At 60.6% G+C, this 55,859-nt stretch carries 54 protein-coding genes, 2 tRNA genes and 1 other RNA gene (1 of these 57 running past the window's edge); 31 read left to right on the forward strand and 26 right to left on the reverse strand.

Annotated elements, in window-relative coordinates; genetic code table 11:
* Positions 1-201: 201 nt before the first annotated feature.
* The 6 genes from JK208_RS14615 (at position 202) to JK208_RS14640 (ending at position 5,722) form a co-directional block, all read left to right on the forward strand.
* The gene (locus JK208_RS14615; RefSeq protein WP_211576565.1) at positions 202-1,149 is read left to right on the forward strand and encodes an alpha/beta hydrolase; all 948 of its coding nucleotides are present in this window, start codon (positions 202-204) and stop codon (positions 1,147-1,149) included.
* 47 nt (positions 1,150-1,196) lie between these two features.
* The gene (locus JK208_RS14620) at positions 1,197-1,355 is read left to right on the forward strand and encodes a hypothetical protein (RefSeq protein ID WP_194263188.1); all 159 of its coding nucleotides are present in this window, start codon (positions 1,197-1,199) and stop codon (positions 1,353-1,355) included.
* A complete protein-coding gene (locus JK208_RS14625) occupies positions 1,352-2,272 on the forward strand; it encodes a DnaJ C-terminal domain-containing protein (RefSeq protein ID WP_211576566.1) in 921 nt (306 codons plus the stop codon). The genes JK208_RS14620 and JK208_RS14625 overlap by 4 nt, the downstream gene beginning before the upstream one ends.
* Positions 2,273-2,282: 10 nt before the next feature.
* Positions 2,283-2,426, forward strand: a complete 144-nt coding sequence (locus tag JK208_RS14630; protein WP_211576605.1) for a hypothetical protein — start codon at positions 2,283-2,285, stop codon at positions 2,424-2,426.
* Positions 2,427-2,460: 34 nt separating this feature from the next.
* Positions 2,461-3,948 (forward strand): peptide MFS transporter, encoded by a 1,488-nt coding sequence (locus JK208_RS14635; protein WP_211576567.1) that lies wholly within the window; start codon positions 2,461-2,463, stop codon positions 3,946-3,948.
* 217 nt (positions 3,949-4,165) lie between these two features.
* On the forward strand, positions 4,166-5,722 hold the full coding sequence (locus tag JK208_RS14640; RefSeq protein WP_211576568.1) for a carbohydrate porin: 1,557 nt from the start codon (positions 4,166-4,168) through the stop codon (positions 5,720-5,722).
* An 87-nt stretch (positions 5,723-5,809) separates the two neighbouring features.
* Here JK208_RS14640 and JK208_RS14645 read toward each other — a convergent pair whose 3' ends face one another.
* Positions 5,810-8,047 (reverse strand): TonB-dependent siderophore receptor, encoded by a 2,238-nt coding sequence (locus JK208_RS14645; protein ID WP_211576569.1) that lies wholly within the window; start codon positions 8,045-8,047, stop codon positions 5,810-5,812.
* A 159-nt stretch (positions 8,048-8,206) separates the two neighbouring features.
* Between JK208_RS14645 and JK208_RS14650 the strand changes: the two genes are divergently transcribed.
* Entirely contained in the window at positions 8,207-8,836 is a 630-nt protein-coding gene (locus JK208_RS14650; RefSeq protein ID WP_211576570.1) for a POTRA domain-containing protein, read from the forward strand.
* 25 nt (positions 8,837-8,861) lie between these two features.
* On the opposite strand, the gene JK208_RS14655 is transcribed toward JK208_RS14650, so the two are convergent.
* Genes JK208_RS14655 through JK208_RS14665 form a run of 3 tightly spaced genes read right to left on the reverse strand, consistent with a single transcriptional unit; the run spans position 8,862 to position 11,444 of the window.
* Positions 8,862-9,449 carry a DUF1643 domain-containing protein gene (locus tag JK208_RS14655; protein ID WP_211576571.1) on the reverse strand — a complete coding sequence of 196 codons (588 nt, stop codon included), beginning with the start codon at positions 9,447-9,449 and terminating at the stop codon, positions 8,862-8,864.
* Positions 9,446-9,994, reverse strand: coding sequence for a peroxiredoxin (locus JK208_RS14660; protein WP_194269045.1), 549 nt, complete (start codon positions 9,992-9,994; stop codon positions 9,446-9,448). The genes JK208_RS14655 and JK208_RS14660 overlap by 4 nt, the downstream gene beginning before the upstream one ends.
* A 55-nt stretch (positions 9,995-10,049) precedes the next feature.
* Complete coding sequence (locus JK208_RS14665) at positions 10,050-11,444, reverse strand: lytic transglycosylase domain-containing protein (protein WP_211576572.1); 1,395 nt, start codon at positions 11,442-11,444, stop codon at positions 10,050-10,052.
* A gap of 223 nt (positions 11,445-11,667) precedes the next feature.
* On the opposite strand from JK208_RS14665, the gene JK208_RS14670 reads away from it, so the two are divergent.
* The 3 genes from JK208_RS14670 (at position 11,668) to JK208_RS14680 (ending at position 13,651) form a co-directional block, all read left to right on the forward strand.
* Positions 11,668-12,537, forward strand: a complete 870-nt coding sequence (locus tag JK208_RS14670) for an ABC transporter permease (protein ID WP_194269043.1) — start codon at positions 11,668-11,670, stop codon at positions 12,535-12,537.
* Between the two features lie 4 nt (positions 12,538-12,541).
* Positions 12,542-13,339 carry an ABC transporter ATP-binding protein gene (locus JK208_RS14675; RefSeq protein ID WP_194263179.1) on the forward strand — a complete coding sequence of 266 codons (798 nt, stop codon included), beginning with the start codon at positions 12,542-12,544 and terminating at the stop codon, positions 13,337-13,339.
* 93 nt (positions 13,340-13,432) lie between these two features.
* Positions 13,433-13,651, forward strand: coding sequence for a hypothetical protein (locus JK208_RS14680; RefSeq protein ID WP_211576573.1), 219 nt, complete (start codon positions 13,433-13,435; stop codon positions 13,649-13,651).
* 36 nt (positions 13,652-13,687) lie between these two features.
* Here JK208_RS14680 and JK208_RS14685 read toward each other — a convergent pair whose 3' ends face one another.
* The 3 genes from JK208_RS14685 to ssrA form a co-directional block, all read right to left on the reverse strand.
* Positions 13,688-14,080, reverse strand: coding sequence for a VOC family protein (locus JK208_RS14685; protein ID WP_194269042.1), 393 nt, complete (start codon positions 14,078-14,080; stop codon positions 13,688-13,690).
* Positions 14,081-14,158: 78 nt separating this feature from the next.
* Positions 14,159-14,734: an SspB family protein gene (locus tag JK208_RS14690; protein WP_062028435.1), complete on the reverse strand. Its 576-nt coding sequence runs from the start codon at positions 14,732-14,734 to the stop codon at positions 14,159-14,161.
* A gap of 99 nt (positions 14,735-14,833) precedes the next feature.
* Positions 14,834-15,160: a transfer-messenger RNA gene (gene ssrA / locus JK208_RS14695) on the reverse strand.
* A gap of 93 nt (positions 15,161-15,253) precedes the next feature.
* On the opposite strand from ssrA, the gene thyX reads away from it, so the two are divergent.
* Positions 15,254-16,165 carry an FAD-dependent thymidylate synthase gene (thyX, locus tag JK208_RS14700; protein ID WP_099287426.1) on the forward strand — a complete coding sequence of 304 codons (912 nt, stop codon included), beginning with the start codon at positions 15,254-15,256 and terminating at the stop codon, positions 16,163-16,165.
* A 645-nt stretch (positions 16,166-16,810) separates the two neighbouring features.
* On the opposite strand, the gene JK208_RS14705 is transcribed toward thyX, so the two are convergent.
* The 3 genes from JK208_RS14705 to JK208_RS14715 all read right to left on the reverse strand — a co-directional run bounded on the left by JK208_RS14705 (position 16,811) and on the right by JK208_RS14715 (position 18,343).
* Positions 16,811-16,885 (reverse strand) — tRNA-Thr (locus tag JK208_RS14705).
* A gap of 91 nt (positions 16,886-16,976) precedes the next feature.
* Positions 16,977-17,147: a hypothetical protein gene (locus JK208_RS14710; protein ID WP_211576574.1), complete on the reverse strand. Its 171-nt coding sequence runs from the start codon at positions 17,145-17,147 to the stop codon at positions 16,977-16,979.
* Positions 17,144-18,343, reverse strand: coding sequence for an Mrp/NBP35 family ATP-binding protein (locus tag JK208_RS14715; protein WP_211576575.1), 1,200 nt, complete (start codon positions 18,341-18,343; stop codon positions 17,144-17,146). Before JK208_RS14715 ends, JK208_RS14710 begins: the two co-directional genes overlap by 4 nt.
* 125 nt (positions 18,344-18,468) lie before the next feature.
* Between JK208_RS14715 and JK208_RS14720 the strand changes: the two genes are divergently transcribed.
* The 3 genes from JK208_RS14720 to JK208_RS14730 all read left to right on the forward strand — a co-directional run bounded on the left by JK208_RS14720 (position 18,469) and on the right by JK208_RS14730 (position 22,735).
* A complete protein-coding gene (locus JK208_RS14720; protein ID WP_211576576.1) occupies positions 18,469-20,037 on the forward strand; it encodes a Do family serine endopeptidase in 1,569 nt (522 codons plus the stop codon).
* A gap of 25 nt (positions 20,038-20,062) precedes the next feature.
* On the forward strand, positions 20,063-21,130 hold the full coding sequence (locus JK208_RS14725) for an aromatic acid exporter family protein (RefSeq protein ID WP_211576577.1): 1,068 nt from the start codon (positions 20,063-20,065) through the stop codon (positions 21,128-21,130).
* 147 nt (positions 21,131-21,277) lie between these two features.
* Entirely contained in the window at positions 21,278-22,735 is a 1,458-nt protein-coding gene (locus JK208_RS14730; RefSeq protein ID WP_211576578.1) for a mannitol dehydrogenase family protein, read from the forward strand.
* Between the two features lie 56 nt (positions 22,736-22,791).
* Here the strand turns inward: JK208_RS14730 and JK208_RS14735 are convergent, their stop codons facing one another.
* Both JK208_RS14735 and JK208_RS14740 read right to left on the reverse strand, forming a co-directional pair.
* Positions 22,792-22,944 carry a DUF3309 family protein gene (locus JK208_RS14735; protein ID WP_077803360.1) on the reverse strand — a complete coding sequence of 51 codons (153 nt, stop codon included), beginning with the start codon at positions 22,942-22,944 and terminating at the stop codon, positions 22,792-22,794.
* Positions 22,945-23,018: 74 nt separating this feature from the next.
* Positions 23,019-23,849, reverse strand: a complete 831-nt coding sequence (locus JK208_RS14740) for a TerB family tellurite resistance protein (RefSeq protein WP_211576579.1) — start codon at positions 23,847-23,849, stop codon at positions 23,019-23,021.
* Between the two features lie 170 nt (positions 23,850-24,019).
* Here JK208_RS14740 and JK208_RS14745 point away from each other — a divergent pair, with 170 nt between their 5' ends.
* Positions 24,020-24,328, forward strand: a complete 309-nt coding sequence (locus JK208_RS14745) for a hypothetical protein (protein ID WP_194263169.1) — start codon at positions 24,020-24,022, stop codon at positions 24,326-24,328.
* Here JK208_RS14745 and JK208_RS14750 read toward each other — a convergent pair.
* Complete coding sequence (locus tag JK208_RS14750) at positions 24,325-24,555, reverse strand: ribbon-helix-helix domain-containing protein (RefSeq protein WP_211570780.1); 231 nt, start codon at positions 24,553-24,555, stop codon at positions 24,325-24,327. The two genes, JK208_RS14745 and JK208_RS14750, sit on opposite strands and share 4 nt — an antisense overlap.
* Complete coding sequence (gene queG, locus JK208_RS14755; RefSeq protein ID WP_211576581.1) at positions 24,552-25,610, reverse strand: tRNA epoxyqueuosine(34) reductase QueG; 1,059 nt, start codon at positions 25,608-25,610, stop codon at positions 24,552-24,554. The genes JK208_RS14750 and queG overlap by 4 nt, the downstream gene beginning before the upstream one ends.
* A 158-nt stretch (positions 25,611-25,768) precedes the next feature.
* Between queG and JK208_RS14760 the strand changes: the two genes are divergently transcribed.
* Genes JK208_RS14760 through JK208_RS14770 form a run of 3 tightly spaced genes read left to right on the forward strand, consistent with a single transcriptional unit; the run spans position 25,769 to position 29,274 of the window.
* Entirely contained in the window at positions 25,769-27,307 is a 1,539-nt protein-coding gene (locus JK208_RS14760; RefSeq protein WP_211576582.1) for an adenosine deaminase, read from the forward strand.
* Positions 27,304-28,380 carry a purine nucleoside permease gene (locus JK208_RS14765; protein ID WP_211576583.1) on the forward strand — a complete coding sequence of 359 codons (1,077 nt, stop codon included), beginning with the start codon at positions 27,304-27,306 and terminating at the stop codon, positions 28,378-28,380. Before JK208_RS14760 ends, JK208_RS14765 begins: the two co-directional genes overlap by 4 nt.
* Positions 28,381-28,383: 3 nt before the next feature.
* On the forward strand, positions 28,384-29,274 hold the full coding sequence (locus JK208_RS14770; protein WP_211576584.1) for a DUF817 domain-containing protein: 891 nt from the start codon (positions 28,384-28,386) through the stop codon (positions 29,272-29,274).
* Here JK208_RS14770 and JK208_RS14775 read toward each other — a convergent pair.
* From JK208_RS14775 to mazG, 5 genes are all read right to left on the reverse strand, one after another.
* Positions 29,247-30,296, reverse strand: a complete 1,050-nt coding sequence (locus tag JK208_RS14775; protein ID WP_211576585.1) for a purine nucleoside permease — start codon at positions 30,294-30,296, stop codon at positions 29,247-29,249. The two genes, JK208_RS14770 and JK208_RS14775, sit on opposite strands and share 28 nt — an antisense overlap.
* 131 nt (positions 30,297-30,427) lie before the next feature.
* Positions 30,428-31,573: a tRNA guanosine(34) transglycosylase Tgt gene (gene tgt, locus JK208_RS14780; RefSeq protein ID WP_211576604.1), complete on the reverse strand. Its 1,146-nt coding sequence runs from the start codon at positions 31,571-31,573 to the stop codon at positions 30,428-30,430.
* A 29-nt stretch (positions 31,574-31,602) separates the two neighbouring features.
* A complete protein-coding gene (queA, locus tag JK208_RS14785; protein WP_211576586.1) occupies positions 31,603-32,646 on the reverse strand; it encodes a tRNA preQ1(34) S-adenosylmethionine ribosyltransferase-isomerase QueA in 1,044 nt (347 codons plus the stop codon).
* 85 nt (positions 32,647-32,731) lie between these two features.
* Entirely contained in the window at positions 32,732-32,995 is a 264-nt protein-coding gene (locus JK208_RS14790) for a hypothetical protein (RefSeq protein ID WP_211576587.1), read from the reverse strand.
* Between the two features lie 157 nt (positions 32,996-33,152).
* Positions 33,153-33,956 carry a nucleoside triphosphate pyrophosphohydrolase gene (mazG, locus tag JK208_RS14795; protein ID WP_211576588.1) on the reverse strand — a complete coding sequence of 268 codons (804 nt, stop codon included), beginning with the start codon at positions 33,954-33,956 and terminating at the stop codon, positions 33,153-33,155.
* Between the two features lie 147 nt (positions 33,957-34,103).
* Here mazG and argC point away from each other — a divergent pair, with 147 nt between their 5' ends.
* From argC to JK208_RS14830, 7 genes are all read left to right on the forward strand, one after another.
* Positions 34,104-35,003: an N-acetyl-gamma-glutamyl-phosphate reductase gene (gene argC, locus JK208_RS14800; RefSeq protein WP_211576589.1), complete on the forward strand. Its 900-nt coding sequence runs from the start codon at positions 34,104-34,106 to the stop codon at positions 35,001-35,003.
* Positions 35,004-35,080: 77 nt separating this feature from the next.
* Positions 35,081-35,164 (forward strand) — tRNA-Leu (locus tag JK208_RS14805).
* A 54-nt stretch (positions 35,165-35,218) separates the two neighbouring features.
* Positions 35,219-36,376: a phosphoserine transaminase gene (locus tag JK208_RS14810; protein WP_211576590.1), complete on the forward strand. Its 1,158-nt coding sequence runs from the start codon at positions 35,219-35,221 to the stop codon at positions 36,374-36,376.
* A complete protein-coding gene (locus JK208_RS14815; RefSeq protein ID WP_211576591.1) occupies positions 36,373-37,512 on the forward strand; it encodes an ATP phosphoribosyltransferase regulatory subunit in 1,140 nt (379 codons plus the stop codon). Before JK208_RS14810 ends, JK208_RS14815 begins: the two co-directional genes overlap by 4 nt.
* A 58-nt stretch (positions 37,513-37,570) precedes the next feature.
* The gene (locus JK208_RS14820) at positions 37,571-38,860 is read left to right on the forward strand and encodes an adenylosuccinate synthase (protein WP_211576592.1); all 1,290 of its coding nucleotides are present in this window, start codon (positions 37,571-37,573) and stop codon (positions 38,858-38,860) included.
* A 90-nt stretch (positions 38,861-38,950) separates the two neighbouring features.
* Positions 38,951-40,921, forward strand: a complete 1,971-nt coding sequence (locus JK208_RS14825) for a hypothetical protein (protein ID WP_211576593.1) — start codon at positions 38,951-38,953, stop codon at positions 40,919-40,921.
* A gap of 9 nt (positions 40,922-40,930) precedes the next feature.
* Positions 40,931-41,401, forward strand: a complete 471-nt coding sequence (locus JK208_RS14830; protein WP_194263155.1) for a hypothetical protein — start codon at positions 40,931-40,933, stop codon at positions 41,399-41,401.
* A 30-nt stretch (positions 41,402-41,431) separates the two neighbouring features.
* Here JK208_RS14830 and ftsY read toward each other — a convergent pair whose 3' ends face one another.
* From ftsY to dapF, 3 genes are read right to left on the reverse strand one after another with little or no spacing between them, the layout of a single operon-like run.
* Positions 41,432-42,394 (reverse strand): signal recognition particle-docking protein FtsY, encoded by a 963-nt coding sequence (ftsY, locus tag JK208_RS14835; RefSeq protein ID WP_211576594.1) that lies wholly within the window; start codon positions 42,392-42,394, stop codon positions 41,432-41,434.
* Between the two features lie 60 nt (positions 42,395-42,454).
* A complete protein-coding gene (locus JK208_RS14840) occupies positions 42,455-43,657 on the reverse strand; it encodes a radical SAM protein (RefSeq protein ID WP_211576595.1) in 1,203 nt (400 codons plus the stop codon).
* A complete protein-coding gene (gene dapF / locus JK208_RS14845) occupies positions 43,654-44,427 on the reverse strand; it encodes a diaminopimelate epimerase (protein ID WP_211576596.1) in 774 nt (257 codons plus the stop codon). The genes JK208_RS14840 and dapF overlap by 4 nt, the downstream gene beginning before the upstream one ends.
* An 84-nt stretch (positions 44,428-44,511) precedes the next feature.
* On the opposite strand from dapF, the gene JK208_RS14850 reads away from it, so the two are divergent.
* Together JK208_RS14850 and JK208_RS14855 are read left to right on the forward strand one after the other, a co-directional pair.
* Entirely contained in the window at positions 44,512-45,162 is a 651-nt protein-coding gene (locus JK208_RS14850; protein ID WP_211576597.1) for a class I SAM-dependent methyltransferase, read from the forward strand.
* A gap of 127 nt (positions 45,163-45,289) precedes the next feature.
* Positions 45,290-47,098 (forward strand): DEAD/DEAH box helicase, encoded by a 1,809-nt coding sequence (locus JK208_RS14855; RefSeq protein WP_211576598.1) that lies wholly within the window; start codon positions 45,290-45,292, stop codon positions 47,096-47,098.
* Between the two features lie 65 nt (positions 47,099-47,163).
* Here JK208_RS14855 and JK208_RS14860 read toward each other — a convergent pair whose 3' ends face one another.
* From JK208_RS14860 to JK208_RS14870, 3 genes are read right to left on the reverse strand one after another with little or no spacing between them, the layout of a single operon-like run.
* Complete coding sequence (locus JK208_RS14860) at positions 47,164-48,267, reverse strand: DUF563 domain-containing protein (RefSeq protein WP_211576599.1); 1,104 nt, start codon at positions 48,265-48,267, stop codon at positions 47,164-47,166.
* An 8-nt stretch (positions 48,268-48,275) separates the two neighbouring features.
* Positions 48,276-49,154: a polyphosphate kinase 2 family protein gene (locus tag JK208_RS14865; protein WP_194263148.1), complete on the reverse strand. Its 879-nt coding sequence runs from the start codon at positions 49,152-49,154 to the stop codon at positions 48,276-48,278.
* Positions 49,144-49,899 carry an SDR family NAD(P)-dependent oxidoreductase gene (locus JK208_RS14870; protein WP_194263191.1) on the reverse strand — a complete coding sequence of 252 codons (756 nt, stop codon included), beginning with the start codon at positions 49,897-49,899 and terminating at the stop codon, positions 49,144-49,146. Before JK208_RS14870 ends, JK208_RS14865 begins: the two co-directional genes overlap by 11 nt.
* 143 nt (positions 49,900-50,042) lie before the next feature.
* Here JK208_RS14870 and JK208_RS14875 point away from each other — a divergent pair, with 143 nt between their 5' ends.
* A complete protein-coding gene (locus tag JK208_RS14875) occupies positions 50,043-50,669 on the forward strand; it encodes a YqgE/AlgH family protein (RefSeq protein WP_211576600.1) in 627 nt (208 codons plus the stop codon).
* Positions 50,670-50,699: 30 nt separating this feature from the next.
* On the forward strand, positions 50,700-51,353 hold the full coding sequence (gene grxB, locus JK208_RS14880) for a glutaredoxin 2 (RefSeq protein WP_211576601.1): 654 nt from the start codon (positions 50,700-50,702) through the stop codon (positions 51,351-51,353).
* Positions 51,354-51,416: 63 nt separating this feature from the next.
* Here grxB and JK208_RS14885 read toward each other — a convergent pair whose 3' ends face one another.
* Positions 51,417-53,624, reverse strand: a complete 2,208-nt coding sequence (locus JK208_RS14885) for a S9 family peptidase (RefSeq protein WP_211576602.1) — start codon at positions 53,622-53,624, stop codon at positions 51,417-51,419.
* A 198-nt stretch (positions 53,625-53,822) separates the two neighbouring features.
* On the opposite strand from JK208_RS14885, the gene JK208_RS14890 reads away from it, so the two are divergent.
* Together JK208_RS14890 and clpB are read left to right on the forward strand one after the other, a co-directional pair.
* Positions 53,823-54,902 carry an aldo/keto reductase gene (locus JK208_RS14890; protein WP_194263190.1) on the forward strand — a complete coding sequence of 360 codons (1,080 nt, stop codon included), beginning with the start codon at positions 53,823-53,825 and terminating at the stop codon, positions 54,900-54,902.
* A gap of 91 nt (positions 54,903-54,993) precedes the next feature.
* Positions 54,994-55,859, forward strand: the 5' portion of a protein-coding gene (gene clpB / locus JK208_RS14895; protein ID WP_211576603.1) for an ATP-dependent chaperone ClpB. Its footprint extends 1,735 nt past the window's final position; only the first 866 of its 2,601 coding nucleotides appear in the window; its start codon is at positions 54,994-54,996; the stop codon falls past the right edge of the window.

Consider the following 55,859-nt stretch of genomic DNA (forward strand, 5'->3'; position numbering starts at 1 on the left):
CAGACCGCCCTGTCCGCCGAAGATCAGGCCGTCGTCGGACGCCTCGCCCGCGTCCGCAACGCCGTCGCCCTCTACATTGCCCTCGGCGCCGGATGGCAGGGAAAAGCCCTCACCGACACAAGGCTCCCCGTCGAAGTCAAACAACAAAACGCCTTCGTCAGAGCTTTTACAAGGTAAAGGCACCTGAAAAGGAGACGCAGAATGAAGTCGAAAATATTTCGTTTCCTTTTTCTCCTCTCAGGCGTCTGCGGTCTGGCGTCGCATGCATTTGCGGCTGAGAGCAGCGCCATTACGGCGCCCGGCCCTCTGGGAGTGTTGGCCGGAACATTCGTGAATGCGGGCGCTGGCACCCCTGTTGTGCTGATGATCCCCGGCTCGGGGCCGACGGACCGCGACGGAAATTCGGCTCTGGGTCAGAAGCCTGCGACGCTCAGGCAGATTGCGGATGGTCTTGCCACCCACGGGATTTCGTCCGTCCGGATCGACAAACGCGGCATGTTCGGCAGCAAACAGGCCGTGGCCGACGGTAATAACGTCACGATCGCGGAGTACGCGAGCGACGTGCGAAGCTGGATTGGGGTGATCCGAGCCAAAACTGGTGCGAGATGTATCTGGGTGTTGGGGCATAGCGAAGGCGGCCTCGTTGCCCTTGCCAGCGCTCAGGGACAGGCGGATATCTGCGGACTGATCCTTCTGTCCACTCCGGGACGACCGCTTGGCGAAGTCCTGCGAGCGCAGCTTCATGCCATTCCGTCGGCCAAAACGGTTCTGCCGCAGATCGACACTGCAATCGATGCGCTCGAAGCCGGGCAGCATGTGGATGTCCAGACGCTGCATCCGGGGTTGCGGGGTGTCTTTCATCCGCGGGTACAGGATTTCATGATCGATCTTTTCCATCATGATCCAGCCTCGTTGCTCAAGGCATATCACGGGCCGGTCTTTATCGTTCAGGGCGGTACCGATCGGCAAATCAGCGCTACTGATGATTTACCGCTTCTCAAGGCTGCTGATCCTGAGGCGACGGTTGTTTTGTTGCCGTCGGCGATTCATTCGTTGGCGGATTTGGGTGCGGTTCCTGCCACTGATGGGTCGCTTCCGATTGATGGCGCCGTCGTGCCTGATATTGCAGAGTTTATTCAGAAACATTGACCCGAAGCCGCAGTGGTCACACATCTGGGAATAACGGAGGATCAGAGATGGCAGACGATGGATATCCGGCAGAAGATTATCTGCGACCAAAGCTGCAGGACCTGATCTCAGACGGTGTGCGGGCTGGCTTCCCGCAGGATGAAGTCATTGCGGTCCTGATTTCCCTGCTGGATGAGGGACCTGAAGAAGACGGGGAAATGAGATGAGCGACCCATATTCGGTACTGGGCGTTTCGAAAACGGCGACGGACAAGGAAATTCGCAGCGCGTATCGGAAACTGGCCAAGCAGTACCATCCGGATCACAACCCGGACGATAAGAAGGCCGAAGAGCGCTTCAAGTCGGTCGGGCAGGCGTACAATATCGTTGGCGACAAGGAAAAACGCGCGAAGTTCGATCGCGGCGAGATCGACGCTGACGGGCAGGAGCGTGGGCCTTTTGGCGGCGGCTTTGGCGGTGGCGGGTATGGTCCGGGTGGGCCGCGTTCGGGCGGCCAGGGCTTTCAGGGCGGATTCAATCAGGAAGATCTCGGCTCCTTCTTTTCGGACATGTTTAGCGGGGGCTTCAGCGGTGATTTCCAGCCGGGTGGTTCCGGCGGTCGCCGTGCTTCCAAAGGATCTGACCGTCGTTTTGCGGTGACGATCTCGTTTCAGCAGGCTGTTCTGGGAACGTCGCTCGATCTGACCCTCGGTGAGGGCGGGCACACCGAGGTCCGCATCCCGCCGGGTGTGGAAGACGGGCAGACCCTGCGCGTGCGCGGCAAAGGCGCGCCGGGACGTCCGGGCATGGATGGCCAGCCGGGCGTGGCCGGGGATGCGCTGCTGACGATCTCCGTCACGCCCGACAGCCGCTATGTCCGTGAGGGACGCAACCTGCGCATGACGCTGAATCTGGATCTGAAAACGGCTATTCTGGGCGGCAAGATCGCCGTTCCGACCCCGAAGGGTGATGTTTCGGTCAAGATCCCGAAGCACTCCGACAGTGGCAAGGTCCTGCGTCTGGCAGGGCGTGGAATCGGTGGCGATAAAAAGCATCCGGCCGGTGATCTGCTGGTGACGTTGCAGGTTCATATCGGTACTGTCTCCCCCGAGCTGGAGGCCTTCTTCAGCCAGCAGGAGAGCTGAAGAGATGGGGATGGTGCGTCGTGTCCGGTCGAGACTGCCGGAATGGCCGTGGAGTGACATCATCGGCGGGATCGTGGCGCTGGTCTTCGTGGTGGTTCTGGGGCTTATCAGCACGCATGCACTGATCCTCGCCGGGGAGTGGCATTTGCCCTAAAGTGCCCCGTCTTCTGGTTTCTGACGGGTTCTGCATGTCCGATACTTCTCTTTCTTCCGCCCCCGGGATGCGCCGCAGGGCGTTTACTGTTGTTCTGGCCATCGAACTGTGGGAGCGGTTCGGATATTACGGCATGCAGGCCGTTCTCACGCTGTTCATGGTCGTGCATCTCAGGATGGGAGATGCAGCGGCCAATCTTATGATGGGTGCCTTCGGGGCGCTGACTTATATTACGCCTTTAGTTGGCGGTGTCATTGGAGACCGCGTGCTGGGCGCGCGGCGGACTGTCGTCATGGGCGCGCTCCTGCTGACAGGCGGCTATGCTGTTCTGGCCGCAGCATTGCAGTCCCATATTTTGCTTCTGGTAGCGATGGCTCTCATTTCCACGGGAAACGGGCTGTTCAAACCCAATGCCGGAAATCTGGTGCGCCGGATTTACAAGGGCGACGACGCGGCGCTCGATGCCGCTTTCACGCTCTATTATATGTCCGTCAATGTCGGTTCGACGGTCTCCATGCTGCTGACGCCATGGTTGCAGATCCATTATGGCGCGCCTTCTGCGTTCGCCGCATGCGCGGTCGGGCTTGGGGTTGGACTGCTGTATTATGTGCTGCGGTCCAACTGGCTTGATGCCACCACGCCTGCTTCCGAAAAACAGCCTGTGCCACTGCGCAGGTTTGGACTGGTCGGGGCTGGTCTCGTTCTTATGACCGTTTTCAACGCATGGATTCTGGGGAGCGATACTTTGGCCCGGCTTTGCGTGACGGCAGCAGGGGCAATTCTCGCGGCGATCTGGGTGGCGTTGTATGTGCGGGCACCGAAAGCCGAACGTCCGGGATTGCGGCTGACCTATATGCTGTGCCTGCAGGGGACGATCTATCTTGTTTTCTACCAGCAGATGATGACGTCCCTGACGCTCTTTGCCCTTCGTGGCGTTTCGGGAGACTACCGTATTGGCGGCGTGACGCTGTTTCATATGTCGGCAGGGCAGTTTCAGGTTCTCAATTCTCTCTGGATCATGGCTCTCAGTCCGGCGCTGGCCTTTCTCTACAATCGGATGGGGCAACAGCAGAAACAGACCTCTCATGCCCGCAAAATGATCCTTGGCTATGCCATGGTCGCCTTGGGATTTGGCGTGTGGTGGGCTGCTGCTGCCCATGCGGACGGGCTGGTGTCGCCTTGGGTAATGGTAGTGGGATATGGCTTTCTGTCTTTGGGGGAACTGCTGACAATTGGTCTGGGATTGGCCGTTGTGGCCTGTTATTCGCCCGCCCGGTTGAGTGGCTTTATGATGGGCGCGCTCTATCTGCTGTGGGGCATTGCCATGTATGTGGGCAGCCTCATTGCCAATCAGGCTGCGCTGTCTCCGGAAGCCATCGCAGGGGGCGGAGGAGCATCCCTTTATGCCGGGCTTTTCCGGACATTGTGTGAAATCGCTGCCGCTCTGGTCGTGTTGTTGCTTTGCCTTGAACCTCTGACGCGCCGCTGGGACCGGGAACACGCAACTGTGATCGGGGGATAAGGCGTCGAAACTGTAGCGTTAAACTTTTTGTAATTATGGAGAAATCTCCAGATTTAAAAATGACGGCAGGTGTCGGGATCGTGTCCTGAAGGACATATTACGAAAACTGACGTCTTCTGTGCTCTATTCTGGACCGTTTTCGGACTGTATGACATCTCCCGGCCGCGTGATCGGGTTCTGGCGGCTGTCATGGTGTCACAGGGAGACGGTTTGAAAGATGGGGAAGCTCGGACAGGATTGGACGAAAACGCTGTGGACGGCTTGCGCCATGACAGCGCTGCTTTCAGGTCTTACGGACGTCGCGCACGCACAGACAACACCCGCTGGTGTTGTGGACGGTCATCAGAAAGCCGCTGCCAGAACCAGCACGGCGACCATGGGCACGCCGCAGATCCGCACGAAATCCATTTCTCCCGTGCCGCAACTCGTGAAGCCGACTCCCAAAGGCGTTGAGCCCGCAGCCACCACGTCCGACACGACCGAGAACCGTTTCTTCCCGGCGTCTTTTCACGACTGGCTGACCCAGAGCACCATGACGGGTGACTGGGGCGGCTGGCGGACATGGCTGACCGACAAGGGGATCAATATCGGAGGGCACTATCTTGAGGACAGTGCCGGCAATCCGATGGGCGGCAAGACCAAGGCCGTACGTTATGCGGATGAGTTCGGAATCAATGTCGATTTCAACCTCAAGAAGCTGACGGGCCTGAATCTGGGCATGTTCCATACGCTGATCACGGCGCGTCAGGGACTGGGCATTGGCGCGACGCTTCCGGCGCTGGACAGCCCGCAGCAGATCTTCGGTTCGGGCGAGACGGTGCGTCTGACGCGTCTGTCCTGGGAAATGCCCTGGAACCGGTATGTGTCGACCGAAGTTGGTGAAATTAACACCGAGAACGATTTCGAGCAGTCGTCCATCTACTGGGGCATGAGCCAGTACTGCCAGTTCGAATCCAACGCGATCTGCGGTATGCCGCAGTCCATCGCGATGAACTCGGGCTATGGCTGGTATCCGACGGCCCATCCGGGGGCATGGGTGAAGTTCTACCCCGCCGGGAACGACCATTATCTCGTGCAGTTCGGCGCGTACTCGATCGACCCGACGATCTCGAACACGCATAACGGCTGGAAGCTGAACCTGCATGATGCGATCGGAACCTATATTCCGTTCCAGCTCGGCTGGCATCAGGGCGGCAAGGACGATTACAGCGGCCCGCTCCAGACCAACGTCAAGATTGGCGGATACTGGGATACGTCCGAAGTCAGCGACGTCTATTCCAAGCTCAGCATGTTTTCCGTTCCGGCCGAGTATCTGCTGTCGGCCCCGACGCAGAAAGTGCGTGGACGGTTCGGTGGCTGGTTCCAATTCGACCGGATGCTGGAGCGTGATGCGGCCGATCCAAACCGTGGCACGACGCTGTTCACGTCCTTCACATGGGGCGATCCGCGCACAGCCGTCGCACCGTATTTCATCACCTGGGGTGTCACCCGTAAGGGCACGTTCCGCAGCCGCCCGAACGATACGATCAGCCTTGGCATGAAGATGCTCTGGGTCAATCCGAAGCTCACGATCTGGGCGCGCCAGATGCAGGCCTCGGGCGCACAGGGTATCAACAAGCCCTCCGGCGAGCATGCGATCGAGTTGAACTATGGCTGGCGTCCGACGCCCTGGCTCGTGATCCGGCCGGGTGCGCAGTATATCTGGAGCACCGGTGGCACGAACCGCTACAAGAATCCGCTGCTTCTGGATTTCGAAACGGGCATCACGTTCTGATCGCTCCTGATCGGAACAGGTGACATGAAAAACGCGCCGCTCCTGTAAAGGAGGGCGCGTTTTTTGTTTTCAGTATTTTGAAGCGGATTACAGATCCGTCGTGAAGGAGAACTTGAACGTGCGGGGCATACCCTGCATCAGATAGCCGTTGAAAGCCGAGGACCAGTAACGCGTGTTGGCCAGGTTATCGACGCCGAACCGCAGTGTGACCGGCGTGTGATGTGTCACGAACGTATAGCGCCCTGCCAGATCAAAGCGCGTCCAGACCGGGATATGCAGGGTGTTGGCGGTGTTGACCCACTGCTTGCCGGTATTGACCACACGGCCCACGACCGTGGCGCCCTTGAGGAACGGCAGGTCGTATTCGAGATTGCCGTTAATGGTGTAGTTCGGCACGCCAATGGCGGTGTTGCCGTCCTGAAGGCCGTTTGCCGTATGACGCAGATCGGCCTGAATGACGGTGCCGCCACCATTGAAGCGCAGGCCGGGCAGGATCTCGCCATTCAGCGTCAGTTCGATGCCCCGGTTCCGCTGCAATCCGTCTTCACGGAAGGCAAACTGGCCCGTATTGCCGAGTGCGACGGAATAGGCGTTGGGCTGTGAAATCTCATAGACGGCGAGCGCGGCACTGAAGCGTCCCGTGTCGTATTTCGCGCCCACTTCATACTGCGTGGATTTGTAAGGCGGGAAAATCTCGCCCAGGTTCACGACATTTCCCGAAGCCGTCGGTCCCTGCGACAGGCCTTCGATCCGGTTGAAATACAGAGATGTCCTGCGTGTCGGATGAATGACCAGCCCCACGACCGGGGTGATGGCGTCCTGATCGTAATGGTTGTTCATCGCGCCCTGACCGGTCTTGCTGTAGGCGTAGCCTTTGATGAGCATGTTCTGGTATCGGAAACCGCCTGTCAGGGCGACACGGTCGTGGAAGAAGGACATCGTGTCCGAGAAGAACAGGCTGTACAGGCGCGTGCGGTTGGTGGACTGCGGGTCATTAAGAACACCGCCGACGGTGGTTTCTGCTGGAGCAGCGAACTGCGGCGTGTTGTAGATGTTGGTCGTTCCCGGTGTCCCTGCCATGGCGTAGGCGGCGGCGCTGTCTTCCCACAGGCCGGAACCACCAGCATTGATTTCATGGCGGATGAAGCCGGTGCGGAAATGGGCGCGAACGCCTGCGCGCGTGCTTTCGTTGGTCTGGTCGTAGGGCACATACATCGCGCCCGCCGTTCCGGCGCCGGTGACGGAGTTGGTGACGGTCGGGTTGGAATAATTACCCTTTTCGTTGCTGGTGAGCGCACCGAACGCGCCATAGAGCGTGATGTTTTTCGTCAGATCATGCTCGGCGTTCAGCATGCCGAAAACATAGTTCAGGTCATTATACGCCCAGCGCTGCCCGAAGTTATGTGATGGCGCGACAGGGCGGGGGACGGATGTGACGGCGCTGCCAAGGAAAATCGCCGGGCGGCCACCATCTACGCCTTGGTTTTCATAGTCGATATCCATTGTAACGCGGGTGCGGTTGTCGCGGTCATGCCAGTCGAAATCCGCGCCCAACGTGGTGGAATGGCGGTATTCGTCCGTCACGGCGTCTTCGCCGCTCTTGCCTGCGACGTTCAGCCGCACGCCGAAATCCTTGTCCTGTCCGAACCGACGGCCAACGTCGATGCTGCCACCGCCCATGGCGCTGCTGGTGTAATCGCCGGTGAGGCGGGTGAGGGGGGCATTTGTTGCGTGTTTGAACAGCAGATTGATGTTGCCGCCGATGGCCGACCCGCTGGGCGCGGCCCCGTTGAGGAACGCGCTGGCGCCGTTGAGAACCTGCACCTGATCGTAAAGTTCGGGAGAGACAAGCTGCCGGGGCGTGATGCCGTAAAGCCCATTGATCGAAACGTCGTCACCATTTACGGCAAAGCCGCGGATGACGAACATTTCCGAGAAATTGCCGTAACCATAGGTCGTGCGGACGGTCGGATCGTTTTCCAGCACCTCGCCCAGCGTCTGGGACTGCTGGTTGAGGATCAGGCTGGAATTGTAGCTGCGGATGTTGAACGGAACATCCAGTCCTTTTTTGTTACCCAGAGCCCCGAGCTGTCCGCCACTGCTGACCTGCATCTGGTCCCGGCGTCTGGCGCGGACAACGATTTCCTCGTCCTGACTGATCTGCTGGGCCTCGGTTGGAGACTTTGCCGAAGTAGTGGATGTCGTGTCGGCGACGGTGGAGACAGGGGCGGCGAAGGCTGGAAAAGCTGTTCCTGCCAGCAGCAGACAGGACAGGCGCGCAACCCGGAGTGGGTTTGAAAGCGGGATGGAAAGTGATGCGCGCACGGAAACCTCGAAGCAAGAAGCGGTTGCGCGCGTTATTGCGATAATGAGATTTATTCGCAACTAAAATATGACGTCCGGTTCGGAGCGGCGGCGATTTGCCAAAGCCGGGAACTCCTGTAGCGTAAAAGTCAGAGTTTTTTCATGACAGGAAATTGCCAGATGTCCCTTCGCCCCCTGCTCGCCCGGAGTGTTCTGAGCGTCTCGCTGGCTGTTGCGTCCTTCGCCGGAACGGCTGCTACGGAATACGCTTTTGCTGCGGCTCCCGCTCCAAATGTGCCGCTCAAGCTGATGAGCGTTGCCGTTCAGGGTAACAGCCGCGTTCCGACGGCGGATATCCTTCAGGCATTCGGCTATCACGCGGGAGACAAGGTGACCCGCAACGATCTGGATGCTTCTCAGAAGCGCATCGGCGAACTCTATTCTTCGCGCAATGTCGGGACCAGCCTTGAGGAACGTCTGCGGATTTCCGGCGATGGCGTGGCTGTTAAGATTATTCTTGAGGAACAGGCTGCAAGCGCGCCTGCCCAGCCTACGGCTCTGGTTCTGGACAGGGTCGCGTTTCAGGGAAACAAGAAAGTTTCGACAGCTGATCTGGAAGCCGCGACCAAGCTTCGTGCGGGCGGACCTGTCTCGAACGAACTGCTCTCCGCAGACCAGCAGGCTATTCAGGGTCTCTACAAGGCCAAGAATGTCGGCGTATCTTTTCAGCCGCAGGCGACCTATCCGAACCACGACCAGCATGTCGTTCTGGTCTGGGTCATCAACGAACAGGACAAGGCTGCGAACTGACGCAGCCTGATCCGGAAAACGCCGCTCAGCCCAGCCTATCCGGGTCGAGCGGCTCTGGTGTGAGGATGGACGGCAGATAGAGCGGATGTTCAGGACGTCCGCTCTTGCTCAGGCGCAGGGCCGTGACCCTGATGCCGTTCTGTCCCATCAGCCGCGCAACTTCGGTTCCACGCCCGCGCAGCCCCTTGGCCTGCGGCGACCCGTAAGCCAGCACGACGAGATCGGCCTGCCGGGCCATGTCCAGCAAATGGGCATCGTTGTCCGGCCCGACCGGATCGTCCACCTCAAGCAGACGCTTCTGGTCCGTGCAGCGATAGGCGAAGCTGTTGCCGACGAACATGCCGCCATAACCCCATGCCCGCGCGTAACGCTGGCACTTGGCGACCGTACGGTCATCGCCGAATTCAGTCGCCACTGACGGGTTCATCATCAGCCACATGACCATGGGGCGTGTGTCGTCCCAGACACGGCGCAATGTGTAGCGGTAGCAGTCTTTCGGGCCACCATAGATCGCGCTGCTGCTGACATCCGCAGACAGTTTCAGAGAGCCTGAATCACCCACATGATGGTGGTCGAACAGGTCGGAAGGCGTTGAAATGGAAGGTGCGCTCACGGGGTCTGCTTCAGGGCCTTTACCGCGGCAAGCGCGCGCGAGACATGCTCGTCAGGAGACATCGAGGCATAGCTCATGACGATATGACCGTCCGGCGCAATGACATAGGACGTCCGGCTTGCCATGTGCAGCAGGGGCATTTTGGCGGCATAGCTGCGCGTGATCTTACCTGTCGGATCGGCGGCGACAGCAAAGGTGCTACGGCATTCACTGACCGAAAACCGATCCAGCTTGTCGATTGGGTCCATGGAAACGCCGATCACGGTTGCGCCCTGCGCCTTGAAGTCGGGAATGGCGTCCGCGAATTCATGGGCTTCGATCGTGCAGCCCTTGGTGAAGGCTGCCGGATAGAAATACAGGACCACCGGGCCGGTCTTGAGGGCATCGGCCAGATGATAGGTGAACTCGTGCCCTCCGAGGCTCGCAGGGGCCGAGAAATCCGGAGCATGGCTGCCGGTTTCGAGTGCGGCATGCGCCGGAGTGATCGTCAGGGCGCCGGAGAGGGCGACAGCACAGAAAGCGGTCGTTGCAAGAAAGCGGCGCATCGGGGTTTTGTATTCCTGTCAGAAAAGCGGGCCGACATGCGACCCGGCAAACGGATCAATAGGCGCCGGGCGGAACCACAACGCAGGGAGAACCGTGCGACAGACGGCGGCAGGCTGCAACCGCATTTTCATGTGACAGCCCCGTCAAACGCGCGCGGTAGAGATGGGACCGGCCATTTTTGACGCTTTCCACCTGTGATTTGGCGGACGCGACCACAACACCGCCTTTGCTGTGAGCCGTGGCTGTCGCAAGACTTGCCTGCTTGGCATTGGCGAAAGCGCCGACCTGAATCGCCCAGTTTCCAGCCGTATTTCCCGGTGTTGCCGAGCTTTTGGCCGGAGCGGACGCTGCAGGAAGCGCCATGCGGTACTGGGGCCGGGTGGCGGGCATGACGGCCATGATCGGCTGGGGCTGGAGGTGATGTCCGATTGGGATTTCCTGTGCCGTTACGCGGTTGTCAGCCACATCGTCTGCGGGCACGGAGGCCTGACGCACGAGAGGATGAGCGGGCGCTGGCGCATAACCACGGGCGGCCCAGGCGGCGCTGATACTCGTCGGCGCTTCAGACCCCGCGGCGGAGGCGACCTGAACAGGAGCTTCGGCAGGCGATGCCGGGCTCTGCGGCGTCGCATTCGGTGTGTCGGAATCTGTATCGTCAGAGGCCGTGTCGGCTGCCTCTCGGTGGCTCCACGCCGCACTGACTGCCTGTCGCTCAGAGGACGAAGTCGTCGGCGCTATGTCGGCAGGCTGGGTGTTCTGTGCCAGCATGACCTGTGAATTGGGGTCGTGCTGTGCGACCAGAAGATCGGCGGCGGAGCGGTTACGGGGCGTGATCCCGGCGATATGCGGCCCGATCGCGGCGACATACCTCCGTGTCTCGCGCGGCAGTGCGCGGCCGCGACGCAGATAACGGTCAAGGCTGCCCGGACCGTCATTATAGGCAGCAAGGAAGCCGGGGGAACCATAAATATCATACATCTGGCGCAGATAGGCCGTGCCTGCGAGAATGTTGTCATGCGGATCGAAAGGATCTTCGCCAAGCCCGTATTGCTGGCGCATGTCGTCATAGGTTGGGGGCATGAGCTGCAGAAGGCCCATCGCGCCGGGAACCGATGTGATGAAATTGCCGTTATGGTCAAAAAGATGGCCGCCGGATTCCTGCTGCATCACGGCCCGGATCCAGGCATCGGGCACGTCAAAGCGCTCGGATGCTTCGCGGATATAAGGTCCCCACGGGTCTTCGGGGGGGCCGGGCGGAGCGTAATAGGATTTTGCATGGGCGCGGTAATTGGCCGCTTCCTGCGAGACCGGCATTTCCGAAGACGATCCCATATCGGCATTGTTGCCGGCACAGGCCGCCAGAAGCCCGACCAGACCGAACGCTGCGCCCGCACGGATGAAAGAAAGAGTGCGAACAGAAGTCCGGAAAGGAAAGACGGGTCTGGGCATCGGGTCTGGGCACCTGAGGAAAACTGGTCTCATTACGCCAAGCATACACGGGGATTGCGGCGAAACTAGGAAAAAGGGCTCTGGCGGGCAGATTTTCTGAGGCAGGACTGTCCGCTGGTCTGAGTGTAGCGGAGATTCATTTCCCGAATATGAACTTCCCGGAATACGATGATCACTGTAGCGTCTTCTTGCCGGGACATAGGGGATCGGGTAGGCGGACAGTATGAGTGTACCTTCTCCAGCTTCCGATGTTGCCCGGGACGAAGCGCCGCGCAGGCAGACCCGTCGTGACGCGCCCCGTGGCAGCCCTGCTGCGCGGGCCTGGGCGGACTGGAAGGAAACCCGACGTCTCTGGAGACTGGGCGTCAGGCTGGGCTGGCTCGATATCCGGCTTCGCTATCGGGGGTCGGCGCTGGGGCCTTTCTGGTTGACGATCACCTCCGCGCTGATGGTCGCCTCGATGGGTGTTCTGTACAGTCGGCTGTTTCATATGCAGCTTGCGACCTATCTGCCGTTCCTTTCGCTGTCGCTCACCTTGTGGAGCGTGGGACTTTCAAGCCTGATCCAGGAATCCTGCACCTGCTTTCTGGAAGCGGAAGCCATGGTGCGCTCCGTCCAGTTGCCGCTTCTGCTTTATGCGCTGCGGGTGGTGGTCCGGAATGCGATCGTGTTTGCCCATAATATCGTGGTGCCACTCGCGGTATTCGCCATTTATCATGTCTGGCCGGGGGTGAATGCCGTTCTCGCGCTTCCCGCCCTTCTGCTCTGGGCTTTGGACGGGTTCGCTGCCTGTATGGTGTTCGGCTCTCTTTGCGCACGCTTCAGGGATATCGCACCCATTGTCGGAGCGCTGTTGCAGATCGTGTTCTATGTGACGCCGGTCATCTGGATGCCGCAGCAGCTCGGCGCAAAGGCGTCCTATCTGTTCTACAATCCGTTCTATCCGTTGCTGGAAATTGTGCGCGAGCCTCTGCTGGGGCGTGTGCCGTCTCTGCAGATCTGGGGGATTGCACTGATCACCAGTGTGGTGTTCTGGCTGATTGCAGTACGCGCGTTTATCCGGGCGCGGGCGCGTCTGGTCTTCTGGATCTGACATCATGGCCCATATCCGTCTTGAAGATCTCTCCCTGTCGTTTCCCGTTCTGCATGGTGGCTCGCGTTCTCTGAAGAAGACGCTGCTGGCCCGTGCGAAAAGCACTGTGGCTGCCAAAACGGGCGCCGTGGGCGGCAGGATGCGCATCAGCGGCAATTCCGCCGAAGTCGTGGAAGTTCAGGCGCTTTTCAATATCAGCCTCACGATTTCCGAAGGGGAGAGGATCGGGCTCGTCGGACATAACGGGGCGGGAAAATCGACGCTCCTGCGTGTCCTCGGCGGGATTTATGAAACGGGCGAGGGGACACTGGATATCGAAGGCGATACCCACGCCCTTATTGACCCCAATGCGGGGATGAATGGCGAGTTGACGGGGCGCGAAAATATCCAGCTCTTCGCCTGCCGTATGGGGATGGGACGGGTCGCGACACAGGAACTGGAGAAGGATGTGGAGGCGTTTTCGGATCTGGGAGCGTTTTTCGATCTTCCGGTCCGGCTCTATTCCTCCGGCATGTCCGTCCGTCTGGGCTTTGCGCTGGCGACGGTCCCGCGCCCCCGGATCCTGCTGATGGATGAATGGTTCATGGCCGGCGACCAGAAATTTCAGGACAAGGCCCGCGCACGGCTTGAAGGCATGGTCGACGCCGCGGAAATTCTGGTGGTGACGTCCCATGCACTGTCGATTCTCCGACAGTGGTGTACGCGCATCATCTGGATGGAAAGCGGGGAAATCCGTATGGATGGTCCGACTGAAGAGGTGCTGGACGCGTATGAAGCGGCGTTGGCGGTCACCCCGGTTTAAAGACGCTCCCGCCTGCTCTGTGGGGTATGGAGTTGGTATCCCGGCAGGCGTGGAGTAGGCTCCGAGGAGTTTTTACATTCAGGGAGACATTTCATGTCTTATGCCGCTATTGACGCCGCACGCGTCGCCAAAGCCTCCGAATCCGCGCTCCAGACCCTGTCGACCGTGAAGGAAACGTCCGAGGCCCATCAGCGCAAGACGATCATGATCGAGCGGATTCACGCGCTTGCCAAGGCCGCAGCCGAAACCAGAGACTGCAACGCCATTACCCTCACCTCTGAGGAATTCTGGCTGATTTCCAAGAACTGGTAACGCGATCTGAAGGCGGTGGAGCGAGATCCCCCGCCTTCAGCCGTTATAGGAAGCCAGTTCGATCAGATTGCCATCCGGGTCACGGCAATAAACGGATGTGATCGGACCAAGGGCGCCAAGACGCGCAACCGGGCCCTCAACGATTTCCACGCCGCATTTTTCCAGATGCTTGACGATATGCTCGCTGGCGATGGCTGTTGTGAAACACAGATCAGATGTTCCGGGCGCAGCCGCTCCGGCAGTATCCCAGCCCTCCGCACCTTCGGGGCGCAGATTGATCTTCTGACCACCAAAACTCAGGGCCACACGGTTGTTGCGGCCATACTCGTCGATATCCATGCCCAGAACCCGCTGATACCAAGACGCGGACAGATCCCGGTTGCGGACGGTCAGCACGATATGGTCAAGGCGATCAACGGTAAAGCGCATGGGGATCCCTCATGAAAGCGACATTCAGGCCACTGGTTCCAGTCAGTATAGGCTGGAACCATACACTCTGGCTAACACCTAGCTGGGCGGACGCTTGCGGAAGGCCGCGAGGCTGACCACTTCCGCGTCTTTTTTGCCGTCTTCCGAAGAGGAGGGCTCGGGCTGGACGTCCGGATGATGGGCCGGATCAATATCGTCGGGCTCTACCGCGCCCTCGGGAATTTCGATGTCCTCATCGTCTTCAAGCGGGGAGTGGTTGAAGCGCAGGGCCATCCGGATGTGGGGGTCGGCAAAGGCCGTGATGGCATTGACGGGAATGCACAGGATGCTCCCGACGCCGCCGAAGGAGAGGCCGACCGAAATCACGTTCTTGTCGCGGTCCAGCGCCAGATCCCAGAACTGGTGCTGGAGAACGATGGTCATTTCTTCGGGATACTGCGCCCGCAGGCGGGCAGGGATAATCACATCCGGCCGGTTCGTGCGGAACGTCAGATAGAAGTGATGGGCCCCTGGCAGCCCCTCGGCTGCAACATGCTCGATCGCACGCAGCATGACTTCACGATAGGCGTCTTCCACCCAGTCATCATAGGGGAGAAGGCTCTCGGGAAGCTCGTGCTCAAAGCCGTCCTGGCCGTTGTGATCGTCGTCGCTCATGGTCGCAAGCCTGATGTTTCGGTCAACTTTCATCAAGGGATGCGACAGACGGGCACAGATGGCAAGCCGTCTTTGAAAGGAATGTCGGAGACATGATGAGGTGGGAGGGCTTCTGTTGCCCGGTGCCCTCCCGAACCGCGCTTATCGCTTATGCAGCGACAGCGAGCACCTCTGAGTTATCGTTGGCACTTGTAAGTTTAGCCCGATGACGGTGGTACAATGCCGGGCAAAAGATAAGTCTTTACCGTGCGCGTCGAGCCTGTTTCGTCCCCACAGACCCTTTTTGCGAGGGGTTTTTCATGGTGGAGACGCCGGGCACTGCCCCCGGGTCCACAACACTTATTCCACTTACCGTTTATCGCCATAGCCGGGGACGAACCCCTTGCACTGATGAACATAGAAGTGCGGCTGTTCGCCCGCAAGGGAAAAGAGGCCACGAAAAAAATTAGACGTCCGGAATCGTGTCAATCCGATTCATTCGGATGACGCCGGGCAAAAGCCCATGCTAAAGCCGCCGCCATGGCACTGACATCCGAACAGCGCGCTGAAATCGAAGCGCAGCGCAGCGAACCCCAGCTTACGTCCCGTCCGACTGTGGCGGCGATGGAAAATCTGCTTTTCACGCCTTTCGAGGTGCTGGATCATGGTTTCCTGCGCGTGGTCGATTATATGGGCGACGATGGCGCGGTCGTGCAGGCTGCGCGCGTGTCCTATGGCCGCGGGACGAAGAAGGTCTCCGAAGATGCGGGTCTGATCCGCTATCTGATGCGTCACCGTCATTCGACGCCGTTCGAGATGTGCGAGATCAAGTTTCACGTAAAGCTGCCCGTGTTCGTCGCGCGGCAGTGGATTCGTCACCGTATGGCGAGCGTGAACGAATATTCGGCGCGCTATTCCATTCTGGACCGGGAGTTCTATCTTCCAGCACCCGATCAGGTGGCGACGCAGAGCAGTTCGAACCGGCAGGGACGCAGTGACGCACTGGATGCCGAGACGGCTCATGAGGTTCTCGAAATCCTGCGTCGGGATGCCAGCCAGTGCTATGACGATTACGAAAGTCTGCTGAACCCTGAGGGGACGGGACTGGCGCGTGAGCTTGCACGGATCAATCTGACCCTGAACACCTATACGCAGTGGTACTGGAAGATTGACCTGCACAATCTGATGCATTTCCTCGCCTTGCGCGCCGATCCGCATGCGCAGTACGAGATCCGCGTCTATGCGGAAAAGATGATCGAAATTCTTAAAGCCTGGGTGCCCGCGACGTCTGCAGCATTCGAGGAATACCGCCTTGGCGCCTTTACGCTTTCGGCCGGGATGCTGAAGGTCGTGCGGCGGCGTTTGGCGGGTGAAACCGTCACGCAGGAAAATTCCGGCCTGACCAAGCGGGAATGGTCTGAAATGGCGGCGGTTCTGGATGCTCAATCCTGAGCCCAGCCCCGGCTTTGCATCTGCCGGGAAGGATTCCGCCGAAAGCGATCTTGAACGGCTGATGAGCGAGGCCCGGGAGGCGCAGGCTGAAAGTCCTGTGGAAGACGCTCCTGTAAAGCCACCCAGTCTTTTTGTCTGGGCTGGAATTGCTATCTCTCTTGTCCTGATATCTGTTGCTATTCACTTTTTCTGGCCAGCTTCATAAAATATTCAATTCAGTAAACGATAAGTAAAATCAGAGATTGTCTGTTTTTTTCACTTTGTGAGCTGTCGTGAGAGATTCGCTGCGGATTCGTGTGAATTTTATCACACTTATCTCAGAGCTTTTTACAAACAGACTTATCCACAGGGTGTTGCCGTCTGACTGAAGCGCTCCGATTCGTGCGTTTGAGTGCGTAAAATTTTCTAATGCGCTGATTTAATACAATAATTTTAGAATCGGGTCACAAGCCCGATCAGGATTTGGCGCCAAGTCTGTCAAGAAGATTATTGGAATACCCACATTCCACCCTCTGCGGGTGCGATACTTGTGCATTACTGGTGCGGGTGAGAATTCTGATTTTGTAGCAAAAATGCGCAGGTAAACTACGCCCTGAACGGCGTTGATCGTCCGTTAGCTGCTGTCGCCATGCTTTTTGGAAAAGCTGGTGCCGGGTGAGGGATTTGAACCCCCGACCTTCGGTTTACAAAACCGCTGCACTACCACTGTGCTAACCCGGCATCGGCAGTGCGGCTTTTTCCATGTTCGGGGCTGTCAGGTCAAGCTCCCGAAAACGATTCTCTGTTCGCGTGCCGGATTTTCGTTTGGATTTCAGTGCGGGATAGGCGTGGTCAGATCGGCGGGCGGCGGCAGATGCTGCGAGTCTTTCGTAAAGCCATAGCCGTCGGAAGAAAGCCCCTGATGCGTGACCGTATGGGAGCAGCCAGCCAGCGTCAGGCCTGCTCCTGTCAGGCAGGCGCCGAGGAAAAGAATACGGATCATGACGGCTCTTTCGTGCTGTGTTCGGAAGACAGGGAACGGGCCACAGCCTGCGCAAGCCGTGTATAGGCCTGAGCCGCTTCGCTATCGGGTGCAGACAGGATGATCGGAGTCCCATCATCGCCACTGGCGCGAATATCGGCGAGCAGCGGGATCTCAGCGAGGAACGGAACGCCCATTTTTTCAGCTTCGGCCTTTGCGCCCCCGTGTCCGAACAACTCCGTCCGGTGGTTGCAGTTCGGGCAGCAGAAATAGGACATGTTTTCGACGACGCCGAGGATCGGGGTTTCCATCCGCTCGAACATGGCCACACCGCGCCTCGCATCCAGCAGCGCGATATCCTGCGGGGTGGAGACGATAACTGCGCCGCCCGTCGCAAGTTTGGGGCCGAGCTTCTGGGCCAGCGTCAGCTGCGCGTCGCCGGTGCCGGGGGGCATGTCGATCACGAGAACGTCGAGTTCCCCCCATTCGACTTCGCCCAGAAACTGCGTCAGCGCGCCCATGACCATCGGGCCACGCCAGATCATGGCCTGATTTTCGTCCACCAGATAGCCGATGGACATGCTCTTCAGACCCCAGGCTTCGATCGGCAGGATCGTGCCGTCCACGACGTCCGGTCGTGTGTTGCGTCCCAGCATCCGGGGGAGGGAGGGGCCGTAGATATCCGCATCCAGAAGCCCGGTCTTCAGGCCCTCCCGTGCAAGTCCGACCGCAAGATTGACGGCTGTGGTGGATTTGCCGACACCGCCCTTGCCCGATGCGACCGCAATAACGGCCTTCACGCCCGGCAGCAGCGTCTCGGGAGCATGTCGGCTCGCGGCGTTGCGGCGTTTGTCGCCCAGATTGAAGGGACGGTGTCCTACGCCCTGTGCGGGCGCATTGGCGGCGGTCGGCGTTGCGGGGCGATGAGATGTGAAGGATAGGGTGGCGCCCGTAATGCCCGGCAGGCTCGCAATCGCGGCTTCGACGCGCGGCCGGAGCGGTTCCACGCGCGAGGCGTTGTCCCGTGACGTCGCGAGGGAAACATGCGCATGGCCATTCTGCACCGAGACGCTCTCAAGCGCTGCGAAGGACAGGACGTTCGAGCCCTGACTGTCCTGCTCGGATTTCAGGATATTAGCGATGCGGGTTTCGGCGCTGGGGGCGTCTGTCCCGGGGGAGGCGGGCGGCATGTCGTTGGGGGGCGTGGTGTCAGTCATGCCGGGCTCTCATCAGGGAAAATATCACGTCTGGAAAGATTTTGACGCTATCATGAATAGGCTGCAAACGCACCTTGAACGGCAGGATGGTGACGAAAGGCCATGTTCTGCGTTAGCGTGCGGGTATGAAAAAACCGTCTGTCCGTCTTTCTGTTTCCGTTCTGGCGCTATCCCTGTCCCTTTCCGCAGGCTGGGCGCTGAGCGCGGCTCCAGCGCTGGCTCAGGATGCTGCGCCGGTTGCAGGCCAGCCGTCTTCCGTACCGACTCCTGCGCCACGTTCGGTGCCGTCGAGCTTTGCGGATCTGGCAAACAGACTCCTGCCGTCGGTCGTGAACGTCTCGACCTCGGCTGTGCTCAAGCCTGCGAAGACGGATGATAAAGGCCCCGATTCCAGCGATCCGGACGGCCCGCAGGTGCCCCCGTTCCAGCAGGGCTCACCGCTGGAAAAATTCTTTCATGATTACCTGAAACATAAACCGGCCCCGAACCATCCGCCGCGTCGTCAGCAGGCGCTGGGTTCGGGCTTCATCATTGATGCGTCCGGCATCATCGTGACGAACAATCACGTCATCGAAGGGGCAGATCAGGTCAGCGTCACGCTTCAGGACGGGACCGAGATGCCGGCGCGGATCGTGGGACGGGACAGTCAGGTCGATCTGGCCGTGCTGGAGGTCAAGCCCAAGCGTCCGCTTCCGACCGTCCCGCTGGGCCGGAGCGACAAAGCGCGGATCGGGGACTGGGTTCTGGCGATCGGCAACCCGTTCGGGCTGAACGGAACTGTGACGGCAGGCATCATTTCTTCGCGCGGACGAAACGTCGAACACGGTCTGTATGACGACTACATCCAGACGGATGCCGCCATCAATCGCGGCAATTCCGGCGGTCCGCTGTTCAATCTGTCCGGTGAGGTCATTGGCATCAACACGCTGATCTATGGCGGCTCGGGCGGCGATTCCATCGGCATCGGTTTTGCCATTCCGGCGGATGATGCGCGGGGGATCATCGACCAGCTTCGCCGCACCGGGCATGTCTCGCGCGGCTGGATGGGGCTGAAATTCCAGGATGTGACGAACGACATCGCCGAGACGCTCGACTTCCGCAAGCCGGACGGCTCCAACGGCAAGGGAACGTTGATTTCTGAAGTCGATCCGAAAGGCCCGGCTGCAAAAGCGGGTCTTGAGGTTGGCGACATCATCACCCGCGTCAATGATCAGGACGTGACCGGCCAGACCATGCCGCGCATCATTGCCTCCATTCTGCCGGGGACGCAGGCGCAGTTGGCCGTTTGGCACAAGGGTGCCCTCAAAACGCTGCCGATCACGCTCGCGCAGTCCCCCACACCGCCGGATATGCCGCCATCAGACACGCACCAGCCGGAACACCGCCATGCGGCTCTGGGTGAGCTGGGGGTGACGGTCAGTGCGATCGACGCGGACGCACGCACGCAATATGCGCTGTCTGACGATCAGCGCGGCGTTCTCGTCTCGCGGGTCGAGGCGGGTAGCCCCGCCGCCTCGCGCGGGATTGTGGAAGGCAACGTGATTACGCAGGTCGGACAGGACCAGATCAACACCCCGGACGACTTCGCCAAGGCCGTGCAAGGTCTGCACGAGCGCAAGAAGACGGAAGCCCTGCTGCTGGTGCAGGACGACGATGGGCTGCGCTGGGTTCCGGTGCCCTTTCTGGGGAACTGATTTTCACCTGTACTGAAATGTGAGCATGAATGTCCTGATACGTCTGGGCCAGGCCTGGCTGCCTGCGCTGCCCCGGAACAGCAGCTGGCGCGAAGTCATGCGTCCCGCAATACGCCAGACCATCCGGGTTCTGGTGTCGGTGGTCGTGGCGTGGATCGTCGGATCGCTCATGCATCTGCAGGAAACGATCTGGGCGCTGGTCACGGCCCTGATCGTGACGCAGTCCAGCATCAGCCAGACCATGGCCACGGCCCGCGACCAGATCAGTGGAACGGTGATCGGAGCGCTGGCGGGCGGGTGCGCGGTCGTGCTGGAAATCACGACGGGTCTGCGCTGGATTCCGTTCTGGATCATGCTGACGCCGCTGGTGTTCCTGACGGCCATTCAGCCGACGCTGCGTTTCGCCTGCATCACGCTGATGATCGTATATCTGTTTCCCAGTCAGGGCAGCCCGTTTCTGCCGCTGGTCACGCGGCTTCTGGCCATTGTCATGGGCGTTGCGGTGTCGATCGTCGTATCGTTCCTCATTCTGCACAGCAGTGCGCGCAAGCAGGCGTTTCATACGGCAGGGCGTTTGTTACGGCGCATGGACCAGCTTCTTAAAAGTGCGCTCGACCAGAATACGGGATGGACGGCCATCGAGCAGCAGAACGATGACTGTGTGGCCCTGCTGATGGAGCTTGAGGATGCCGTCACCGAAGCGCGGCGCGAGCGGCTGAAGGAACTGGAACAACGTGATCCGGTTCTGGCCGCTCTGCCCCGCCTCATGCGGCGCCTGCTGAATGACACGATGCTGGTCGCGCGGGCGATTGCGACGGGGCGCGCGGCAGGAAATACCGGCCTGATGCCGTTGTACAAGGGGCTGAGCCATGCACTCCGGGCGCTGGCACATAGTTGTGAAGAACAACTGACCACGAAGAACAGCCGACATCCGCGACAGGCGCAGGATGAAGAAATTCTTCATCTCCTGCCACGTCTGGAAGAACAGACCCGGCCGGAGATGCGCTTTGTGATGTCCCTTTTCCGGGAAGATCTCGAAAGAGCTGTCGGCGTGGTCATGCGCGAAGATGTGAGTGGCATGAAAGGGCTCTGACGCCTCTTTTCTAGGGTCTTTGCGGTGGACGGCGCCGGGGGCTGTTGAAACCGTTATTCGGCTTTTGCGTTGTTCGGGGGCTATTATGGCACATGCCCGGCCTTGTCGGTCCCCGTCAGCGACCGGCCCGAAACCACGGAGAAGTCCATGATTACGCGCGAAACCCTCAAATCTCTTCCTGCCAATGTCCAGGCGCCCCCTTACGACATTGACGGCGTGAAACCGGGGATCGTGCATTTCGGTGTGGGTAACTTTTTCCGGGCGCATGAGGCGTTTTATGTGGAGCAGATCCTCGAACACGCGCCTGACTGGGCGATCATCGGCGTTGGTCTGACGGGCAGTGACCGCTCAAAGAAAAAGGCCGAGGAATTTAAAAAACAGGACTGCCTGTATTCCCTGACCGAGACGGCCCCTTCGGGCAAAAGCACGGTGCGCGTCATGGGGGCGCTGCGCGATTATCTTCTTGCCCCGGCAGATCCTGAAGCCGTGCTGAAGCATCTTGCCGATCCGGCGATCCGCATCGTGTCCATGACGATCACGGAAGGCGGCTACAACATCAACGAGACGACCGGTGCGTTTGATCTGGAAAATGCGGCGGTGAAAGCCGATCTGCAGAACCCGGAAAAGCCGTCCACGGTCTTCGGTTATGTTGTCGAGGCCCTGCGTCGCCGCCGGGATGCCGGACACAAGGCGTTTACGGTCATGTCCTGCGACAACCTGCGCCACAACGGCAATGTCGCTCGCAAGGCCTTCCTCGGTTATGCGAAGGCGCGCGATCCCGAACTGGCAAAATGGATCGAGGAGAACGCGACCTTCCCGAACGGAATGGTTGATCGCATCACCCCGACCGTTTCAACGGCCATTGCGAAGAAGCTGAATACGGCCAGCGGACTGGATGACGACCTGCCGCTGGTGGCTGAAGATTTCCATCAGTGGGTTCTGGAAGACCAGTTCGCCGATGGTCGCCCGCCGCTTGAAAAAGCCGGTGTGCAGATGGTCCGGGATGTGACGGACTGGGAGCACGTCAAGATCCGGATGCTCAATGCCGGGCACGTCACGCTCTGTTTCCCGGGCATTCTGGTTGGCTATGAGAATGTGGATGACGCCATCGAAGATGGCGAACTCCTTGGCAATCTGAAGAACTACCTCAACAAGGATGTCATCCCGACCCTGAAGGCGCCTTCAGGCATGACGCTCGAAGGTTACCGGGACAGCGTCATCAGCCGTTTCTCCAACAAGGCGATGTCGGACCAGACGCTCCGGATTGCCAGCGATGGCTGTTCCAAGGTTCAGGTGTTCTGGACGGAAACCGTGCGCCGGGCGATCGAAGGCAAGCGGGATCTGTCGCGCATTGCGTTCGGAATTGCGTCCTATCTCGAAATGCTGCGTGGACGGGACGAGAAGGGCGGGACGTACGAATCGTCCGAGCCGACTTATGGCGAAGCCGAATGGAAGCTTGCCAAGGCTGACGATTTCGAGAGTTCTTTGAAGCTTCCGGCATTTGACGGATGGCGCGATCTGGACACGTCCGAACTGGATCAGAAGGTCATCGCGCTGCGGAAGATCATTCGCGAAAAGGGTGTGAAGGCCGCCATTCCGGCCTGAAGACTCCTTTCGGGTCTAAAAAACCGCGCTCTGTGAGGAGCGCGGTTTTTTTTAGCTCAGATCTGTCCCATAAGGACAAGAATCACGACAATGACCACGATCAGGCCAAGGCCGCTGGACGGGTAGTAGCCCCATTTTGAGCTGTACGGCCATGACGGCAGCGCACCGATCAGCAGGAGGATCAGGATTACAAGAAGGATCAGTCCCATGGCACATCTCTCTTGCCGGTTGAGACTGCTTTACGCGCGTTAGTGAATAAAAGTTTCCGCAATATTGCGAAAGATCAAAGCTGCCGGTCGCGCTTGATGCGGTCCCAGGCGGCATTGATGCGGGCGACCTTGTCCTGCGCGCGGCGGCGCTCGGCTTCGGACATGGGTTTCTGTGCCAGAACGTCCGGATGGTGCTCGCGGATCAGGGTCCGCCAGCGGACACGTACTTCGGTATCGGTGGCGGTGCGCGTGATGCCAAGAATGCGATAGGCATCCGGTTCGTTCGAACTGGCAGGGCGGCTGTTGCCACTTTCTGCCCGATCCCACGCCCCTGCTGGGAGGCCGAAAGCCCGGTGGACACGCTGGAGAAAGTCGACTTCCTTGGGGTGTAGCTTGCGGTCTGGTCCGGCATCGGCGCGAGCGATGCGGAACAGGGCCGTCATGAGGTTTTCAAGCGGCGCCGTGTTGTCGGCATAGGCCGCGCCCATCTCGCGGGCATACATCTCGAAGTCGTCCGTCCGGTCGCGGGCGCGATCGAACAGCATGCCGACTTCCTTGACGTTGTCGGAAGGGAACTGGAAGCAGGTCTTGAAAGCGTTGATTTCGTGACGGTTGACCGGGCCGTCGATCTTGGCAAGCTTCGCACACAGGGCAACAAGCCCGATCGCGTAAAGCTGATCCCGCTTGCCCAGCGCCGCCGCGATCTTGGCCGCTCCAAAAAAGGCTGCGCTGTTGGGGTCAGGACGGCCATTTGCAGGAAAACGCTCGCTCCATCCCCCTGTCGAGGGTTTGAGTAGGGAGCCGCTATCGGCAGCATGTCCCAAGGCCGCGCCCATCAGCGCTCCGAAAGGACCACCAACCGCGAAACCCGCGACACCACCGAACATCTTGCCCCAGATAGCCATGAGTTCAGCCTAGCACGCCCATCCTCGGCGGCAAATGACAGATCGTACAGCCGCACGCCACGCGGTCTGAAAGCTTTTGCGTGAGGCGTGCTATAAAAGCGGAATGACGAACCCGGCCCCTCTTCAGGCTTTGTGGTGCTAGGGTTTCAGACTGTTTGACGGATATTTTCATGACTTCTTCGCTGCCCCCTCGTACTGACGACGAACTGATGGAGCTTCTGATCCGCCGGCTGCCCGAGAAATTGCAGACGGTGCTGAACTGGCTGCGGGAGCCGTCGCATAAATGGGTACGGATTCCGGCGGGCGTGCTGTTCATGCTGGGGGGAGTCCTGTCGATCCTGCCGGTTCTCGGATTGTGGATGCTGCCGGTCGGCGTGATGCTGCTGTCACAGGACATTGCACTGTTCCGCCGTTTGCAGGGCCGCGTCCTGCGTTGGGTCGAACGCAAACACCCCGATTGGCTGGGACTAAACACCTAGCCTGAGGTTTCAATCCGCTTTTGCAGGTGCAGAAGTGCGGCAACCCGAAGCGCAGACGCCAGCGGACGTTCGGGCGGCCGTGTCGCGTCCAGCGAGGCGACGAGTGAGGCAAAGCTCTGCTGGCGCGTCGTGGCGATCATGTCCAGCACCGTCCAGAATTCGGGCTCGAGCGCCACGGACGTCCGATGTCCGGACAGGGACAGACTGCGTTTGACGAGATCGCTCATGCGGGGTGATCCTCAAGCTGTTTGATGGCCCATTGTGCCGTCTCGGCAATATCCGGGTCCGGGTCTGTCAGCAGGTCCTGCGCAGCGGGGAGGAGCGACGGATCGGCGGAGTTGCCGATGGCAATCAGCACATTGCGTACAAATCTGTTGCGCCCGATCCGTTTGATGGGCGAGCCGGAAAAGAATGTCCGGAAGGTCGCATCATCCAGCCGGACCAGTTCCTCAAGTTTCGGCGCCACCAGTTCGGGGCGGGCCTGAAGTTTGATATGCCGCGCGCTCTCGGCAAAGCGGTTCCACGGACAGACGGACAGGCAGTCGTCGCAGCCATAGATGTGGTTGCCGATTTTCGGACGCAGGTCATGGGGGATCGGGCCTTTGTGCTCGATCGTTAGATACGAAATGCAGCGGCGCGCATCCATCCGGTAGGGCGCGGTAAAGGCATCGGTCGGGCAGGCGGTCAGGCAGCGCGTGCAGGAACCGCAGCTTCCACCTTTGGGCGCAGAAGGCGCGAGTTCCAGCGTGGTATAGATTTCGCCCAGAAGCAGCCAGGACCCATGCTCCCGCGAGACGAGGCAGGTGTGCTTTCCCGTCCAGCCGAGTTGCGCCTTCTCCGCCAGTGCGCGCTCAGAAACCGGCGCGGTATCGACGAACACCTTCACCTGCGTCTCTGGTCCGCCCAGTTTGACGACATACTGCGCCAGATGCTTGAGCATGCCCTTGATGACGTCGTGATAGTCGCGGTTACGGGCATAGACGGAAATATTGCCGCATTCGGGATCGGTCGTCGGGCCTTCCGCCGGGGCGTAGGACAGGCCTAGCGAAATCACGCTCCGCACTTCGGGCCAGAGCGCTTGAGGATGGGCGCGTTCTTCGATGCGCGTCTCCATCCATTCCATTGTTCCGTGATGGCCCTGAGCGACGAATTCCCGCAAACCCTGAGCAACTTCCGGCCCGAGTTCGGCCTTGCAGAACCCGACCGCATCAAACCCCAGATGGCGCGCATGGTCCGCAATCCGGGTTTCAAGCCTTGTGGCGAGTGTCGGAAAATCAGGCATGAAAAGGGAGTGGTCTCACCGGTGAACGGGCATCCATTATGTCATCGGGTATGCAAATGGACCAGCTTTTCCGCCGTTCGGGAGGCCCGTTTCAGACAGGGTTTGTCACGATCTGAAAATGGCTTGCCACGTCGGGGGCGGAACGGCATCGTTGGGCCATGCGACATCCTTTCCGCTCCATTCTGCCCGCTGCTGTTCTGGGCATGACATCCGTTCTGGCACTGAATCCGGTCGCACAGGCTGCCTCGTCCGCCGCGCAGGTTTACGATCATGTCCGGAACGATCCGGTGCGGCTGAACATGTTTCTGCGGGAATTTCCCAAAGGGGCGGATCTGCACAATCATCTGGCTGGCGCGATTTATGCTGAGAGCATGCTGGACTGGGCTGCGCGCGATGGGCTTTGCGTGTCCTTGACGGAAAAGCGCATTCTTGATCATGCTTGCACTCATCCGGGAGACGGCGAATTTCCTGCTGCCGACCTATCGCACCATGCGGGATCGGAAAATGCGCTGATCGATGCGCTGTCCATGCGCGATTTCGTGCCGTCGCCAGGGGATGCTTCCGGCCACGACCATTTCTTCGCAACCTTCGCCCGATTTAACGCCATCGCTGATGCGCATGGGGGCGAGATGCTGGCCGAAGCCCGCGACCGTGCGGCACGCGACCATGTGACGTATCTGGAACTGATGATCTCGCCCGGGATTGGTCCGATGATTGGGGCCGGTTTCCATCATCCGTTGCGGGGCGACGACCTCGCTTTCGCGCATCAGGCGCTCGTTCCGGAAATTCCGGCACTGGTGCAGAAGGCGCGCGCCGAGACGGACCGGATGGAGGCTCAGGCCCGGGACGTGCTGAAATGTGGAACACCGCAGGCCCATCCGGGATGCGCGGTCACGGTGCGCTATCTGTTCCAGACCTTGCGGACGCTGCCGCCTCAGGCCGTTTATGCGCAGCTCGATGCCGGATATGCGACTGTGAAAGCCGATCCGCGCTTCGTCGGGCTGAATATCGTCGCCCCTGAAGACGACGCGACCGCCATGCGCGATTACGACCTGCATATGCGGATGTTCCATTTCCTGAACGGCGTGTATCCGGGCGTGAAGCTGAGCCTGCATGCCGGGGAACTCACGACGGGCCTCGTCCCCACGGAGGGCCTGCGTCATCATATTCGCGCTGCCGTCGAAGTGGCAGGTGCCAGTCGGATCGGGCATGGCGTGGATGTGGCGCTTGAGGACGCCCCTGAAACGCTTCTGGCTGAGATGGCGCAGCGTCATGTGATGGTGGAAATCAACCTGACCAGCAATGACGAAATCCTTGGCATCAAAGGCGCGGCCCATCCGTTTTCGCTGTATCGCCGCGCCGGGGTGCCGATGGCGTTGTCCACGGATGATGAGGGCGTCTCACGTGGGGATCTGACACAGGAATATGTCCGTGCGGCTCAGACCTATGATCTGTCCTATGCCGATCTGAAAACGCTGTCCCGCGCCGGGCTGGAGTATGCGTTCGTGCCAGGCCCAAGCTTATGGTCCGATCATCAGCCGGGGCAGTTCGTTCCGGCCTGCCGGACTTTGCCCGTCACATCCGCGTCCTGCTCGGCGTTTTTGAAATCCAGCGAAAAAGCCCGTCTGCAATGGGCGCTTGAAGAGCGGTTCGGTACGTTCGAAGCCGCTGTCACACATGAGGGTCTCTATCAGTGAAATCTGTCTCAACCGTTTTCGGGGCCGCGCTCCTGTCCTTCTGTGTGTCTGGTCTGGCGTTGGCCCATGCCCCGATCCCCGTTCGCGTCGTCGTCGTCACGACGTTCGAGATCGGCAAGGATACGGGCGATACAGCGGGCGAATACCAGAACTGGATCGAGAAACTGCCCCTGCAGCAGACGATCCCGGCCCCCGGCACCGATCATGACGTGATGCACTACAATCCGGATCTGCATGTTCTGGGCATCGCAAGCGGCGAGGGACCGGAGCACATGGCCTCGGCCATCACGGCCCTCGTGCTCGATCCGCGGTTCGATCTGCGACATGCCTATTTCGTGCTGGCAGGGATTGGCGGGATTGATCCCAATTTCGGGACCATCGGCTCGGCCGTCTGGGCACCACGCGTTATCAATGGCGGTCTGTCCCATCTGGTGGACCCACGCGAAATCCCCGCCTCCTGGCCGGATGGGTTTACGCCCGTGCAGGGCAGCACTCCGGATGAAAAGCCGCGTCCTGCGCTGCATTCCGGCATGGGTGACATGGAATATACGCTCGACCCGGCCCTCGTGCAGTGGGCCTATGGGCTGACGAAGGATATCGCGCTTCCCGACAATGACGGCCTGAAGGCCTCGCGCCTGCGTTACACCGGCTTTGCCGCAGCCCAGAAGCCGCCTTCCGTGCAGCTTGGGGATACGATTTCGGGCGAGACGTTCTGGGTCGGCGCTAAAATGAACCAGTGGGCCGAGCGCTGGGTGAAATACTGGACGGATGGACAGGGCGTGATGGCCACGACGGCGGAAGAAGACGTCGCGTTCTGTCAGGCACTGGCGCTTCAGGGCAAGGCCGGGCGCGTTGATCCGAAGCGTGCGCTGATCCTGCGGACGGCCAGCAATTTCGACATGCCCCCGCCGGGCCAGAGTGCGGCGCAGCTTCTGTCGGACGAAGCGCATGAGACGGGCTTTTCAGGATTTCAGGCTTCGGTCGATGCAGCCTATACTGTGGGAAGTGTGGTTGTGAAGGAACTGGCGACGCACTGGGATCGGTACGGCAAGGCCTTGCCGTCGGCGCAATGAAGCATGTCTGATCAGCCGCCTCTCCAGACCGGTGTTCTCGAACGCCGGATGGGGAACTGGGCGCGAAATCGGCTGCCGCCTGTCCTGCGGGATGCCATCCTGTTCGTGCTCAAACAGGGCTGGGCCGCGCTGTTTGGCGGCCTCTTGCTGGGTGCGGCCCTGCTCACGCGCGTTTTCTGGCAGCCTGGATGGCCGGTGCACCGCTATGATGCGCTGTTTGTATTTGCCATCGTGGTCCAGCTTCTTTTCCTTGCTCTGAAGCTGGAAACCTGGACGGAAGCGCGCGTCATCGTGCTGTTCCATCTGACGGGAACGGCCATGGAGTGGTTTAAGGTCCGCGTAGGGGCGTGGGGCTATCCCGAACCCTGTTTTTTCCGCGTGATGGATGTGCCGCTGTTTTCAGGTTTCATGTATGCCAGCGTCGGCAGCTACATGGCGCGCGCCATCCGTATTTTCGACATGCGCTTTATCCCCTATCCGCCGTTCTGGCAGACATTTGGTCTGGCGCTGCTGATTTACGTCAACTTCTTCTCGCATCATTTCATTCCCGACCTTCGATATGGGCTCTTTATGGGCACGCTCGCGGTCTATGGTCGCACCATGATCCATTTCCGGATCACGCAGCGCGACTGGTGGATGCCACTGCCTTTGGCGGCATTTCTGTCGAGTATTGCGCTCTGGATTGCCGAAAATGTTTGCACGACGAGCGGCATCTGGCGTTATGCGGGGCAGCACGGGCACCAGATGGTCGGTTTCAGCAAGATGGGATCGTGGTACCTGCTGCTTTACGTCGCCTTCATGACCGTCACGCTGCTGGATCGAAACCGGTTTTATCCGACCGCAAAAACCCGGTCTGCGGCCTCCGGTCAGCGTGTCGGAATATGGTCGCGGTAGCGGTCCCAATGCGTGACCAGTTCGCGTACGACCGGCTCTCCGGCGCGCTCGTTGTTGTCATAGGCGACGGCTTGTCCCGGTCCTTCGTCTCCCATGGACGCCGTGACCGAAACGCCGGGCGGGGGCATATCGAAATTGCTGCCTGAACGCAGCACCATGATCCGCTCCGGATCAACATAGCCCAGCCGTGCCAGCATCCGCATGTCGTACTGGTAGTGCTGGCTTTCCTCATTGGTCATGACGAAATGTCCCTGACCTTTCGTCCACATCGTGACCCAGTTTTCGGCCCAGCGGTTGCGTTCCGCACCATGCCAGTAGCGCTCGGTACCCAGCGTCTCGCCCATCAGCACCATCGGCGGCTTCTGCGCCTGCGGATAGCCGCGCCATGCCTTGCGGCGTTCGGCAATCACCGGGTCATCCGCGAGTTTTACATTCTGGCTCAGGGCAAACGCCCAGCGCGCCAGACCACGATTGAGCGGATAGGCCTTGGTCAACTGCGCCACATCCGTCACCGAACCATAATGGTTCGGATTGTCGGGCAGGGTGTCCGGACGGCTCGCACCAATAGCGTAAAGTCCGTAAGGCCAGCCTTTGGGGATGGTCCGGTCGTCAATTTCGCGCAGGGCGTCCGCGTCCACGACCCATTGCGCCCAGGCCACGCTGCCGACCGATGCCATATTCGGATTGACGCCGGAAATGCCGGTGAACAGCCAGTAGGTGTGGTGCAGGTCAAAGCGTGGATCCAGCGCCAATGCGTGCAGATCCATATCGCCATGGCGCAGGACGATGCCGTACACGCCATCCTTATTGCGGCGGAGCTGGTCCGGGACGCCGCGGATGGGGACGGTTTCGTCCAGATGCAGCCGTTCCACCCAGTCCTGATATTCGCCGGGCGCGTCCCCGGTATCGTGTCCGACTTCGAAGTTCGCCACGACCAGAACGCGGATTTCTTCCGGTGCGGCAAGGGCCGTTCCGGTTGCGAGAGCGGTGCCTAGAATGAAAGCGGAGACGACTTGGCGCATGGGAGGGTCTTTCTGGGGTGATGCAGGGCTCTGCCCTGCACCCGGAAGGGGTCTTGACCCCTTCACCCCGATTCATGAATCAGGATCAAAGGGACTGAGTCCCTTTGTGGGGTCTGGGGCAAAGCCCCGGATTAAAGGGCCAGATCCGGCATCGGCCATTCGTCTTCGGTCCAATCGCCCTTGGCCCAGTCTTCGCGCAGTTTCAAGGCAAGAGCATCGAGCGTGCCCTCCACGATGGCGGCGCGGATCTGGCGCATCAGGCGTTGGTAATAGGCCAGATTATGCCATGTCAGCAGCATCGGGCCGAGCATCTCGTTGGCGCGGAACAGATGGTGCAGATAGGCGCGGCTGTAACGTCCGGCGATGGGTGTATCGTCATGGGGCGTCAGCGGACGCGTGTCTTCGGCGAAACGGGCGTTCCGCAGGTTGATGGCGCCGCGCTCGGTATAGGCGCGGGCCGTGCGACCGGCGCGCGAGGGCATCACGCAGTCGAACATATCCACGCCGCGCATGACCGCGCCCAGCAGGTCGTCCGGTGTGCCGACACCCATCAGATACCGGGCCTTGTCCTGCGGTAGCATCGGCGTGGTGAAGTCCAGCGTCGAGAACATCAGGTCCTGACCTTCGCCCACGGCCAGACCGCCGATCGCATAGCCTTCGAAGCCGATCTCGGTCAGGGCCTTGATGGAATATTCGCGCAGATCACGCTCGGTGCCGCCCTGCACGATGCCGAACTGACCGTATCCCTCACGCGCGACAAACGCCTCGCGGGAGCGGGCAGCCCAGCGCATGGACATTTCCATGGATTTCCGCAGGGCTTCCGGTGTGGCGGGCAGGGCCGGACATTCGTCGAACGCCATGGTGATGGTGGCGTCGAGCTTGAACTGGATATCGGTCGAGATTTCCGGTGTCAGGCGATGCTTGCTGCCGTCGATATGTGAGCGGAACGTCACGCCGTCTTCGTCGAGCTTACGCAGCGCGCCAAGGGACATAACCTGAAATCCACCGGAATCGGTCAGGATCGGGCCGGGCCAGTCCATCATTCTGTGCAGCCCGCCCAGCTTCTGCACACGGTCCGCCGTGGGGCGCAGCATCAGGTGATAGGTGTTGCCCAGAACGATGCCCGCACCCGTGGAGCGCACGGCGTCCATCGTCATGCCCTTGACCGTGCCGACGGTGCCGACCGGCATGAAGGTCGGGGTCGGGACCGTACCGTGACGGGTGTGCAGATGGCCCGCGCGCGCCATGCCGCAGGTTGCTTCAGGCACCCAGGTCATTTTGGTGGCGTGATCGGTTTGATGATCGCTCATGGCGCGCGCTCCAGTAGGCAGGCATCGCCATACGAATAGAACCGCAATCCGTTGGCGATGGCGTAGGCATAGGCCTCTCGCATGGTCTCGGTGCCGCTGAACGCGCAGACGAGCATGAACAGCGTCGAACGCGGCAGATGGAAGTTCGTCATCAGGACGTCCACCGCTTTGAAGCGGTATCCGGGCTTGATGAAAATGGAGGTCTCGCCTCGCCACGGGGCCACGGTCCCGTCCTCGCGGGCCGCGCTTTCCAGCAGGCGAAGCGAGGTTGTGCCGACGGCGATGATCCGGCCACCACGCGCACGGGTCTCGTTGATGGCGGCGGCGGTTTCGGCGTCGATCTCACCCCATTCCGCATGCATCTTATGCTCGGCAATGGTGGAGCGGACGGGCAGGAACGTGCCCGCACCAACATGAAGCGTCAGGGTCCGGCGCTGGATGCCTTTTGCGTCCAGTGCTGCCAGCACTTCAGGTGTGAAATGCAGGCCCGCTGTGGGGGCTGCGACCGCACCGCGATACTGCGAGAAAATGGTGCGATAGTCCGCATCGTCCTGCTTCGTCGGGCCGAAGGGGCGCTCAATATAAGGGGGTAGGGCCAGCGCCCCGACCCGCTCAAGAAACGCGTCGAAATCGTCTCCCTCGACCGAAAAGCGGATGCTGACCGCGCCATCGCCTTCATTTTCCACAACGGTTGCCGTGACGGGATCGTCTCCGAAATGCAGGATATCCTGCGGCTTCAGCTTGCGCGAATTGCGCGCCAGAGCATGCCAGCTTCCATTCGCCAGAATCCGGTCGAGCGTCAGGCCGATCTTGGCCTCTCCGCGCGTGGCGGCAAGCTGGGCGCGGATGACGGCTGTATTGTTGGCAATCAGCAGATCGCCTTCTCGCAGGAAATCCGGCAGGTCGCGGATCATGTGCGGATCCGGCGCCAGACCGGGCCGGACATGCAGCAGCGTTGCACTGTCACGCGGGCGTGCAGGTTCCGTCGCGATGTGATCGCGGGGAAGTTCGAAATCGAAGGGGGCGAGATCGTCCGTCATGGGAACGTTCTCTAGCAGGTTCGGCCCGCATGAAAACGTCAGACCCGCGGGCCTGACGTATCTTTTTGTGTAGCAGGTGTGCGTTTCAGGCCGAAACGCTGAGCAGATGGCTCGTATCGCTGCTGGATCCGGAGTTCGAAGATCCGCCGGAGGTCGTCTCGGAAATGATATTTCCCTGCGCGTCCTCGACGATGGTCGTCGTGGAGCCGTCGGCGTTCAGTTTGGTTGTCGTGGTTTCCTGCGTGGAGGAACTGCTGCTGGACGATGAGGATGCGCTGGAAGATGACGCACTGTTCGCGCTGTAAAGGCTGCTCATGGCGGAAGAGCCGATGGAAGAAATGCCTGTCATGATGAAAAGACTCCGTTGGGAAGAAACGAAGACCAGTTTCGGATCAGAAGGTTAAGAAAGGATAAGGAGTCCTGTAACCGAGTGATACGGAGTGTATTCGGCTATGGTATTCGCAGCAGTTTCATTCGCGATGAAAGCATGATCTGTAATCAAGATGTCATTTCATGCCGGGAAGTGTCTTTGCTTCCTGCCAGAGTGCTTCCATGGTCGGCAGATCCTGCTCGGCCATGGTTTGCCCTTTCCGCGCAAGCATGGCTTCCATCGCTTCAAAGCGGCGGGTGAACTTGGCATTGCTTCGGCGCAGGGCCGCTTCGGGGTCGATATCCAGTTTGCGGGCCAGACTTGCGACGGTGAACAGAACGTCGCCCAGTTCGTCTTCGATGCGGTCCTGGTCCCCGCCGAGTTCGGCTTTCAGTTCGTCGATTTCTTCATGAACCTTGTCGAGAATGCCGGTGGGGTCGTCCCAGTCGAAACCCACGCGGGCGGCGCGGCGGCTCAGTTTCGCGGCGCGCATCAGGGCGGGGAGGGGGAGGGCCACGCCGGCCAGCGCGCCGTATTCGGCCTTGCGTTGGCGTTCGGCGTCTTTTTCCCGCTCCCAGGAATCGTCATCCAGAGCCGCATCGCCGAAAACATGCGGGTGACGGCGCACGAGCTTGTCGGCGATCAGTCCTGCCACAGTCTCGAAATCGAAGTGACCCGCTTCCTGCGCCATCTGGGCCTGAAAAACGACCTGAAGCAGCAGGTCCCCCAGTTCGTCGGGAATGGCCTCGCGGTCGTCACGGGCGATGGAGTCCATGACTTCATAGGCTTCCTCGATTGCGAAGGGGGCGATCGTGGCGGGGGTCTGTTCCACGTCCCAGGGGCAGCCGCCTTGCGGGTCCCGCAGGCGCTTCATGATGTCCAGCAGGCGGTCGATCTGCCGTGGGGACGGCGGGGAGGACGGCCGGTTGGACTGGGGCATGGGAAGATCCTGTTGTTATCGTGCTCAGAGGTTCATAGCCGTGCCGCCTTATGGATGAAAGCGCCGGATGCGCCCTGCGCGTGACAGCCTGACATTCCCGACGTAAAACGTCTTCCGGAACGGATTTGCAGACGGGGTTGCTGGAGCATGGCGCGCATTTTCATTGACGGAGAAGCAGGCACGACGGGTTTGGGAATCCGCCAGAGGATCGAAGCGCTTCCGGCGTCCTATGGTCTGGAAATCCTGTCGATCGCGCCGGATCTGCGTAAGGACAAGGCCGCCCGTCGTTCCATGCTCGAACAGGCCGATGTCGCCATCCTGTGTCTGCCGGATGAAGCCGCCTGCGAAACCGTAGCGCTGGCCGAGGGGCTGGATGTCCGGATTCTGGATGCCAGCACCGCACATCGGATCGCGGATGGCTGGATTTATGGCTTTCCTGAAATGGATGCGGAACAGGCGGCTGCCATCAAGGGCGCGCGGTTTGTCGCTAATCCCGGTTGCTACCCGACGGGCGCCATTGCCCTGATGCGGCCTCTGGTCCGGGCAGGACTGCTTCCGGCCGATCATCCCGTCTCGATCAACGCTGTCTCGGGCTATAGCGGCGCAGGCCGCGTGGCGATTGAGGAGCACGAAAAGGACGGCGGTCCGGCGTTTTTCCTGTACGGGCTCAATCTCAAGCACAAGCATCTGCCGGAAATCCGGCACTATTCCGGCCTGACGCGCCAGCCGATTTTCGTGCCATCGGTCGGGCATTTCCCTCAGGGTATGATCGTGTCCATCCCGCTGCATCTGAACGACCTGCCCGGTCAGCCTTCGGCGGCCGAGATCGAAGCCGTGCTTCAGGACGCCTATGCCGGATGCGCCCATGTGCGTGTTGTGCCTGCCGAGACGCAGCTTGTGGCGGACACTCTGGCTCATACCGACGATATGGAACTGCGGGTGCATCATAACGGTGAACAGGTTGTTCTGACCTCGCGGCTGGACAATCTGGGCAAGGGGGCTTCGGGCGCGGCCATCCAGAACCTGCTGTTGATGCTGGGTCTGTAAGGCACGTTATTTCACACGGCCCGGATTTTGCACTCTGGCCCTTTTGCGGGGAATGCATTAGGGTCCGGGCTGCCCGCGCGAGAGTGGCGGAACGGTAGACGCAGTCGGCTCAAAATCGACCGCCGAAAGGCATAGGGGTTCGAGTCCCCTCTCTCGCACCATGAACGGTCATTTTCTGCCGGAATGACCTCAGGACCGATCAGCCCGGAACGTGCATGTCCAAGCCGACTGTCAAACCCTCCCGCCCGTTCTTCTCCTCAGGTCCCTGCGCCAAGCGTCCCGGATGGACTCTGACTGGTCTGGATCAGGCTCTGCTGGGCCGATCGCACCGTGCGCCCGAGGGCCGTGCGCGCCTTAAAGAGGTTATCACCCGTTCCAAAGACCTGCTCGGTATTCCGTCGGACTGGCGCGTTGGAATCGTTCCGGCCTCCGATACGGGGGCCGTGGAAATGATTCTGTGGGCTCTTGCTGGTGAACGCGGAATCGACGTCCTGTCCTTTGAAAGCTTTTCTGGAACCTGGGCGCAGGATCTGAGCGACGTTCTGAAAATTGAAGATCTGCGCGTTCTGGACGCACCTTATGGCGCACTGCCGGATCTGAAGACCGTGGACTGGAGCCGCGATGTCGTCCTGACATGGAACGGCACGACATCGGGTGTCTGCATTCCCGATGCGAGCGCAATTCCCGCTGAACATGATGGGTTGGTCATCTGTGACGCGACCTCCGCCGCTTTTGCGATGGATCTGCCGTGGGATCGGCTCGATATCGTGACATGGTCCTGGCAGAAGGCACTGGGGGGCGAGGCTGCACATGGCATGGTGGCGCTCAGTCCGCGTGCCGCTGCCCGTCTGTCGCAGCCATCCCCGCGTCCGCTGCCCAAGATTTTCCGTCTGGCCAATAAAAAGGGCCTGATCGAAGCCATTTTTGAAGGCGATACGATCAACACGCCGTCCATGCTCTGCGTCGAGGATGCGCTGGATGGTCTGCGCTGGGCCGAACAGATCGGCGGTCTACCCGCCCTGAAGGCGCGTTCGCAGCAGAATCTGGCGGCTGTCGCCCAATGGATCGAAACGGCGGACTGGGTGTCGTTCCTCTCTGTCCGGGAAGAGACCCGGTCCAGCACGTCCATCTGTCTGAAAATCACGGCGCCGTGGTTTGAAAGCCTGTCTGACGAGGCGAAGGGCAAGGCGGTCAAGTATCTGACGGGCCTCGTTGCGAAGGAAGATGCCGGTTACGATCTGGCAGCCTATCGCGATGCCCCGGCTGGTCTGCGGATCTGGGGTGGGGCGACGGTCGAGACAGCTGATATTGAAGCGCTGCTGCCCTGGCTCGACTGGGCGCATGAACAGACCCGTCTGGAGTTTTCGGCATGAGTCTATATTCCGAAAGCCCAAGCGCCGCCCTGCTGCCGTCCGGTTTTGCAGACCTGCTGCCCGGTGAGGCCGAAGCCGAAGCCCGTGGCATTGCCAGCGTGATGGAAGCGTTTTCCCGTCACGGCTATCAGCGCGTCCGGCCCCCTCTGCTGGAATTTGAAAACTCTCTTCTGGGTGGTTCGGGAGAATCCCTCGCGCCCCAGACCTTCCGTCTGATGGATCCGAACTCGCATCGTATGATGGCGCTGCGTCCGGATATGACGACGCAGATTGCCCGGATCGCGAGCATCCGTCTTCAGGACGCGCCCCGCCCCTTGCGCCTGTCCTATTCGGGAAGCTGCATCGTGGTCGGCACGCCGGGCCGCGAAGCCGACCGTCAGGTCTCGCAGGCCGGCATCGAATTGATCGGCCCGGACAGTGCGCAGGCCGATGCGGAAGTCATTGCGCTCGGCGCAAAGGCGCTTGCGGAACTGGGGATCGAGGGGGTGTCGTTCGATCTGTCCATGCCCGCTCTGGCGCTGGGCCTGATCGAAGGCGTTATCCCCGAAGCCGACCGCGAACCCCTGCTGCATGCGCTGGACCGCAAGGATGCCAGTGCCGTGGCGGAACTGGGCGGCCCGGTCGCCGGAATGCTGGCCGTCATGCTGCGCGCTGCTGGGCCTGCTGACCGCGCGCTGGATCTGCTGGCTGAACTAGATTATCCCAAGGATATTGCCGGACATTTCGAACGTCTTGCAGCCTCCGTGGCAGCGATCCGCGAGCGCAGCCCCGATCTGCGCCTGACGATTGATCCCGTGGATTTCCGGGGCTGGCGCTATCATACCGGTCTTTGCGTAACGGTATTTTCGACCAGTTCGCGTGAGGAGTTGGGGCGCGGTGGACGCTATCTGGCTGGGCAGGAGCCTGCCTGCGGCCTGACGCTCCGCCCGCAGGCCCTTTTGCGTGCAGCGCCGGTGCCTGCGTCGCGCCCGCGCTGTTATGTGCCTGTCGATCTGGACGCATCCCGTCTTTCAGGCTTGCACAAGGCCGGTTATGCCACGGTGTCCGCCCTGTCTCATGACGAGGACGCGCTCGCTCAGGCGCAGCATCTGCGTTGCACCCATGTCTGGAAGGACGAGGCGGCCCAGCCGCTCTGACCTTGCCGGTCCCTTTCGTTTCTCCCGTCTCGTATTGTCAGTTCTAGGAAGTCAGCTCATGTCCAACGTCACCGTGATCGGAACCCAGTGGGGAGACGAGGGTAAAGGCAAAATCGTCGACTGGCTCGCCAGCCGTGCCGATATCGTTGTCCGCTTTCAGGGGGGCCACAATGCCGGTCACACGCTGGTCGTGGGCGATCAGGTCTACAAGCTGTCCCTGCTGCCGTCCGGTCTGGTGCGCGGCAAGATCGGCGTGATTGGCAATGGCGTCGTCGTGGACCCGAAAGCCCTGATGACCGAAATCGACCGCGTGACCGCGCAGGGCCTCGTCGTAACGCCCGAGACGCTGTGGATTGCCGAGAACGCTCCGCTGATCCTGCCGGTTCATGGTGCGCTCGATCGTGCGCGTGAAGCTGCCCGCGGTGAGCATAAGATCGGCACGACCGGTCGTGGCATCGGCCCGGCCTATGAAGACAAGGTCGCCCGTCGCGCCATCCGGATCTGCGATCTGGCCGAGCCCGAGACGCTGGACTGGAAGCTGGACGAACTGCTCCTGCACCACAACACGCTGCTCGCCGGTCTGGGTGCCGAGACCTTCACGAAGGAGCAGCTCAAGGACTTCCTGACCGAGATCACGCCGCGTCTTCTGCCGTTCTCCTGCCAGGTCTGGGATCGTCTGGACGAAGCTCGTCGCGCCGGTCGCCGCATCCTGTTCGAAGGTGCGCAGGCTGTCATGCTGGACGTCGACCACGGCACCTATCCGTTTGTCACGAGTTCCAACACGGTTGCGGCTGTTGCAGCATCGGGCAGCGGTGTCAGCCCGTCTTCCGTGGGTTTCGTGCTCGGGATTGCCAAGGCTTATACGACCCGCGTGGGCGAGGGACCGTTCCCGACCGAACTGCATGACCAGACCGGCCGGACCCTCGGGGAGCGTGGTCATGAATTCGGCACTGTCACAGGCCGTCCCCGCCGTTGCGGCTGGTTCGATGCGGTTCTGATCCGTCGCGCCGTTCGCGTCGGTGGCGTCAGCGGCATCGCCCTGACGAAGCTGGACGTTCTGGATGGTCTGGACGAGATTTCGATCTGCGTGGGCTATGAGCTGGACGGCCAGAAAATCGAAACCTTCCCGTCCGCTCCGGGCGCGCAGTCTCGCGTCAAGCCGGTTTATGAAACGATGCCGGGCTGGAAAGAAACGACCGCTGGCGCACGATCCTGGGCCGAGCTGCCCGCCCAGGCCATCAAATATGTCCGCCGCATCGAGGAACTGATCGAAGCTCCGGTGACGCTGCTGTCCACCAGCCCGGAACGCGACGACACCATCCTGATGCGCGATCCGTTCGAAGACTGATCTCTCACGACCGGAATCGGTCGTTGCATTAACGAAGTCTCAATCCCTGTCCGGCACAAAAGGACCGGACAGGGAAACAGCGGGATTTCGATGGCCGACACGCAGGCAGATAACAGCCAGGAACTGCTCATTGCTGAGCGGTATCTGATCAGCCTGGATCACAAACAGCCTGATTTCGGTGGTTGTGCGACATATGGCGCGCAGGACATGACGGCCTCCGGGGCGTCCTATCTTGCACTGGCTCCCTTCGTGCCTTCCGCCCGTCTTTCCGAATTCATGTTCTTTCGTCATGAGAGCGTGATTCCGATTCAGACCCATGAATACTGCCAGGGTGCTTTATGGGTTCTCTGTCCCCATCCTCCCGGCCCGTCTCTTGCTGAAAGTCTCGGTCTGTGGACCGAGAGTCAGCTGATTGATGGCGTCATCCGCCCGTTTGCCGGGCTTCTCCAGAAGCTGGAAGCAGCCAATCTGACCTGCCGCAGCATCCGCCCGGACAACATGTTCGTCGGGCAGGGACTGCACAAAGTCGTGCTCGGGCCATTGGGTGTTACCGCGCCTGCTGAAAAACAGCCTGTTCTGTTCGAACCCCTGTCTTCGGCGGTCTGCCGTCCGTCTGCGCGGGGCGAGGGGACGACGGATTGCGACATCTTCTCGCTGGGTGTGATTATTCTCGCGCTTGCGATTGGGAAACTGCCTCTTGAAGGACTGTCCGACGCGGATATCCTCAAGCGACGCTTCGAGATCGGTACGCCTGCGGCTTATATGCAGGACCAGAAAGTTCCTGTCGGGCTGCGGTCCCTCCTGACCGCCATGCTGGCGGATGATCCGCATAATCGCCCTTCTCCACGCGATCTGGTGACGATAGCGCCGAGCAAGGTTTTTACGGTCCGCCCGGTCATTCCCGCCCGCATTCCGCTCATGATCGGCGGAAACGCCGTGCATACGCCTCAGGCCCTGGCATGGTACGCCGGACGCCACCCCACCGAGTTTTCCGCGCTGCTGCAAAGGAAAGTCGTCAGTAACTGGCTCCATGGGGAGCTTGAGCTCTCGGTGATGGCGAGCCTGATCGAACAGGCCAGCGCTTCGTTTCTTCCGGCGGGCGGAAGCAAGGCGGTCGATCCTGCGACGATGGTCATCACACACGCGATTTCCGTGCTTGATCCCGCTGCGCCCATGTTTTGGGGAGGAATATGGTTCTGGCCCGAGGCGTTGCCACAGATGATGGTTCAGGCAACCGTTAGGCCTGATAACCCGGACGATGAACGAACGGTCCGCAATATCCTGAGCTTTATGGCGGGGAACCCGGATGCCTTCCTGTCGGCCCATCTTCCGCAGAGACAGGGGCGGCAGATCACGGCGTTGTCGACGGCAGCGCGGCGGATAGCTCTTAAAGGAGCGGAACTGGTCAGGCGTTTCCCCTATGAGATGAACAGTTATCTTCCGTGTCTTTCAAAAAAATGTCTGGATGCGCGGATCTCCGTGCCGGAAGGGCTGTTGCAGTGGCTGAACCGCCATGTGGGCATTGAAGACCTGCCGGATGACATGCTGGGGCGAAGCGGTTTTCTGGATGATCAGATGCGCTCTTTCCTTGAGGCGCATTGCGCGCATCAGGGAGTTGTTCCTTTGTCGCAATCACAGAAAGCCGGGTTGCCAGGCTGGCTGGCGGATCTGACCCTGCTCGCAGCAGTTCAGAGGAAATTCGACACCGCGCCACTCAGTTTTCTGGCGCAGCGGGCTTTGCCTCTGCTTGAGGCGGAGCTGCGCCAGTGGCGGAGCAAGAGTGCGCGTGCCCGTCGGCGCGTGCGTCTGGGAAAAGCAGCCGAAAACGGAAATCTGGGCGTCTTTCTGGCAACGGTCAACGATCCAACGGGTCTGCGGCTGGACCAGAGGCAGGCTCAGGAAGCCGAAGCCGAAATTAGCAATCTGATGCGTGTTCTCGATGAAGCGCCTGAACGCAAAGCCGCCAATGATCGCGAGGCGCGAAACTCCGGTGAGTTCTTTTCTCTTCTGACAGGCATCGCAGTCGCAATGGCAAGTATCTGGCTGGAATTCTGCCAGTGAGGAAGATTTATGGCGTCTGTTAGGTCGGCAGAAGCGGGAACGCTCCGTGCTCCGGGATTTCGGTGGTGGCACGGAATCATCATTGGTCTGATGCTGTCCTATGTGCCCGGAAGTCTGCTTGTGGCCGGTGTGCTGCTGTTGCCTCTGGTGGCTCTGAAACTGTTTGATCCGAATGCTGATGGCCAGCGTCTCATGATCGTTCTGTTTTATGTTGGCGCGGTCATGGTGCATCCCCTGCACGAAGCCTGGGCGGCCAACGGCGATTGGGAGACCTGCATCGCGCAGATTACCCAACCCGTAACGTTGGCGCTGGACTGGCTGGCGGCTGGTGCGGCGTGGCTTGTGGCGGAGGCTTCAGCCATTGGTGGGCGGCTCTGGAATGCGGAAGTGGCGCGACGCGAGCGCAAATCCATCGAAAAACGGATCGCGTATCTCCAGGACGAATGGATGTCTTCGGACGAAGGTGCTCCTGCGAACTGAGATTTCTCGCAGATCGCAGAGCTTGAAGCCTTATTCGACGGCGGGCGTATCTTCGACCGGGGTTTCCATCAGTCTTGAGGCCAGATCGTTCGAGCCGCCGACCAGACCTTTGGCATAGTCCTGCGCCGAAAAGGGACGAAGGTCTTCGGCCTGTTCTCCGACGCCAACCATGTGGACGGGGAGTTTGAACTGTTCCGCAAGGGCCACGACGATACCACCGCGCGCAGAGCCATCCAGCTTGGTTACGATCAGGCCAGTCACGTTGACCAGCTCCCGGAACACGCGGACCTGTTCGACGGCGTTCTGACCTGTCGTGGCATCCAGTACCAGCAGGACGGAGTGCGGCGCTGTCTCGTCGAATTTCTGCATGACGCGGATGACCTTGGCCAGTTCTTCCATCAGCGCGCCCTTGTTGTGCAGGCGTCCGGCAGTGTCGATCAGAAGCAGGTCGGTTCCGGCTTCCGTTGCGCGCTTGAGGCCGTCATAGGCTAGTCCCGCTGCATCGGCACCGTGCTTTCCGGCAATGACCGGCACATTGGCGCGTTTGCCCCAGACTTCGAGTTGTTCGACAGCGGCGGCGCGGAAGGTATCTCCCGCAACCAGCATCACGGATTTGCCTTCTTCAGTATAGAGGCGGGCCATCTTGCCGATGGTCGTGGTCTTGCCGACGCCATTGACCCCGACCACCAGAACGACATGGGGCTTTTTCGCCGGATCGGGCTCGAAAGGAACTGCAACCGGCTCCAGAACACGGGCGATTTCGGTCGCGAGGGTTTCTCGGATTTCGTCGCTGGTCACGTCCTTGCCGAAGCGCGTGCTCCGGAAGCTTTCGATCACGCGTTCGGCGACGGCGGGGCCGAGATCTGCCGCGATCAGTTCGTCTTCGAGTTCCTCAAGAGCCGTTTCGTCCAGCTTGCGATGGGTGAAGACGGCGCCGAGACGCGAACTCGAGCGTGAAAGACCCTGTTTGAGTCGTGAGAAAAATCCAGCCATGCATGGGAGTTCGGACAGGTCGGGCCGGACGTCAAGAGCACAGGAAGACCTGAATGTATTTCAGGTGCGGATTTCTGCCAGAAGTGTTCCGTTTTCGAGCCCGGTAGCCCGGACGGGGACGAAACTGCCCCGCACGGGCGCGGGTGCGTCGCCGACGAGGCGGATGGCGGCGAATTCGGGGGAATGGCCGCGATCGGGCGTTTCGGCGAGAATATCGAATTCCGTGCCGATGAAGCGTTCGAGAAAACGGTCGCGGTTTCTATCGCCCACGTCGCGGAGTCGGGCCGCGCGTTGCTGGCGTTCGGCGTTGGGAACGGCGGGCATCCGTGCCGCAGGGGTGCCGGGGCGTTCGCTGTAGGGAAAGACATGTAGAAAAGGGATCTTCTGCTCTTCGATGAAGGCGCGGGTCTCTTCAAACAGAGCCTCGGTTTCCGTAGGGAACCCCGCGATCAGATCAGCGCCCACACCTGTTTCCGGACGCATGGAGCGGACACGGCGCAGTGTGGCCGCAACGCCCGCGGTATCATGACGGCGCTTCATGCGCTTGAGAATGAGGTCCGATCCGGCCTGTAAGGACAGGTGTAGATGCGGCATCAGACGGGGTTCGTTTTCCAGCAGCCACCACAGATCCGCATCGCCCGTCTTCACATCCAGAAGAACAGGGTCGATGGATGACAGGCGCAGACGCCGGACGCCTTCAACACGGCGCAGTAGTTCGCGGCATAATGCGCCCAGCCCCTTGCCTGCGGTGTCTTGCCAGGAGGCAATGTCCACACCGGTTAGGACAATTTCCTGATGCCCTGCTTCGACAAGGGCTTCAGCGCGGGCGATGGCGTCCTCAATGGGCGTGGAGCGGGAATCGCCCCGGCCATAGGGGATGATGCAGAATGTGCAGCGATGATCGCAGCCCTGCTGCACCTGAAGAAGAGCGCGGGCGTGGCGTGACGGGGGCAGACCCGTACCGTGATCGCCCCAGATGGCGGGTTTGAGCTTGTCTTCGTTGGGGACGACGCGAACCACGCCCGGCAGTTCGGCCCAGCGATCCGGTGCGATGTCGGAAGCGCAACCGGTCACGACGATTTTGGCATCCGGATTTTCGCGATGCGCCCGACGAATGGCCTGTCGCGCCTGCCGCTCGGCGGTGGTTGTCACGGCGCAGGTGTTGACGATGATGGTGTCGGTCTGGCCGCGCGCATGATGGGCCATGCCGTCGCTTTCATGCGCGTTCAGGCGGCAGCCGAAGGTCAGGACGGAGGCGGTCACGCCGTTGTTCCGTGGAAAACCGTGACGGCGGGGCCTGTCATGAGGACATGGCCATCCGAGCGCCAGGTAATTTGAAGGTCGCCGCCATCCATGGTGACGGTGCAGGTGCGTTCCGTCAGATCGCGACGCACGGCATTCACGACGGCCGCGCAGGCGCCGGACCCGCAGGCGAGTGTCAGGCCGGCCCCGCGTTCCCAGACGCGCAGGCGCATATGGGTCGGGGAGAGGATTTGTGCAAAGCCGATATTGGCGCGTTCGGGGAACAGCGCGTCCTGTTCGAGGTCGGCTCCCAGTGCTTCCGCGCGGGAGGCATCGCCGAAGATCGTGGCGTGTGGATTGCCCATCGAGCAGGCCGCAGCGTCATGCAGGGGGAGATGCAGCGTGTCGCAGGCCTGCGAAAGCGGTACGTCCTGCCAGTCCAGACGGGGCACACCCATATCGATCGTGAAAAGATCGCCGTCACGTGCGGTGGGGAGAAGACCGGCAGCAGTCTGGAGTGTGGGCGTGCCACCGACGAATTTTGCCACGCAGCGGGACGCATTGCCGCAGGCTCCGGCTTCAGAACCATCGGGATTAAAGAATCGGACATGCACGTCCGCACCGTCCAGCGTTGGGACAGTTAAGAGAACGAGTTGGTCGCAGCCGATTCCGAAGCGCCGGTCGCATAGATGGCGAATGGTGGCGGTGTCGAGCGCGGGATCGTTCTGGCGGGCATCGATGACGACGAAATCGTTGCCCAGACCGTGCATTTTCGTGAAGGAGAGGCTCATGGTGGCCCTTCTCATAAAGCATCCTACGGGTTGACGCACGGGGAACATGCCCTCATGTCCGCTGCTGGATCAGAAGGAGTGGATATGAGCGGCCCGGAACAGCTTGAAGGAATGCACGTCGCGGCATTCACGCGTGCCAACGACGAGCCTGACACGATCTTCCATGCACAGCGCATCCCGGATTCGCTGATGGACATGGGCGCGCAGACAGCCGTGACGGCCCTGTATCAGACGGCTCTGCCGGTCGGTGGCGCCGTGCTGGACCTGATGGCCGGAGCGCTGAGTCATTATCCGAAGGAAGCGCAGTTCCAACGCGTGGTTGGGCTGGGCGTTGCGAAAGCGGCTCTGGATGCCAATCTGGTTCTGAGCGAACGGGTCGTGCAGGATCTTAATGACGAGCCGACCCTGCCTTTCGAAGATGACAGCTTCGATGCCGTGACGTTGTGCGACGGTCTGGCCTATCTGACGCAGCCTCTGGCGGTCCTGATGGAAATCGTGCGGGTTCTCAAGCCCGGCGCGCCGCTGATCCTGACATTTTCCGACCAGTTCCATGCGGCGAAGGCCGTTGCGATCTGGCAGGCGCTGGAGCCTGCGGACCGCGTGCGGCTGGTCAGTGTTCTTATGTCCCGTACCGGCCTGGCGGAGCTGGATACGGGCGAGGTCGTTCCCCCTGAAGACCTGACGGCCTGGCGCGATACGGTTCATGCCGTGATTGGCCGCAAGCCCAGAACCTGAGCCGCAAACACAAGAAAAACCTCGGCATACGTTCTTTCTGGTATTTTGAAGCGGAAGTCTTTATGCAGCGGCATTCCAGCCGCCGCATCCTGTCGTCGGCGTGACGTTTGCCGAGTGTTCATAAAATATGCCTTTTCCCGATACCCATCCTGCCCTCAAGCGCGCCCTTGAGGCACGTGGCTACGAACAGCTGACTCCTGTTCAGGAAGCCGTTCTGCAGCCGGGGCTGGACGAGCGCGACCTGCTGGTTTCCGCGCAGACGGGGTCGGGCAAGACCGTCGCCTTCGGCCTGGCCATCGCTCCGACCCTGCTCGGAGACGCCGATCGCCTTCCGCCGTCCCCTCAGCCCATGGCGCTCGTGATCGCGCCGACGCGTGAGCTGGCGCTTCAGGTCCAGTCCGAACTCAAATGGCTTTATGCCGAAACCGGTGCCCGCATCGCGAGCTGCATTGGCGGCACCGATGCCCGCAGCGAAGCCCGCGAACTGAGCCGTGGCGTTCATATCGTTGTCGGCACGCCGGGCCGTCTGTGCGATCATCTGTCGCGCGGCTCCCTCGACCTGTCCGCTCTGCGCTGCGTCATTCTCGACGAAGCCGACGAGATGCTGGACATGGGCTTCCGTGAAGAACTCGAGCAGTTGCTTGATGCCGCTCCGGCCGAGCGTCGCACTCTGCTGTTCTCCGCAACGATCGCCCGCGAAATCGCGTCGCTCGCACGTCGTTACCAGAAGAATGCCGAGCGGATCGACACGGTGTCGGGTGCGAAGCAGCATTCCGACATCACCTATCGCTGCGTTGTCACGCCGCCGCAGGAAATCGAGCGCTCGCTCGTCAATGTGCTTCGTTTCTACGAGAGCCCGACGGCGATGGTGTTTTGCAACACCCGCATGATGGTCAATCAGGTTCAGGCAACCCTGCTTGAGCGTGGTTTTGCATCCGTCGCCATTTCCGGCGAGATGGGGCAGAACGAGCGCAGCCGTGCGATCGAGAGCCTGCGTTCCGGTCAGGCGCGTGTCTGCGTTGCGACCGACGTTGCGGCCCGTGGTATTGACGTCCCGGCCCTGAACCTCGTGATCCATGCCAGCATCCCGACGGCTGCCGAGACCCTGCTGCACCGTTCGGGCCGGACCGGCCGTGCGGGCCGCAAAGGCACCAGCGTTCTGATGGTTCCGGTGAGCCAGCGTCGCAAGGCCGAGCGTCTGCTTCAGATGGCCAAGATTCAGGCGGAATGGGAAGCTGTGCCGACCGCCGCGGCGATTGCCGAGCAGGACAAGACCCGTCTGATGGACGATCCGATCCTGACGAATGCCGTGGACGATATGTCCGACGACCTGGTCAACCAGCTCGCCGAGAAATACGACGCCACGAAGCTCGCGGCTGCGCTGGTGGGTCTGTACCGCGCGCGTCTTCCGAAGGTCGAGCAGGTCCGCCCGATGTCCGTCGAAGCCCCGCGTCACACAGAGCGTGCGCCGCGTGAAGAGCACGTCATGGCGGGCGAGTGGTTCAAGATGAGCGTCGGCCGGACCGAGCGCGCCGATCCGAAATGGCTGATCCCGCTGATCTGCCGTCTGGGTGGTGTGCAGAAGCGCGAAATCGGCAGCATCCGCATCGATCAGGAACAGACCTATTTCCAGATCGCCGATGAGAGCGTTGCGCGCTTCAAGTCCTGCCTCGCCGGTGCGGACGCTGATGAAGTGACGATCGAACCGTCTGAAGCGCCTGCTGGCGGCATGGGCCCCCGTGGTCGTAACCCCGGTGAAGGCAAGCGTTTTGGCGGCGGTGGCCGTTCGGGCGGCGGCTTCAAGGGCGGCCCGCGTGGTGGTGCTGGCGGCGGAAGCGGCTACAAGGGACGCGGCGGTTCCGGCTTCAGCCGTCAGAAGCCTGCAGGCGGCGATGGCCCGCGTGGCGATGGTTCGAGCCGCAAGCGCCGTTCCTGATCCTTCTTTCAGGATCTGAATGACGTAAAACCCCGCCGGAGCAGGTCTTCGGCGGGGTTTTGTTTTTAGGTCTGAGGCAGGCGGGCGGTTAGATCCCGGACGCGGTCAAGGATATCTGTGACGGGGAGCGGGATTAAAGCATTGTCTGTATGGTTTTCCTGTGCGGCAGCCGTCTGAAAGACATCGGCCCAGTAGCGCAGGCCACCCTGTGTCGCCATCGCGGCGAAACACGGGTTGACGTGGTGGGACGGAACGAGTTCGTAAACGAGGGTTCCCGGCTGGCACCAGGCAATATTGGCCATCCCGGCGCCGAGCATGCCCATAACCATTTCGGCTTTGCTGAACAGACGGATCTGTTCGGTCAGGGAGAGAGTTTCAGGACGGACGCGCTCAAAACCGAGTTTCTCCAGCCCCTCCGCCATTTCGGCTTCGTTGGGAACATGCCGGTTGGCCGAAGCTCCGCGTTCGATATACAGCCGCCGACCCGTGGATTTGCCTGAGACGCCCACGGCCTGTCGAAGACGGGCATAGGCGGCACGTGAAAGGTCCGAGATGGCAAAATCCGCGCTTCCATTGATGAAGGTGATGTAATCCAGCGCCTTGAACGCGTACTGGCGCCCCTGTTGCAGGCGGATATGGGCGTCGGATGTCAGGCCGAAAAGCTCCAGCGTCTCGAACTGCCAGGGATGCATGTGTTCGGGCAGCACAAGGCGAACGGCCTTATCCTGTAGGGACAGGACATGCAGGGTCGGGATCGTATGGGCGACCCAGTGATAGTAATTCGAAGCCCAGTGATCGACGCAGCTTGCCGTAAGGCCCTTGAAAGACGTGCAGCTTATCATGTCGGTCGGGCGCAGCGTCAGGGCGCGGACAGCATCCGGGGGCTGGACGTAGGCTGTGTCGGAGATGGGGTGGCCTGCATGCAGCAGGGTCATCAGGGGTTGGTCCAGCACGATATTGCGCAGAGCATAGTGCTGGACCGTGACCGGCATGCTCTCCCAGTCCCGAAACGGATTTCGCTCCGGATGGGGAAGGTCGGACAGGCCCGACGAAGAGACGCACTTCACCGGGCAGGTTTCGAGCATGGTCACGCTTCGGGCAATCTCCGCCAGACCGGAGGGTCCGGCTGGTGGAGACAGGAAGCGCCTGAAACGGGAGAAAATCGGCATGGTCTGGCTCAGACGGTTTTGGCCGCACCTTTGAGCAGGGCCTGTTGGGCATCGCGGAGAGAATCGGAGAGTTTCTGTTCCGGTTCCTTCAGATGCAGGCTTTCGAGTGTGTCCAGCAGCGCTTCGGCCACGAGCACGCGGGCAAGCCATTTATGGTCCGATGGAATGACGATCCAGGGAGCTTCAGGCGTTGAGGTCGCGCGGATGGCCTCTTCGTAAGCCGCGGTATAATGCGGCCAGAACTCACGCTCCTTGATGTCGGACGGGCTGAATTTCCAGCGTTTTTCCGGATGGTCCAGCCGCTTGAGCAGCCGCAGACGCTGCTCTTCCGGCGAAATATGGAGGAACAGCTTGAGGACGATGATGTTCTGCCGGTGCAGATAGCTCTCGAAGTTCCGCAGATCCTGCAAACGGTGGTCCCAGAAATCCGGAAGATCTGGATTGAGCCCGCGGGCCCGAACCATGTCCGGATGAACGCGCTCCACCAGAACGTCTTCATAATGGCTGCGGTTGAAAATGCCGATCTCGCCCCGTGACGGGACGGCGAGATGGATGCGCCACAGATCGTCATGGCGTGTCGAAATTCCGGCAGGGGCCTTGAAGGACGTAACATGCACGCCCTGCGGGTTCAGGCCCGAGAATGCGTGCCGGATCGCGCCGTCCTTACCTGCAGTGTCCATGCCCTGAAGAACGACGAGGATGCCATGCGTCGCATAGGCCGCGAGACGCTGTTGCAGGACGGACATCCGGTCCACGCAGTCGCGGATACGGGTACGGGACTCGTTCTTCTGACGACCGAGTTTGTCATTCGTCGGTATGGAGGACAGGCGGAATTTTTTCCCGTCCGTAATGCGAAGCTGTGGGGGGAGGCCGATTTCAACCGACATGACGGTTCACCGCAAGACCGCCCGAGGCCTGACAGACCGGCATCATTTCCAGATAATTGACATTTACATGCCACGGCAGACCAATGAGCCAGGAGACCGTTCCGGCAATGTCTTCCGGTGTCAGGGGCGTTGTGTCCTTGTAAACGGCGGCCGCCTTGGCGTCGTCACCCAGGCGCACATTGCTGAATTCGCTACCCCCACACAGGCCGGGTTCGATATTGGTCACGCGGATGCGGGTGCCGAGCAGATCCGTGCGGAGATTCTGGGTAAACTGGTGAACGAAGGCTTTGGTCGCGCCGTAGACGTTGCCGCCGGTATAGGGATAGGTCCCGGCCGTGCTGCCCAGAGCGATGATGTAGCCCGTATTGCGCTGGACCATGCCCGGCAGAAGCGCACGGGTCAGTTCGACAACGCCCGAAACATTGGTGGCGATCATGGATTCCCAGTTGTCGGGTTCGGCGTCCTGTGCCGGTTCCATGCCGAGGGCGAGACCGGCATTGTTCACCAGAACGTCGATATCCTGCCAGTCCTCGGGCAGGGCGGCGGGCAGGGCGCGCAGGGCGTCGCGGTTGGTCATATCGAGCGTGAAGGGCAGAACGCTCTCGCCCAGTTCGTCCTTGAGAGCTTCGAGCCGCTCCTTGCGGCGTCCGGTGGCGATGACGCGATGGCCTTCGCGGACAAGCCGTGTTGCAATGGCATGGCCGAAACCTGCGGTGGCGCCGGTGACGAGGACGGTGAGAGGCATGACAATCTCCAGACGGACAGTCCGCACCCGGCAGGGGCGGTTCGTGGGCAGTACGGGGCTCAGGTCAGTGACATTGGATGTCATTAACACTCCTGAAGGCAAACGCTTGCAATACAGGAAGGGATGCACCCATGTTGGCAGGCATGAAAAAAACACTCGATGGACGCAATGACAACCTGACGGACCCTGCTGTGACAGCGATGGGCAAAGAGGCAGGCCTTACGGGACAACTGCTCGTGGCCGCGCCTGCGCTGGCGGAGACGTTTTTTGAGCGGACCGTGATCTATCTCTGCGCTCATTCGGAGCAGGACGGGGCGATGGGGCTGATCGTCAACAAGCGTCTCGCGCAGCCGGGGCTGGACGATCTGTTCGCGCAGCTTGGAATCGACCCCAATCCCCCCGAACGCCGGATCGGCGTGTGTATGGGCGGTCCGGTCGAGCATTCACGTGGTTTTGTCCTGCACTCGGCGGACTGGGCAGGGGAGGGCAGTCTGGCGGTGGATGGGCATACGACCCTGACCGCCAGTCTGGATATCCTGCGCGAAATCGCTGCCGGACGCGGACCGAAACAGGCGATGCTGGCGCTCGGACATGCGGCCTGGGCGCCGGGTCAGCTTGAACAGGAAATCCTGCGGGACAGTTCGTGGTTTGTGGCACCGGCAAGCAGTGAGATCGTTTTTGGCGCCGACCATACAAAGAAGTGGCGACAGGCTCTGAACGCCATCGAGATCGACCCGCTTCTTTTTTCTTCATCAGTCGGAGAAGCCTGAGAAGGCACCCGTCAGACACAGGAAGGCAGCATGAGCGCACCCTATATCCTCTATATTTATGAGCACTGCCCGTTTTGCACGAAGGCGCGGATGATCTTCGGGTTCAAAAAGATCCCCTATGAAAAGCGTATCCTGCTGAATGACGATGTGGACGGTCCGGTCCGCATGGTGGGTCGCAAAGTCGTTCCCATCCTTGAAGAAAATGGACATTTCATGCCTGAAAGCATGGATATTGTTACGCATATCGATGGGATCGGAACGTCCGTTCTGACGGGAGACACGCGTCCGGAGATTACGGCCTGGCTCCAGAAGGCCGCCGCGCCCCTTTATCGCCTGTTCCTTCCGCGCGCCGCCGCCGCCCCGCTGCCGGAGTTCGGCACCACCTCCGCACGCGCCGGATTTATCCGCCGCAAGGAGCCTTCCGTCGGCGCCTTCAGCGCACTGCTGGAAGAGAAAACCGAAGAACTGACGCAGCTCAATGCACTGCTGAAAGATCTGGCGCCGCTGATCCGTTCGGCCGAGGCCGTAAATGGCGAACTCTCCACGGACGATATCCATCTGTTCGCGCATCTGCACAGCCTCTCGCTGATCCGTGGGGTGGTTTATCCCCCTGAGATCGAGGCCTACCGACAGGCCATGGCAGTACGGTCCGGTGTGGAACTGTTCGACGATATTGCCGTCTGAGCGCAGCGATATTTCCATGAAAAAGGGCCGGATCGCGTGATCCGGCCCTTTTTCATGTCGTGATTATTTTCCGGGCTGAAGAACCGTGTGCAGGAATTGCTCCCGTCGCTGGGCTACGCGGGCGCGAATGACAGGATCGGGCAGCATATGCGTGCCCGGCAGCAGGAGCAGGTCATAGGGCTTGCCTGCATGGAGCAGGGCCTGCGTCAGCTTCATGGTGTTCTCGAAATAGACGTTGTCGTCCGTGATGCCGTGCATGAGCAGCAGAGGCTGTTTCAGCGTGTCGGCATAGGTCAGGACGTCGCTCTTGCGATAGCCCTCCGGGTCGTCCTGCGGGGTGCCGAGATAACGCTCGGTATAGGCCGTGTCGTAATCCGCGAAATCGACCGGTGGTGCGCCCGCCACGCCGACCTTGAACACATCCGGGCGGCGAATGGTCGCCATGGCGGTGAAATAGCCGCCAAAGGACCAGCCATGCACGCCAACGCGGGAGAGATCCATTTCATGATGACGCTTGCCGAGCGCCTGAAGCCCATCAATCTGGTCCTGAAGCGGCAGATCGATCAGGTTGCCCTTGATGGCCCGTTCGAAATCATGATCGCGCCCCGGCGTTCCACGTCCGTCGAGCGTGACGACAATGTAGCCCTGATTGGCAAGGCACTGATCATCAAGATAGGACGTTGGCGTGTCGTGAACCATTTTGGAGCCCGGTCCGGCATAGACGGACAGCACGACCGGATAATGTTTTGAAGGGCTGAAATTCTCCGGCCGGATGATGGCGGCGTCCAGATCCCGCGCCCCTGCGGTCGTGAACTCGACATGGACCGGGAGTTTCGGTGTCTGCGCTACACCCGGAAGTGTTGCCACGACATGACCTGCCGTATCCCGCACCAAAGTCTGGCGCGTGCCCGCGGCGCTGGCGAATGTATCCACCATGGCCGTGTGCGTGCCGTTGGTGACATGGATGTTGTGAATGCCGCGTTCCGTCACGAATGGTGTGACGGCCCCGGTTTTCAGATCGATATGAACGACCTTGTTGTCCAGCCGGTTGGCGCGGACTGTGACCGTGAGGGTGTTGTGTTCGGCATCGTAATCGTTGAGGGCGATATAGGACAGGCCGGGCGGCGTCAGGACGCGCTGGAGTTTTCCGTCCGGGGTATGGAGTTCGAGCTGCCAGTCTTTGCCCCGGTCTGCGGCCCAGAGAAAGCCTGCGTTGTTGTCAAGGAAGACGGGCAGGTTGTGGCCGCCGGACGCGGCGCGCGGGTCCAGTTCGATCCATGCCGGGTCGGACTGTTCTAGAAGGAGATGGGTGGCGCCGGTTGCGGGGTCGATCGTGAGAAGCTGTTCTTTCGTCTGTTCGCGGTTGAGCAGGACGATGGCGGGGGGGGCATTCTTCCGCCAGACGACGCGACCGAGATAGGGCCATGCGTCGTGGTCCCATGAAATCCAGCGGATTGGGCCGCCTTTGGCGTCCACGAGACCGAAGCGCGTCTTGGCGTTGTTCGTGCCTGCGCGCGGGTAGCGGAAGGTGACGGGCTCGGTTTGCGGGGCTTCGGGGTTGGTGATGTAGTGCTTTTCGACGTCGCTGTTATCGGCTTCCTCGAACAGGATGGTCTTGCTGTCGGGAGACCACCAGGCACCGTCCGCACGTTCCAGTTCCTCGGCAGCGGCAAATTCGGCAAGGCCGTGGCTCAGCGTGTCGCTGCCGCCGGTTGTCAGGCGCGTTTCACGTCCGCTGACCAGATCGACACTATAAAGATCATTATCCCGCACGGCGGCGAGGCTCAGACCGTCCGGCGAGAGGCGTGGCGCGATCCACTGACCCTCGACAGGCGTGACGCGACCGTCATCCGTGGCAATGCGTTCGAGCTGGCCGCCCTGTGAGGCGAGAACCGTGCCGCCGTCCTCGCTCATCTGGTAATCGGTGATGCCGGACATGCTCTGCCGCGCCCGTTCGCGCCGAGCTTTTTCTTCTACCGACAGATGTTCTGGCCCTGATGCCGGTGCGGCCAGTTCATGAATCGCGTGGTCCGGCAGATCGTAGCGATAAAGATGCAGATGCGTGTCGAATGGTCCCGAACGCAGGAACAGGACGGAGTGACCGTCCGGCGTGACTTCCGCATGGTTCGGCAGGCCAAGCGTTCCGTTCCGGGTTTTGGCGAGATCGAGCATGCAGGCCGCGGGATCGGCGGCATTGGCAATTCCGGCGGACAGTACTGGAGAGATGAGGGCGCAGGCCATAAGGGCGCGACGAAGGGGATTTGACGGCATTGCATCTCCAAAAGAATGACGGCGGACAGGATTTTGACGTCGATCATGGACCGGGGCGTCGTTTGTGAACAGGGTTTGCGGAGGGGATCTGCGCAACCCTCTCACGTTTTCGAGAGCGGGAGCGATTTTACCGGGACCGATCCCGGGTTCGGGTGTTCTGCATTGCACTACGTCTCAGCAAGAAGGAGCCTGATGGATATGCAGTATCGTCAGCTTGGTCGCTCGGGCCTCAAGATTTCAGCACTCAATTTCGGATCGGTCACATTCGGCGGGCAGGGCAATTTTGCCGCCACCGGGAAGGTGGATGTCGCCGAAGCCACGCGGATGGTGGACATCTGCGTCGAGCACGGCGTGAACATGTTCGATACGGCGGACGCCTATTCCGGCGGCGAGGCCGAGGAAATTCTGGGTCGTGTTCTTCAGGGACGCAGCCGCGAACTGCTCGTGACCTCCAAGGTGCGTTTTCCGACGGGGAAGGGGCCGAACGAACAGGGTCTGTCGCGCCATCACATTCTTAATGCCTGCGAAGACAGTCTGCGTCGTTTGGGGCGCGATCATATCGACCTTTATTATCTGCATGAATGGGATGGCCTGACGCCGGTCGAGGAAACGCTTGAAGCGCTCCAGACCCTGCGCGATCAGGGCAAGATCCGGTATGCGGGTATTTCCAATTTTGCAGGCTGGCAGGCGATGAAGCTGCTGGGTGCCGCGGAGCGGGATCGTCTGATCGTCCCCGTCAGCCAGCAGCTCTATTATTCCCTTGAAGCGCGGGATGCAGAATATGAGCTTCTGCCGCTCGCTGTGGATCAGGGCTTGGGCGTTCAGGTCTGGAGCCCGTTGGCCTGTGGCCTGCTGACGGGGAAGTATCGTCGCGGCAAGACGGCACCGGAAGATTCCCGCCGGATTTCCGGTTGGCCGGAGCCCGAAGTCCGGGATTTGAAGAAGCTCTACGATACGGTCGAGGTTCTGGTGCAGATCGCGGAAGAGCACAGCGTTTCCGCGGCCCGTGTGGCGCTGGCCTGGACGCTGCACAAGCCGGGGATTACGTCGCTGGTTCTGGGTGCGCGCAAAGAGAGCCAGCTTCTGGACAATCTCGCTGCCGCGTCGCTTCGTCTCACGCAGGAGCAGGTCCGCAGGTTGGACGATGTGAGTGCGCCGGACCTGATCTATCCGTACTGGCACCAGAACCGCAACGCGTTCGATCGTCTTTCGAAGGCGGATCTCGTGTTGCAGGGGCCGGCAAAACGTCTCCGCGAGGCTCTTGAAACGAAAAAATGACTGCCTAAATATTAGTCACAGGCCGCTGCCTCCGGGGGCGGCCAAGAACATCAATGCTGCCGCAACGGGGCATACGAGGACTTTAAAGACTATGGACATTCAGAATTTTACCGAACGCAGCCAAGGCTTTCTTCAGGCCGCACAGACGATTGCGCTTCGGGACTACAACCAGCAGCTGACGCCGGAGCATCTGCTCAAGGCCCTGCTGGACGATGAACAGGGCGCGGCCTCCGGTCTGATCCGCGCAGCGGGTGGTGATCCGAAGGTGGTCCAGACCGCCAATGACGCCGCGCTTGCAAAGTTGCCGAAAGTACAGGGTGCCGGTGCGGGCCAGCCCCAGATGACGCCTGATCTTGCCCGTCTGTTGGATGGTGCGGAATCCGCTGCAAAAGTCGCTGGCGACAGTCATGTGGCGCAGGACCGTCTGCTTGTGGCGATTGCCGCCAGCAATACGGCTGCGGGCAAGGCGCTTGTCGATGGCAAGGCCAGTGCCGGGGCTCTGGAGCGTGCTGTTGCGGAAATCCGCAAGGGACGCACCGTTACGAGCGCCTCAGCGGAAAACACGTTCGACGCCTTGAAGAAATACGCCCGTGACGTCACGGCTGTGGCTCAGGCTGGCAAGCTTGATCCGGTCATCGGCCGTGATGAGGAAATCCGCCGGACCATTCAGGTTCTGGCGCGTCGCAGCAAGAACAATCCCGTTCTGATCGGTGAGCCGGGCGTGGGTAAGACGGCCATTGTTGAAGGGCTCGCACAGCGGATCGTCAACGGTGACGTGCCAGAGGCCCTGCGCAACAAGAAGCTGATGTCGCTTGATATGGGCGCGCTGATTGCTGGTGCGAAATATCGCGGTGAGTTCGAGGAGCGTCTGAAGGCTGTTCTCAAGGAAATCGAGACGGCTGAAGGCGAAATCATTCTCTTCATCGACGAAATGCACACGCTGGTCGGGGCCGGTCG

Source organism: Gluconobacter sp. Dm-74, from assembly GCF_018256135.1.
Lineage (GTDB): Bacteria > Pseudomonadota > Alphaproteobacteria > Acetobacterales > Acetobacteraceae > Gluconobacter > Gluconobacter cadivus.

Excerpts from the sequence above, each read along its gene's own strand:
- JK208_RS14730 (WP_211576578.1), top strand. The coding sequence starts at position 21,278 with ATGATTACGCGCGAAACCCTCAAATCTCTTCCTGCCAATGTCCAGGCG.
- JK208_RS14620 (WP_194263188.1), top strand. The coding sequence starts at position 1,197 with ATGGCAGACGATGGATATCCGGCAGAAGATTATCTGCGACCAAAGCTG.
- JK208_RS14790 (WP_211576587.1), bottom strand. The coding sequence starts at position 32,995 with ATGACAGGCATTTCTTCCATCGGCTCTTCCGCCATGAGCAGCCTTTAC.
- thyX (WP_099287426.1), top strand. The coding sequence starts at position 15,254 with ATGGCACTGACATCCGAACAGCGCGCTGAAATCGAAGCGCAGCGCAGC.
- JK208_RS14725 (WP_211576577.1), top strand. The coding sequence starts at position 20,063 with ATGAATGTCCTGATACGTCTGGGCCAGGCCTGGCTGCCTGCGCTGCCC.
- JK208_RS14875 (WP_211576600.1), top strand. The coding sequence starts at position 50,043 with ATGAAAAAAACACTCGATGGACGCAATGACAACCTGACGGACCCTGCT.
- JK208_RS14865 (WP_194263148.1), bottom strand. The coding sequence starts at position 49,154 with ATGTCGGTTGAAATCGGCCTCCCCCCACAGCTTCGCATTACGGACGGG.
- JK208_RS14770 (WP_211576584.1), top strand. The coding sequence starts at position 28,384 with ATGTCTGATCAGCCGCCTCTCCAGACCGGTGTTCTCGAACGCCGGATG.
- JK208_RS14815 (WP_211576591.1), top strand. The coding sequence starts at position 36,373 with ATGAGTCTATATTCCGAAAGCCCAAGCGCCGCCCTGCTGCCGTCCGGT.
- ftsY (WP_211576594.1), bottom strand. The coding sequence starts at position 42,394 with ATGGCTGGATTTTTCTCACGACTCAAACAGGGTCTTTCACGCTCGAGT.
- JK208_RS14820 (WP_211576592.1), top strand. The coding sequence starts at position 37,571 with ATGTCCAACGTCACCGTGATCGGAACCCAGTGGGGAGACGAGGGTAAA.
- JK208_RS14720 (WP_211576576.1), top strand. The coding sequence starts at position 18,469 with ATGAAAAAACCGTCTGTCCGTCTTTCTGTTTCCGTTCTGGCGCTATCC.
- JK208_RS14855 (WP_211576598.1), top strand. The coding sequence starts at position 45,290 with ATGCCTTTTCCCGATACCCATCCTGCCCTCAAGCGCGCCCTTGAGGCA.
- JK208_RS14870 (WP_194263191.1), bottom strand. The coding sequence starts at position 49,899 with ATGCCTCTCACCGTCCTCGTCACCGGCGCCACCGCAGGTTTCGGCCAT.
- JK208_RS14690 (WP_062028435.1), bottom strand. The coding sequence starts at position 14,734 with ATGAGCGACGACGATCACAACGGCCAGGACGGCTTTGAGCACGAGCTT.
- JK208_RS14625 (WP_211576566.1), top strand. The coding sequence starts at position 1,352 with ATGAGCGACCCATATTCGGTACTGGGCGTTTCGAAAACGGCGACGGAC.
- JK208_RS14850 (WP_211576597.1), top strand. The coding sequence starts at position 44,512 with ATGAGCGGCCCGGAACAGCTTGAAGGAATGCACGTCGCGGCATTCACG.
- JK208_RS14635 (WP_211576567.1), top strand. The coding sequence starts at position 2,461 with ATGTCCGATACTTCTCTTTCTTCCGCCCCCGGGATGCGCCGCAGGGCG.
- JK208_RS14830 (WP_194263155.1), top strand. The coding sequence starts at position 40,931 with ATGGCGTCTGTTAGGTCGGCAGAAGCGGGAACGCTCCGTGCTCCGGGA.
- grxB (WP_211576601.1), top strand. The coding sequence starts at position 50,700 with ATGAGCGCACCCTATATCCTCTATATTTATGAGCACTGCCCGTTTTGC.
- JK208_RS14640 (WP_211576568.1), top strand. The coding sequence starts at position 4,166 with ATGGGGAAGCTCGGACAGGATTGGACGAAAACGCTGTGGACGGCTTGC.
- JK208_RS14685 (WP_194269042.1), bottom strand. The coding sequence starts at position 14,080 with ATGCGCTTTACCGTTGATCGCCTTGACCATATCGTGCTGACCGTCCGC.
- JK208_RS14750 (WP_211570780.1), bottom strand. The coding sequence starts at position 24,555 with ATGAGCGATCTCGTCAAACGCAGTCTGTCCCTGTCCGGACATCGGACG.
- argC (WP_211576589.1), top strand. The coding sequence starts at position 34,104 with ATGGCGCGCATTTTCATTGACGGAGAAGCAGGCACGACGGGTTTGGGA.
- queA (WP_211576586.1), bottom strand. The coding sequence starts at position 32,646 with ATGACGGACGATCTCGCCCCCTTCGATTTCGAACTTCCCCGCGATCAC.
- JK208_RS14885 (WP_211576602.1), bottom strand. The coding sequence starts at position 53,624 with ATGCCGTCAAATCCCCTTCGTCGCGCCCTTATGGCCTGCGCCCTCATC.
- queG (WP_211576581.1), bottom strand. The coding sequence starts at position 25,610 with ATGCCTGATTTTCCGACACTCGCCACAAGGCTTGAAACCCGGATTGCG.
- JK208_RS14665 (WP_211576572.1), bottom strand. The coding sequence starts at position 11,444 with ATGCCCAGACCCGTCTTTCCTTTCCGGACTTCTGTTCGCACTCTTTCT.
- JK208_RS14735 (WP_077803360.1), bottom strand. The coding sequence starts at position 22,944 with ATGGGACTGATCCTTCTTGTAATCCTGATCCTCCTGCTGATCGGTGCG.
- JK208_RS14825 (WP_211576593.1), top strand. The coding sequence starts at position 38,951 with ATGGCCGACACGCAGGCAGATAACAGCCAGGAACTGCTCATTGCTGAG.
- JK208_RS14650 (WP_211576570.1), top strand. The coding sequence starts at position 8,207 with ATGTCCCTTCGCCCCCTGCTCGCCCGGAGTGTTCTGAGCGTCTCGCTG.
- JK208_RS14715 (WP_211576575.1), bottom strand. The coding sequence starts at position 18,343 with ATGACTGACACCACGCCCCCCAACGACATGCCGCCCGCCTCCCCCGGG.
- JK208_RS14890 (WP_194263190.1), top strand. The coding sequence starts at position 53,823 with ATGCAGTATCGTCAGCTTGGTCGCTCGGGCCTCAAGATTTCAGCACTC.
- JK208_RS14740 (WP_211576579.1), bottom strand. The coding sequence starts at position 23,849 with ATGGCTATCTGGGGCAAGATGTTCGGTGGTGTCGCGGGTTTCGCGGTT.
- mazG (WP_211576588.1), bottom strand. The coding sequence starts at position 33,956 with ATGCCCCAGTCCAACCGGCCGTCCTCCCCGCCGTCCCCACGGCAGATC.
- JK208_RS14670 (WP_194269043.1), top strand. The coding sequence starts at position 11,668 with ATGAGTGTACCTTCTCCAGCTTCCGATGTTGCCCGGGACGAAGCGCCG.
- JK208_RS14660 (WP_194269045.1), bottom strand. The coding sequence starts at position 9,994 with ATGCGCCGCTTTCTTGCAACGACCGCTTTCTGTGCTGTCGCCCTCTCC.
- JK208_RS14615 (WP_211576565.1), top strand. The coding sequence starts at position 202 with ATGAAGTCGAAAATATTTCGTTTCCTTTTTCTCCTCTCAGGCGTCTGC.
- JK208_RS14860 (WP_211576599.1), bottom strand. The coding sequence starts at position 48,267 with ATGCCGATTTTCTCCCGTTTCAGGCGCTTCCTGTCTCCACCAGCCGGA.
- JK208_RS14745 (WP_194263169.1), top strand. The coding sequence starts at position 24,020 with ATGACTTCTTCGCTGCCCCCTCGTACTGACGACGAACTGATGGAGCTT.
- JK208_RS14680 (WP_211576573.1), top strand. The coding sequence starts at position 13,433 with ATGTCTTATGCCGCTATTGACGCCGCACGCGTCGCCAAAGCCTCCGAA.
- JK208_RS14775 (WP_211576585.1), bottom strand. The coding sequence starts at position 30,296 with ATGCGCCAAGTCGTCTCCGCTTTCATTCTAGGCACCGCTCTCGCAACC.
- JK208_RS14710 (WP_211576574.1), bottom strand. The coding sequence starts at position 17,147 with ATGATCCGTATTCTTTTCCTCGGCGCCTGCCTGACAGGAGCAGGCCTG.
- tgt (WP_211576604.1), bottom strand. The coding sequence starts at position 31,573 with ATGACCTGGGTGCCTGAAGCAACCTGCGGCATGGCGCGCGCGGGCCAT.
- dapF (WP_211576596.1), bottom strand. The coding sequence starts at position 44,427 with ATGAGCCTCTCCTTCACGAAAATGCACGGTCTGGGCAACGATTTCGTC.
- JK208_RS14810 (WP_211576590.1), top strand. The coding sequence starts at position 35,219 with ATGTCCAAGCCGACTGTCAAACCCTCCCGCCCGTTCTTCTCCTCAGGT.
- JK208_RS14760 (WP_211576582.1), top strand. The coding sequence starts at position 25,769 with ATGCGACATCCTTTCCGCTCCATTCTGCCCGCTGCTGTTCTGGGCATG.
- JK208_RS14630 (WP_211576605.1), top strand. The coding sequence starts at position 2,283 with ATGGTGCGTCGTGTCCGGTCGAGACTGCCGGAATGGCCGTGGAGTGAC.
- JK208_RS14675 (WP_194263179.1), top strand. The coding sequence starts at position 12,542 with ATGGCCCATATCCGTCTTGAAGATCTCTCCCTGTCGTTTCCCGTTCTG.